We start from the raw sequence: 56388 nt of genomic DNA on the forward strand, positions 1-56388 counted from the left end.
GCGCCAGCGTCGGGGCGCCAGGACCACACGACTTCGCCGTCCGCGTTACATGCGCTCGTCAGTCGCACGCATCGCGTCCACCGCATCTCACCGCAACGTTCGTGACGATCGCGAGCCGCCCCTCATCTACCGTGAGACGCGCGGAGTTAAATCACTGATTTGCCCGACGGCGAAAGTGGAATATTTTTCGCGCGAGGGGTGGACAGACTTTCGGCTGATTTGCCCGTCGGGTTGTTTTGTCACACCCAAAGTCGCCACATCGTCATTGCGAGCCAGCGTGTCGGCGCGTAGCGCCGCCCGATGACGGGCTCCGCGAAGCAATCCATAGCGCCGCAAGCGGAGACATGGATTGCTTCGCTTCGCTCGCAATGACGGAAAGTGAGGAGTCTGTGGCTGATCCCTCGAGACGCCGCTGGCGCGGCTCCTCGGGATAAGGGGCGGTCATTTTCGGCTCGCGCCAAGAGGGGCGTAATTCGCCATCTCGATCAAAAGTTCACAGCCAACTCGGCCAAGCGGCGATTGGCATTCTCGCGCGCGATCCGGATCGGGTCGGCCGGGCCGGTGGTCGGGCCGATCGGCACGAAACGGACGCTGCTGATGCCGATGAAGCGGAGCGCCTCGCGCAAATACGGCGTTGCCATATCGATGCGTCCGCGATTCATGCCGGTGACGAAGTCGCTGCCGCTGGCGAGGATGACGAGCGTCGGCCGGTCCTTGAGCAGCGGCAGATAGCCTTGCGACGGATCGAAGCGGAACGTCAGCCCGGGCTGGATGATGACGTCGAGCCAATGCTTCAGTTTGTAGAGAATGCCAAAATTCCACATCGGCGTCGAGATCAGCACGCGGTCGGCAAGCGCGAGGCGGAGCGCGATGCGCTCGGCGGCGGCGAAGCCGTCACGCTCAGCTTCGGTGAAGGCTTGTCCCTTCAGGCGGGCGTATTTGGCATCGAGGATCGCGCCGGAGAATTCCGGCAGATGATCGCGCCAGAGATCCATCAGATCGATGTCCCAGTCCGGTCGCACTTTTCGAAAATGGTCGAGGAAGATGCGTGCGCCGGCTGCCGATTCCGAATCGGCTCGCGGCGAGCAGGCGAGATGAAGGAGCTTTGGCACGCACCTGCGCCTTTCATCCCAGGGCCTTGATGACGGTGTCGGCATTGGTCACGACGGCAACGTTCTGCAGGGCGAAGTTGATCGAGGCGTTGTGCCAGTCCGCGTTCATGGTCGAGCAGCAATCCTCCGGCACGATCATGAAATAGCCCTTGTCGGCGCCGGTGCGGGCGGTGTGCTCGACCGACATGTTGGTCCAGGCGCCGGTATTGATGATCATGTCGCGGCCGGTGGCTTTCAGGATGGTTTCGAGCCGCGTGCCCTCCCAGGCGCTCATGCGCATCTTCTCGACGACGAAATCGCCGGCGCGCGGCTCCAGCCCCGACACCGGCGCGGCACCCCAACTCCCGCGCACCATCGCCTTGCCGTCGACGAGGCCTTCGAACAGCGGTGCATTCAGGGTGACGCCCGGCGCGCCCGGCTCGACGATGAACCAGACGTGGATGATGACGACACCGCGCGAGCGCGCGACTTCCGCAAGACGACGGACATTGTCGACGACGCGCTGCTGCCGCGCATGCGCCGGCGCGCCTGATTCGGCGAACGCGCCGCCGTCCATGACCACGTCGTTCTGCAGATCCTGGATGATCATCGCGCAGCGCTGCGGATCGAGCCGCATCTCGCCATCGGTCAGGTGAGGGACGGGCGCCGAAGAACCGGCCGCCGTGCCGTCGCGCCGGCCGCTCATATAGGGCTCGTGGCGTGGGCCGACCTTGGTCGGGATCGCGTAGACCGAATGGGTCGCGGTCAGATAAAGCGTGCGGAAGTCCGCGCCGCCCCAGGCGAGATTGGCGACGAGCTCGGGCAGGCGCACTTTGCCAAGCAGTTCCCCGCTGCGCGAATAGACCCAGACGCCGCCGGGCGCGGTGACCCAGACATTGCCGTGCTGGTCGCACTTCATGCCGTCGGGCACGCCGGGCTCGAACTCGGAACGGATGTTGCTCGCAAAGACGCGCGGATTGGCGAGCGCGCCGTCGGCCTCGACGTCGAAGGCGCGGATCACCGCCTGCACAGTGTCGTTGACATAGAGCACGCGCTCGTCCGGAGAGAAGCAGAGGCCGTTCGGCTGCTCGAACAAATTGCGGTCGACCAGCAGGCGGGGCGCGCCGCCGCCGGGGGGCACGCGATAGACGCCCTGGAAGCCGAGCTGGCGCGGCCGCTCGACGCCATAGACCGGCATGCGGCCATACCACGGATCGGAGAAATAGATCGCGCCACTCGAATGGACGCAAACGTCGTTCGGGCTGTTGAGCTCCTGGTTGTCGAAATGCGAGGCGAGCACGTCGCGTCGCCCGTCCGGCCGCTCGCGGATCAGCGACGAGGTGGCATGCTCGCAGACGATCAGGTTCAATTCCGCGTCATAGGTCATGCCATTGCATTTGTTCGAGGGGCGTCTGACCTCGACGACGCCGCGCCGCCCATCCCAGCGCCGGCGCACGTCGGCCGGCATGTCCGAAAACAGGAGATAGTGATCGGTCGGATGCCAGATCGGTCCCTCCGTGAACTCGAAGCCCGTGCCGACCTGGCCGACCGGCGCATAGGGATCGATCAGGTTCTCGAATTCCGGCCGCAGGGTGACGTGCGTCATCGGCTAAAGTCCCTCTTGAGCTCACGCCGGGAACCAGCGGCGCTCCGGCAGGCTCTGCACGATCGGGCCCGGCACCTGGTCGTGCAATCGGCCGACCACCGCGCCGCCTTCGATCTTCGCGGGCCGGTCGTGCACCGGCAGCAGATAGCGCGAGCCGCTCAGCAGCTTCTTGATCGCGGCCTTCTCCGCGCGCTTGGTGGTGCCGTGGTTGCCTGTGGTGCGCGGCTCCCAGTCATGGATCTCGTTGAAGGGCGTCACGATCTGGTCGTTGAAATCATAGATCACGTCGCCGCAGATCGTGGCGATGCCGTCGGCAGTGTGAACGTGGATGTTCATCGAGCCTTCGGTGTGGGCATTGGCGGCGTCGCAATAGACACCGGGCATCAGTTCGATAGGGCCGGTGATCTCGAGATCGAGGAAGCGCAGCGCGCCCTTGGTGTGCAACCGGTCGACCAGGTGCTTGATGTCGGGCGCCGGATATTGCGGATGCATCAGGCCGGATACGGAATATTCCAGTTCGCGGCGGTTGAGGACGACGGTCGTGTTCATTGGAAACAGATCGTCCTTGCCGGCATGGTCGATGTGGAGGTGGGTGTGGCAGACGAAGCGCACGTCGCCCATGCGCACGCCGTGACGCGCGAGCTGGTTCTCGATCATGTTCTCATGGAATTGCAGGCCGCGCATGCCCAGCGTCTCCATGATCTGGTTGGAGCGATAGCCGGTGTCGACCACGACAGGATAGGGGCCGCCGAGGATCAGGAAGCCGAGCGTCAGCACGCGCCGGGTGCGACCGCAGTCGCGCCCGAGCACGAGGAAGCTCGACTCCAATTCGATATCGCCATAGTCCAGGATCTTGATTTCCAACGGCATCCATTCCCTCCCGATTGATCTTGTTTTGTGCGGCGATCCTTTGCCGTCATCCGATGCGATAGACGCGCATCGCGGTTGCCCTGAAGAGCGCGTCGCGCTGCTCTCCGCGTAGCTGCACGGTGGCCGCGCGATAGGTGGCTATCAGTTCGCGATAGCTGGTCCAGAGTTTCTCGATCGGAAAGTTCGAACCGAACAGGCAGCGCTCGGCGCCGAAAATATTGACGGTGTCCTCGATGACCCCACGGATATGCGCGAGGTCGTTGCGATGAATGAAGGTGCCGAGCCCCGAAAGTTTCGAGACCACATTCGGGCACCTTGCGAGCCTTGCCATGCCGGCGCGCCAGGCGGCGCGGCCTTCCGGCGACAGGTCTTCCAGCATGCCGGCGTGCTGCAGGATGAAGGTCACGTCGGGGCAGGCTTCGGCGAGGCCGGCGGCATCCGCCATCTGCGGCGCGAAGACCTGCAAGTCAAAACTCCAGCCGTAATCGGTGAGGCGGGCGACGTTGCGGCGGATCACGGGATCAGCGCAGAGGTCGGGCCGCGCGGCAAAACGGTAGAGCGGATTTTCATGCCAGTGCAGTTGCATGCGTACGCCGCGCACCAGCGGATAGCGCGCGAGGCGATCGAGTTGCGGGCGTACGTCGTCCACGGAAAGGTCGGCATAGGCGACGATGGCATGCGGCCAGCCGTGCTCGCCCGCCGTCTGTTGCACCCAGGCCGTTTCGTCCTCGAAGCGATCAGTAGGCCAGTTGGTCTGCACGTAGACCGAGCGGATCACGCCGGTGCCGGCGAGATCGTCGAGATATTCGCGGATCGGATAGTCGCGGCGAATCGGCTCATAGGGGCCGAAGATGCGCGGCTGCATCGGTCCGGACAGCCAGGCGAGATCCGCCTGCCGCCAGATGTGGTGGTGGGCGTCAACAATGTCGGTCATGCGGCTCTCCTTCCTCCGAGCGACAACAGATGCGATACGACGGCGGCGCTCGACCCGCCGTCGGAGAGATCATCGACGAAGCGCTCGATCGCGATCAGCGCTTCGGTCTGCGGGCGGAAGCCCGGCCCGCTCGCCAGCGGCGTCAGCCAGCTCAGCGACCAGGCGCGTCGCGACAGTTTCGCGACTGCGTCGCGCAGCGCGGATACATCGCCACGCTCCAATCCATCGGAGACCACGACCACGGCGGCGCCACGCGCATAGCCGCCGAACCGCGGTACGGCGAGGAACGCCTGCAAGGCGTCGCCGATACGCGTGCCGCCGTCCCAGTCGCTGACGAGGTGGGCGGCCGCGTTCAGCGCCTGCTCGCGGCGTTTCATCCGCAGGGCGCGAGTGACACGCGTCAGCCTGGTGCCGAAGGTGAACACCTCGACATTGCGCGCAGCCTGCATCAGAGCATGGGCGAGCGTCATGTTCTCCTCGGTGCGCGCCTTCATCGAGCCGGAGACGTCGATCAGGAGCAGGATCTTGCGCGGGCGCAGGCGTCGTTTCAGATGCCCGAGCCGCAGTACTTCGCCGTCATTGCGCACGCTGTCGCGCAAGGTGCGGCGGATATCGGCGAAGGGCCCGCGGCGCGCGCGCATCCGGCGGTGGCCACGGCGGCGCGGCAGCCGCCTCGGCGCTTCGCGCGAGAGCCGTCGCAACGCATCGCTGGTCGTGCCGGGTGCAAAGCGGCGCTCGACCAGGGCCTCGGTGCGGGCGGCGGCGAGGCCGGATTCGTTGGCCTCGTCGGCGAGCGGCGGTTCATCCTCGCCGCGACCATCCTCCTGCAGGCGAACGATTTCCTCGTCTTCGCCCTCGGCGCGCTCGATGGCCTCGCTGCCGCGGAAATGGATGTCGAACAGGCGGTCATAGGTCGCGCGCCGTTCCGGCGGCGGTGCCAGCGTCGCAAGACCCGCGCGGCGGATGTGTTCGAGGCTGCGTGGCCCGAGCAGTTCGATCGCGGCGAGGAAGGCGGTGGTCTGTTCCGGCGCGACGGCGAAGCCGTTGTGGCGCAGTAGCGCGACAAAGGAGATGAATACCTTGATAGCACGCGGCAGCGGCAATTCGTCGGTCACGCGGCAGCCTCCGCTATCAGCGCGTCGAGCCGGGGGGAGATGAAATGCAGGTCCTCCTCGTCCTTCAGCGCGACGCCGATCGATCGCTTGAAGGCATCCGGCCAGCGCGCGCCGCCTTTGTGCAAGAGCGTGGCGGCCTCCGCCCAGTCGACCGCCTCGGCGATGCCGGGTGCCTTGCTCAGCGGTTCGCGCCGGAGCTTGCCGACGGCGGCAACGACGGCGCGCGCGGTCGCTTCGGCGACGCTGGAGGCACGCATCATGACGATGCGCGCTTCGCGCTCGGCGGTCGGATAGTCGATCCAATGATAGACGCAGCGGCGCCGCAGCGCCTCGTGCAGGTCGCGCGTCCGGTTCGAGGTCAGCACCACGACCGGATGTTCCGAGGCGCGCACCGTGCCGCGCTCGGGGATGGAGATCTGGAAGTCGGACAGGAATTCGAGCAGGAAGGCTTCGAACTCCTGGTCGGCGCGATCGATTTCGTCGATCAAGAGCACGGTCGAGTCGGGTGCGCGCAGCGCGGCGAGCATCGGCCGCTCGATCAGGAAGCTATCGCCATAGATGTCGATGGTCTCGTCGCCGGCCCGCCGGATCGCCAGCATCTGGCGCGGATAGTTCCACTCATAGAGCGCGGCCGAGGCGTCGATGCCTTCATAGCACTGCAGGCGGATCAGCCTGCGGCCAAGCACGGCAGCGATCGCCTTAGCGGCCTCGGTCTTGCCGACGCCGGGCGCGCCTTCCAGGAGCAGCGGCTTGCCGAGCGCGAGTGAGAGATAGGCCGATGTCGCGATCCCGTCGTCCGCGAGGTAATAGGCCGCGCGCAGCGCCTTCTCCAGCGCCTCCGGCGAGTCAATGCCGACGATGTTGCTGCGAACCGGCATGTGTCCTGCCTCTAGCGCCGCGCCTGCGGCCGCGCGCCGCCCTGCGCCTTGATCGCGCGCAATACGCGTTCCGGCGTGATCGGCAATTCGTCGATGCGGATGCCGACGGCGTTGAAGATCGCATTCGCCACGGCCGGCAGCACCGGATTGGCGCACATCTCGCCCGGGCCCTTGGCGCCGAACGGCCCGTCGGCCGCGGGGCGCTCCAGCACCGCGATGTCGTGTGGACAGATGTCGCCGGGCCCCGGCATCAGATATTCGACGAAGTCGCGCGGCCCGTGGCTCGGGTCGGGGTAATAGGGCTCGGGAGTCTCGTAGAGCGCGTGGCTGACGCCCATCCAGGCGCCGCCGACCAGTTGCTGCTCGACCAGCCGCGGATTGAGCGCGCGGCCAAGCTCGTAGGCGCTGTCCATGCGGACCATCGCGACCTCTCCGGTCTCGTCGTCGACCTCGACCTCGGCGACCAGGCAGGCATGCGCGTAGCATGTCGCGGGCGACATCTCGCCGGTTTCAGGGTCGACGTCGGAGAGCGGCACCAGGAAGATGCCGCGGCCGGAGATCGTCTTGCCCTGCTTGAATTGCGCGGCGATCGCCACGTCCTTGGTCGAAATGGAATGATGCGGCGCGCCCTTGACGTGGATGTTGCCGCGGCCGTCGGTCTCGAGATCGGCGGCGTTGACCTCCAGCTCCTCGGCGGCTGCCTCCATCATCACCCCGCGCGCTTCGCGTGCGGCCATCATTACCGCATTGCCGACGCGATGCGTGCCGCGCGAGGCGAATGAGCCCATGCAGTGCGGCCCGGTGTCGGAATCGGCGGTGTCGACATAGACGTCCTCGACCGGCACGCCGAGCGTCTCCGCGCAAATCTGCCGCGTCACCGATTTCATGCCCTGGCCGAGATCGATCGAGGACAGCGCCACCGTGAACTTGCCGCTGGGATTGGAATGGACCAGCGCCTGGCTGGGGTCGCCGCCGAGATTCATCCCGATCGGGTAGTTGATCGACGCGATGCCGCGTCCGCGATGTCTGGTCATGGTCAGCGCCTCCTGGTGCCGAAGACGGAGGAGAAGCGGGCGGCGCCGTGCGAGGGCGCCTGCGGCCGTGGAGGAGGGGGCGGCGGAGGTGGAGGTGGAGGTGGGGGCGGCTCGCGCGAGACAGGCGGCGCGCGGTCATAGGTCGTCCGCTGCTGTGACGGCGTCGCGGCCGGCGCGTAGGACTCGCGCGGCGTCGGCGGGATCGCCGCGCGGCTGCCGCCGCCGTCCTTGCGCGAGGAGGCGCGCTTGAACTCCTCGCGGATCGGCCATTTGGCCTTCTCGGCGGCGACCTGGACGCATTCGATCAACGCGGTGTTCTTGGCCTCGCGGCGATGCGCCTTCATGTCGCCGTCGCGATAGGCGTTGAGGATGCGGAACTCCATCGGGTCCATGCCGACGAGATGCGCGAGCTTGTCCATCTGGCACTCGATCGCGAAATCCATCGCGGTGACGCCGAAGCCGCGCATCGCGGTCGCGGGCGTGCGGTTGGTGAAGACGCAATAGACGTCGCCATAGACATTGGGGATCGTGTAAGGGCCCGGCAGATGCGCGGCGCATTTGACCGCGGCGTAGCTCGACAGCCGCGTATAGGCGCCGCTGTCGAAATAGGCGCGGATCTTGCGCGCCACGATCCGCCCGTCGCGCATGACGCCATCCTTGATGTAGATGCGCTCGGCCCCGCGTGGCGGGCCATATTGCATCTCTTCCTCGCGCCCGAACAAATAGCGCACCGGACGTCCCGTGAGCATCGCGCCGAGAATGGAGAGCGGCTCGGTGAGGGTATCGACCTTGCCGCCGAAGCCGCCGCCGACGGTGCCGCCGATGAAATGGAAGGTGTTCGAGGGCACGTCCAGGATCTTGGCGCAGGTGTCGAGCGAGAAGAACAGCGCCTGGGTCGAGGTGTAGACGATGTAGCGGCCGTTGGTATCCGGTGCGGCGATCGAGCCGTTGGTCTCGGTCGGTGCGTGCTCGATCGGCGACATCTGGTAGCGCTGCTCCAGGACGTGGTCGGCCGTGGCTAGGCTGCGCTCGACATCGCCGAAGCGCAGCTTCTGGTGATCGTAGACATCGTGATAGATGAACGCGTTCTTCGGATAGGTCTCGTTGACAACAGGCGCGCCGGGTTTCAGCGCGTCCTCGACGTCGAACACGGCGGGCAGCGGCTCGTAGTCGATCCTGACCTTCGCCATCGCCTCATAGGCTTCGCGCGGGCTGTCGGCAACGATGGCGACGATCGGCTCGCCCTTGTAGCGCACTTTCTCGACCGCGAGCGACGGCTCGTCGTCCTTGCCGAAATTGATCAGGCTGAGCAGGGTGTTGAGGTTGCGCGGCACGTCGCTGCCGCGGATGATCCGGCGCACGCCCGCCGACCGCTCGGCCTCGCTGGTGTCGATGCGGCGCAGCCGCGCATGGGCATGCGTGCTGCGAACCACCTTCAGATGCAGCATGCCCTGCAGCTTGTGGTCATCGAAATAGGTCGAGGTGCCCGTGACATGCCCGAGCATGTCCTGCCGCTGCGTGCCCTTGCCGATTTCCTTCAGATTGTCGTCGCGCTCGTCGGCGAAAATGTCCTTGCGCAGTTCCAGCATGGCTTAAGTCCTTTACGCGCGGGCGCGGCCGGTGGAGGCGGCGGCGAGCACGGCGTTGATGATGGGTTCGTAGCCGGTGCAGCGGCAGATATTGCCCGAGATCGCCTCGACGACCTCCGCGCGGCTCGGCTGCGGGTTGCGGTCAAGCAATGCCTTGGCGGCCATCAGCATGCCCGGCGTGCAGTAGCCGCATTGGGCGGCAAAGTTGTCGGCAAAGGCGCGCTGCAGCGGATGCAGGTTCGGGCCGTCCTTGATGCCGTCAAGCGTCTCGACCGAACGGGCGGCGACCGTCTCGGCCAGCGTCAGGCAGGAGAGATGCAGCTCGCCGTCGATCAGGACGCTGCAGGCGCCGCAGCCGCCCTGGCCGCAGCCGAATTTCGGCGTCATGTCGCCGATCAATTCGCGCAGCGCGACCAGAAGATTGGTGCCGCCATCGACGAAGATCGCGACGTCGCGGCCGTTGTGTCGGAATTGCAGGGCGGTCTTGGCCATCGTGATCCTCTTGGTGATCCTATTCCCGACCTGACAGCAAGCGTCTCAAGTGAACGCCGACGATCTCGCGCCGGTACCAACCGGAGGCGAGCGCATTGTCGGCGGGCGAGGTGCCCTCGACAGCGGCCGCGGCGGCGGCGGCGATCGTCGCAGTGTCGAGCGTGCGTCCTTCGAGGGCCCGCTCGGCGGCACGGGCGCGGATCTGTGTCGGCGCCATCGAGCCGAGCGCGATGCGGGCGCCGACGATGCGGCCGCTGCTGACGGGCAGATGCGCGGCGAACGTGATCACGGCGCCGCCCTTCGGCTTGATGCGGGCGATCTTGCGATAGCGGAACGCATCCGCGCTGGCAGGCTTCTGAAAGGAAACCGCGAGCACAAGCGTGCCGGTTTGCCGCTCGCGCGTCTGCAGGAATTCCTCGATCGGCACGTCGCGGCTGCCGAGGCCGCCTTGCACGGAAACGACGGCGTCGAGCGCGAGCAGCGCGACGGTGAAGTCGCCATACGGGGCAGATGCAAACAGATTGCCACCGACCGTGCCCATGTTGCGCACCGCTGGTCCTCCGATCGAGCGGGCGGCTGCGTGCAGGAAGGCGAGATCGCGCTCGGCGAGGATGCGGGCAAAGGTGACGCCGGCGCCGATCGCGACGCGGGAGCCGGCCGCGTCGATCCGCATCAGCGCATGGTCGCTGGCTCGCACGATGGTGGAGATCGAGATGTCGCCTTCGTTCAGCGCGCGCATCACCAGCGTGCCGCCGCCGAGATAGCGCGCGCCGCGGTCGGATGACAGCACAGCGGCGGCCTCGCCGGTTGAGGCAAAGGTCCTTACAGTGACGGTCATGGGCGTTCCTCCGCGCTCATGCAGCCTCCTTCAGATGCCGGCGAATGGCTTCGAAGCCGGCCTGATAGATCTGCTCGGACACCATCTGCGTGATGTCGACGCTGTCCTCGGGCCGCGTGGTGAAGCGCGATTCCCAATGCCAGAAGGTGCGGTCGCCGTCGGTGACGGGCAGCAGGCGGACGTGCGCGACATAGTTGAACATCGGGATCGGCGTATCGAGCAGGCAATAGCTGAAGGACTGTTCAAGGTCGGACAGCGCCAGCAATTGCTCGCGCAGTTCCGCGCCGTCTTTGAGCTTGAAGCGCCTGACGCAGCCGATCTTGTCGGAGCTGTGTGCACGCTCGATCGTGCTGGTCGCAACCGCCGGATGCCAGCGGTCGTGCCCGTTGAAATCGCGGAGCACGCCCCACACCGCGTCGGTCGGCGCATCGATGATCGTGCTCTTGACGATATGCGGCACGCTAGCCTCCGAACGCGCGCTTGAGGGCGTCGAAGCCGCCCTGGAACACGCCGCCGCCGATATTGCCCACGAGCTCGGCCTCCCGCTCGGGCGCGCAGTCGAACTCGGCGGTCCATTCGAGAAACGTCTGGTCGCCGTCGGTCACCGGCGTCAGCCGCAGCGTCGCGACATAATTCTCCACGCCCATCGGCGACTCCAGGATGGAGTAGGTGCAGAACATGTCGTAGTCGGAGAGCCCCAAGAGCTTCTCGCGCATGCGGTCGCCGTTGCGGAGGCGGAAATCGCGCACGCATCCGATCTTGTCGGCGGGCTCGCCGCCTTCGATGCGGCTCTCGGCAATTGCCGGATGCCAGTTCGGCAGGCCGTTGAAGTCGCGCACGCGGGCCCAGACGCGATCGTTGCGGGCGTTGACGACGGTGGAGACATAGACCCTGGCCATGGCGCGTGCTCACTCCTTCTTGCGCGGGGGGCGCGGCTCGCCCGTGGCCGGGCTTGCAGGCGGCTTGGCTTCTCCGCTCTTGCGGGTCGCGGACTCCTTGATGCCCTGCATGTCGCGCGCCTCGCGGATCAGGCCGGGCATCTTGGCAAGGCTGCCGCCCTCGACGCCGATGTCGGACAGGATCGAATCGATCAGCGGCGCCTGCACGCGGTAGCGCAGCGCGGAGTCGATCACCTCGTCGGTGGCGCTGCGGGAGGAGCCATTGCCGTGGCCGTTGCCGTTGAGGCCGTCGACCTGGAGGATGCGGATGCCCTCGATCTTCTCCATCGGCTTGACGCTCTCGCGCACGATGCCCTCGATGCGGTCGAGCAGCTTGCGGCGGAACAGCGAGTAGCGCGCCTGGTCGGTGAGCACGTTCTCGGCTTCGTTGAGCAGCCGCTGCGCTTCGGCCTCCACGGCGGCGCGCACGCGCTCGGCCTCGGCCGCGATCCGTGTTTCCTCGGCCTGTTTCTCTGCGAGCAGTACCTCCACCGTCTTGCGGCGCCGCGCGATCTCGCTCTCGCGTGCGGTGACGACACGCTCGGCGGCTTCCGTCGCGCGTACCCGCGCATCTTCCGCCGCCACCTTGGCCGCGGATTCTTCCAGGGATTTCTGGTAGAGGGCGATCGCCTTGTCCATCAAGGCGGTCTCGACGTCCTTCTCGCGATTGACCTCGAGCCGGCGCAGATCGCGCTCGCGGCCGACCCGGGCCTCGTCGAGGCCGCGGTCGGAGGCGATGCGGGCGCGTTCGACCTCCTCGCGGGAGGCGATCTCGGCCTCCTGCAGCGACTGGACGCGGGCGACCTCGAGCTGCTCGATGGCGCGGCGGCGTTCGAGCCGTGCTGCCTCCAGCGCCTGCTCGCGCGAGACGTCGGTGGTCTCAACTTCCTTGCGCGCCACGATTTCCGCCTGCCTGACCTGGCGGTCAGCATCGATGCGCTCGGAACGCTTGGCCGACAGCGCGATCACGCGCTCCTCGTCGGCGATCTCGATCGTCTTCTTCTGGTCGATATTGAGCACCTCGCGTGTCCTGGATGAAGCGATGCGCTCGGATTCCAGCGCAAGTTCCACCCCGATCCGTTGGCGCTCGATCGCATCGCGCCGCTTGAGGTCGGCTGCCTCGATCGCTTGGGTCCGTTCGATTTCGAGGGCCCTCGTCTCGCGTTCGGCCTGGATGCGCTCGGCCGCAACAGCCTTCTCCTGCGCGATGCGTGCAGCCTCGATGGCTTCGCGCGAGGCGATGTCGGCTTCCTCGACAGTGCGGTTGCGCGCGATCTCCAGCGAGCGGATGCGTTCTTCCTGGGCGATACGGGAGGCCTCGGTCGTCTGGCGCGCAGCGATGCCGGCGACTTCCAGCGCCTGGTTGCGCTCGATCTCCAATTTCCGCGTGTTCTGCTCGGCGGCGATTCTTTCGGCCGCAAGGGTGCGCTCGCGGGCAATGCGCGCTGCTTCCACTGCGCGCTGCGCCTCGATCTCTGCTTCCTGGATGGCGCGCACCTGCTGGATCTCCAGCGCGCGGGTGCGTTCGTCGGAGGCGATGCGCTCGACATTGACGGTCATGGTCTGGCTGATGCGCGCCTTCTCGGTCGCCTCCTTCGCGGCGATCTCGGCTTCCTCGACCGTGCGCGTGCGCTCGATCTCGCGCCGCCGGGTCTCTTCCTCGTTGGCGATCCGGGCATCGGTCACGACGCGATCCTGCTGAATGCGCGCCTTCTCGATCGCCTCACGTGCCGCGATCTCGGCTTCCTCCACCGTGCGCATACGCTCGATCTCGCGCTGGCGCACTTCGCGCTCGGAGGCGATCCGCGCGGTGTCGACCGAGCGCTGGTTGGCGATCCTGGCTTTCTCGATCTCCTCGCGGGCCAGCAGTTCCCGTTCTTCGACCGCGCGCGTCCGCTCGATCTCCTTCTGCCGGGTTTCGCGTTCAGAGGCGATGCGTGCCTCGGTGATCGCCTGTTCGTTGGCGATACGTGCCTTCTCGATCGCCTCGCGTGCGGTGATCTGGGCCTGCTCGGCCTCGGTCTCGCGCAGCGCGCGTTCGCGCGCCACTTCGGTGCGCTGCAGGGCGCGGCGCATCTCGATGTCGCGTTCCTGCTCCAGCCGCGCCGTCTCGCTCTCGCGCTCGATCTCGAGCGCCTGCCGTTCGGCCTCCAGGTTGCGGGAGCGGATCTTGATCATCGAGTCCTGCTCGATGTCGTTGCGCAGCTTGCGCTTGGCCTCGATGTCCTCCATCAGGCGGGTGAGACCTTCGGCATCGAAGCGGTTCGAGGGATTGAAGAACTCGAGATCGGTCTGGTCGAGGTCGGTGATCGCGACGGATTCGAGCTCGAGGCCGTTCTGGGCGAGCGCTTCGGCGGCCGCAGCCTTGACGCGGGCGACATAGTCGCCGCGCTGCTCGTGCATCTGCTCCATCGTCATTTCCGAAGCGACCGACCGGATCGCCGAGACGAACTTGCCGGAGAGCAGCGTATGGAGCTGTTCCGGCTCCATGGTGCGGCGGCCGAGTGTGGCCGCCGCGATCGAGACGGCCTCGCGGGTCGGCTGCACGCGGACGTAAAAATCCGCCTCGATATCGACGCGCATGCGGTCGCGGGTGATGACGGCGTCCTGCCTGGATCGCACGATCCCCATCGGCAGCACGTTCATGTTGACCGGCGTGTAGTCATGAATGAAGGGCAGCACGAAGGCGCCGCCATTGATCACGACACGCTCGCCGAGGAAGCCGGTGCGGACGAAGGACACTTCCTTCGACGAGCGGTGGTACAGCCAGTTGACGATATAAACGATAACGACGATCGCGATGATCGCGATGATGAGCCAGAGGATCAATTCGCCGATCAGAATCCCTGACATCTTAACCTCCCTTGCTCGGCGCTAGCGGGCGCCGATCATCTTGAACTTGCGTACCTGATCCGTGAGCGCCCGCTCGACCGGCAGGCGCTCCATCGAGGAGGCGCCATAAAAGCCGTGGCATTTGCGGGTCTTCTTCATGATGAAATCGGCGTCGGCGGGGTCCGCGATCGGGCCGCCATGCGCGAGCACCAGGATGTGCGGGTTGACGCTGAGCGCGGCCTCGGCCCAGGTATCGATGCGGGCCGGGCAGTCCTCGAGCCTGAGCGCGGTCTGCGCCCCGATCGAGCCGCCGGTGGTCAGGCCGAGATGGCAGACGACGATGTCAGCGCCTGCAATCGCCATCGCGGCCGCTTCGGTCTCGCTGAAGACGTAGGGCGTCGTCAGCATGTCCTTGTCATGCGCCTTCGCGATCATCTCGATCTCGAGCGCATAGGACATGCCGGTCTCCTCGAGATTGGCGCGGAATATGCCGTCGATCAGGCCGACGGTCGGAAAGTTCTGTACGCCGGAGAATCCGAGCGCCTTGAGCTGATCCAGGAACAGGTCCATGTCGCGGAACGGATCGGTACCGTTGACGCCGGCGAGCACCGGCGTGTTGGTCACGACCGGCAGCACTTCGCCCGCCATCTCCAGCACGATCGCATTGGCATCGCCATAAGGCATGAGGCCGGCGAGCGAGCCGCGGCCCGCCATGCGATAGCGTCCGGAATTGTAGATCACGATCAGGTCGACGCCGCCGGCCTCTTCGCACTTGGCCGAGAGCCCGGTGCCGGCGCCGCCGCCGACGATCGGCTCGCCCCTGGCCGCCATGTCGCGAAACCTCTTCAACAGCGCCGCGCGTTCAAACCTGGCCATGGGTCACCTCGCCACTCTCCGCCGTCCACCGGCGCGTCCGAGCAGAGGACGGAACGCGGCTACGATTGCAGCCGCAAATTCGGGATCGTTGATGTTGCGCCTGATGCGAATGAGCTGGCGGTTGCCGGTCTGGCGCACGGTGCGCTCCAGCGCGCGGAACAGCGTCGCATCGGCATCCGGATCCCAGAACGGTTGACCTGCTGCATCGAGCGCGGAGACGCCGCCCTCGGGCAGGAAGAAGCGCACGGGACCGTCCATCTGGTTCAGCCGTTCGCCGATCCAGTGGCCCATGCGTTCGTTCTCTTCCACTGTCGTCCGCATCAACGTGACCTGCGGGTTGTGGACGTGGAACTGGCGCTGGCGATAGCGCTCAGGGATGGTGTCGGGCGCACCGAAATTGACCATGTCGAGCGCGCCGACCGAGCCGACATAGGGCACGCGGCTGCGGATGATCGCCCCGAAGCGATCGTCGGTGGCCGGGAAGACGCCGCCCATCAGGAGATCGCAGATTTCGGTGGTGGTCAGATCAATGACGGCAGCGAGTTGGCCGGAATCGACGAGCTTTTCCATCGAGCGGCCCCCGACGCCGGTGGCGTGGAACACCAGGCACTCGAAATCGTCCTTCAACTCGGCCGCGATCTTCTGGACGGCAGGCGTGGTCACGCCGAACATGGTGATGCCGACGGCGGGAAGGCCGCTGCCGGTCTCGCGCTGCCGGGCGCCGCGCTCGTCGAGACGTGCTTTCACCATGCCGACCAACGCATTCGCGCCGTTGGAGAGCACCGCGCGCGAGATCGAGTTGAGGCCTTGGACGTCGGTGACCGAATACATCATCATGATGTCGGCCGGGCCGACATAGGGACCGACGTCACCCGAGGCGACGGAAGAGATGATGATCTTGGGCACGCCGATGGGCAGGGTACGCATGGCAGGCGCGACCAGCGAGGCGCCGCCGGAGCCGCCAGCCGAGATGATGCCGGCGACATTGCCCTGACGGCGCAGCCATTTCGCGAAGGCATCCGCCATCGCGCTGACCGAGGCGCCGCGATCGGCGCCGAACACGCCGGGTCCGCCGCGACCATGGTTCAGCGCGATCTCCTGGGCGGAGACATCGCAGGTCGTCTGCTTGCCGCCGGTGGAGACGTCGACCAGACGGGAACGCAGCCCGCTTGCCGCGATGATGTCTCGGATGAAGCGCAGCTCCGGTCCCTTGGTGTCGAGCGTGCCGACGACCAGCACGACCGGCGGGCCGGCGGTCTGCGCGGTGGCCGGTTCGCGTCGCTGCCGCGTGCTCTCTTCAAGCCGCGTTACGCCTGCCGTATGCGTTCGCGCGGCTGCCTCGATGCGGGCGATCGACGTCGGCTGCGACCAGCGCGTCGGCGGCGTCGGATTGGAGATGTAGATGCGGACCGGACCTTTGCGCGCGGGCTGCGGCGCGGCATCCGGCTCCTGCTTTGCGGGGCCCGCGTCGATATCGGCTGCAACATCGCCGTGGAGCCCGACGCCGAGCAGGCGCTGCTGCAACCCGCGGTCGGCGGCGAGCCGCACGGAATCGATGATGCGGTTGATGCGGCCGTTGACCATGATGGCGACGTTCTTGGAAATCGCCGTCGCCACGCCGATGTTCTGCTCGATGACGAGCACCGACATGTCGCCGTCTTCGCCAAGCCGAACCAGCATCTCCTCGACCTGCGCCACGATCACGGGAGCTAAACCCTCGGTCGGCTCGTCCATGATCAACAGATGCGGATTGGTGAGAAGCGCGCGCGAGATCGCGAGCATCTGCTGCTCACCGCCGGAAAGCTGGCTGCCGCCATGCTCCTTGCGTTCGGCAAGGCGCGGGAAGGTGTCGTAGATGCGCTCGACCGTCCACGGGCCGCGGCGCATCCCGCCGGCGAGCTGCAGATGCTCGTCGACGCTGAGCGAGCGCCAGAGGCGCCTGCCTTGCGGCACATAGCCGACGCCAAGCCGCGCGATCCGGGCCGGGCTCATGTGCGTGACGTCCTCGCCGCGGATACGCAGGGAGCCGCCGCTGGCCCGCACCAAACCCATGATGGTCTTGCACAGCGTGGTCTTGCCCATGCCATTGCGGCCGACCACCGAGAACACGCCGGAATCGAGCGTGAGATCGACGCCCTGCAGCGCATGCGAATGGCCGTAGTAGACGTCGAGGCCCCTGACCTCCAAGGCGGGCGCGGCGCGGCGGATATCACTCATGTCCGCCTCCGAGATAGAGCTCCTGCACTTCAGGATCGGATTCGATCTCGCGTGGCAGGCCCTCCTTGAAGACGCGGCCGTTGTGCATCATCGTGACGCTCTCGACGACGCGCAGCGCGACATCCATGTCGTGCTCGATGATGATGTAGCCGATATGCGCTGGAAGCGAGGTCAGGATCTCGATCAGTTCGAGCCGCTCCGCCGGCGACAGGCCCGCCGCCGGCTCGTCGAACAGGATGAAGCGCGGCGCACCGGCGAGCGCGAGCGCGATCTCGAGCTGGCGCTGCTGGCCGTGGGCGAGTTCGGCGACGCGCTGGTCCTTTACCGGTGTCAGGTGCACCGCCTGCACCAGCGTTTCCGTCGCATGCATCAGCGCGTCGTTTGCTCCAGGACGCAGGAAGGAGAAGCGTCCGCGCGAGACGCCGCGGCAGGCGAGGTAGACATTGTCCTGCACGGTGAGGCCGGGGAACAGTGCCGATATTTGGTAGGTGCGGCGCAGGCCGCGGCGGATGCGCTCATAGGGCGGGAAGCGCGTGACGTCCTCGCCGAAGAAGCGGATGGTGCCGGAGGAGGGCAGGAAATCGCCGGTGATGCAGTTGAACAGCGTGGTCTTGCCGGCGCCGTTGGAGCCGAGCACCGCGCGCCGCTCGCCCGGGCGTACTGTCATGGTGACGTCGGTCAGCGCGGCCAGCGCGCCGAACAACCGCGTCACGCCGCGCAGTTCCAGCGCAGCGCCGGCGCCGACTGCGGAGAGGCGATGCGCGACGCTATCCATGTCGGCTTCCCGCAGTGCTGCTTGAGGTTCGTGTTTGGCGGCGGCGCCAGCGCTCCCAAAGGCCGATCACGCCGTCCGACGACCAGAACACGATGGCAAGGAAACCGAGCCCGATCAGGAGCCGGAAGCGATTGCCGTCGAGCCCGAACTTGATCAGGACGTCGAGCGCGAAGGTGCGCAGGATAACGAAGATGAGCGCGCCGATGAATGGGCCGACCGGCCGGGTGATGCCGCCGACCACGGCGATGATCAGGATGTCGATGCAGCGCTCGACGCCGACCGAGCCGGGCGAGATCTGCCGATAGTTCCAGACCTGAAGCACGCCGCCGAGCCCGGCAATGAAGGATGCGAACGCATAGGCGGCGACACGGTGCGCGTTGACGTTGAAGCCGAGCGCCGCCATGCGGCGGGGATTGTCGCGCACGCCCTGCAGCGCCAGCCCGAACGGAGCGCGCGAGACGTACTGGACCGCGAAATAGCAGAGAGCGGCGACGCCGAGTATCAGGTAGTAGAAGGGAATATCGGAGCGCCAGTCGACGCTCCAGAACTGCGGCGTAGCGACGGTGTTGATGCCGGTATGGCCGTTGAAGATGGCCCAGTTCTGGTTGGTGAAGTAGTAGAAGGCCGCGCCGATCGCGAGCGTGATCATGATGGTGTAGATGCCCTCGGTGCGGACCGCGAGCGCGCCGCCGAGCGTGCCGAAGATCGTCGCGAGCACGAGCGCCACCGGCGTCGCCAGCCACCACGGCCAGCCGAGGCTGATATTGGCATTGCCGCTGACGCCGAACACCGCGACCATGTAGCCCGCAAAGCCCGCGATGGTGAGCTGCATCAGGCTGACCATGCCGCCGTAGCCGGCGAGGAACATCAGGCTGAGCGCGACGATGCCGAGGATCAGCGAGGTGCCGAAGATCTCGATCAGGAAGAAGCCGTTGGCGATCAGCGGCATGATCACCAGGATCAGCGCAACCAGCCACGCGGCCGGGTTGTTGAGCTCGGGCCAGGCGCGGAACTTCGGGCGTTCTACCGCGGTCGCTGCTGCATGAAGCTGCGTCAACGACATGTCATCGCCTCGCGAGCAGGCCCTGCGGCCGCAGCGCCAGGACCAGCACCATGATCAGGAAGGTCACGACGATGGCGTAGGTCGGGATGTAGACGGAGCCGAGCTGCTCGGCGAGGCCGATGATGACGGCGCCGAGCGCCGCGCCCGGGATCGATCCCATGCCGCCGACGATCACGACCACGAGCGAGGCGAGCAGGAAGCGCGTATCCTCACCCGGCGAGATCGACTGGAAGGTGCCGCCGACCACGCCGGCGATGCCGGCTAATCCCGCACCGAGCGCGAACACCAGCACGAACACGGCCTGGATCTGCACGCCGGTCGCGGCCAGGATGTCGCGATCATCAACGCCGGCACGCACGATCATGCCGATCCGCGTGCGGTTCAGCGCGAGCCACATCGCGATGCCGATGATGACGGAGGCGGCGAAGATCGCGAGCCGCACCATCGGATATTGCAGATAGACCGGCTCACCAGAAGATTTGACCGCGGTGATGAACGGAAGCTGCACCGGGCCGATCAGCCAGCTCGGCGTCGGGATCTGGTAGAAGTCGCCGCCGAACACCCACAGCATCAAATCGGCGAACACGATCGCAAGCCCGATCGTCACCATGGTCTGCCGCAAATCCTGGCCCTCCATGCGGCGGAACACCAGGATCTGCAGCAGCACGCCGACGAGCGCGACCGCGAGGAAAGCGACGACGAAGCTCAGGATCCAGGAGCCGGTCCAGGCGCTGATGGCGTAGCCGACATAGCCACCGAACAGATAGAGCGAGCCATGCGCGAGGTTGACGTTGCGCATCAAGCCGAAGATCAGCGTGAAGCCGCTCGCCACCAGGAAATAGAGGCCACCCAGCGTGATGCCGTTGAAGATGGCGTTGAGGAAGACCCGCTTGCGGCCGATCGCCTGTTCCAGGCCCGGCGGCCACACCGCGAAGATCAGCCACAACAGCAGCGCGATCGCGATGATCGCGATCAGCGCCCATGCCGGATGGCGTTCGATGAACCGTGCCATCGACGTGCGTTCCCTCAAGGCCTCGCGATCGTCTTTTCGGATCGCGTTGCTGGCATCCTAGCGAAGGCCGAGGCGGCGGATTTGACCGGGAGTATCTTTTATCAGGGGCGCAGCACCTTGGCGGCGCGGCGGTAGTCGGTCGGCGCCATGCCGACATTGGCGGCGAAGAAGCGGGTGAAGCCGCTTTGCGAGGAGAACCCGAGATCGAAGCCGATATCGGCAATCGGCGCCTCGGTGGCGACCAGCGCGTCCAGCGCCTGCTCCATCATCAGCGTGTTGCGATAGAGATGCGGCGTGACGCCGGTCTGGGTGCGGAACAGCCGGTAGAAGTGAGGCCGGGATAGGCCGGAGGCGCGGGCGATCGAATCCAGCTCGATCTCGGCGCCGGGGCTTTCGGACAACAGCTTGACGGACTTGCGGATGCGAAAATCGGTGATCGCGGCGGCGGTGCGAATTTCCTGACAGGTTTCGGTTTGCCGCCAGCTTTCCTCGTAGCTGAGATCGATCAGGCGCCGCAATTCGCCATCGAGGCTCTTGAGCGAGGGTGCGCCGCACACGAGCGCTGCGGTGTGGCGGATCAGCCTGTCGAGTATGTCGCTGCGCTTGAAATGCGTGCGGCCGAAGCGGAGGCCTTGCGTGCAGGACGCGTCGGGCGCGAACCATTCGGCGTTGACATAAAGCACGAAGAAGATCGCGCCCCTTTCCATGTCCGTCGGCAGGAAGTTGTGCGGCTCCCACGGGTTGACCGCGACGACGGAATCCTCGGTCAGGAGCCGGCGCCGGTCGCAGACGTCGATCTGCGCCGGTGTGCCGCCGACATGGAAGATCAGATGTCCTTCGCGGTGCGCATGCACGTTGAAGGGACGGTTCAACTGATAGACCGTCGCGCGACCGAACCGGCCGTGGAAGACGGCAAGCGCTTTGCTCATGCCCTCCCTCCCGCGGGATGTTCTTGTCTTTTGCAACCAGCGTTCAACATCCAGGAAAAGAACGCAAGCGTGAGAACGCCGCGCCCGTCAACCAACGGTCGGTTCGCACCTGCAAAAATTAGGTCAGTACTTCTTGCATTCCGGGACGGTGCGGCTCGGCAGGCCGATCTTGGCGAACACCGCCGGATCGTAACCGAGCGTCTGGTTCACGTTCGGGATCACCTTCACGACCTTGCTGAACAGGGCGCCCTTGCCGTCGTCCACCACCTCGGTCACGAAATTGGTGCCGATCGCCTGGCGGTTGGAGTCGAGCTTGATCTTGCCGTTGGGCGCGTCGAGCTCGATCTTGGCCAGCGCTTCCTTGAGCTTTGCCTGGTTGTTGCTGAGGTCGCCATTGACCTGACGCAGCGCCAGGATCAGCGCCATGGTCGAGCCGTAATAGTTGGTGGCGAGCAGCGAGGGGCTCGGGAAGCGTTTGTTCGGCGGGAAAGAGTCCTGATAGGCCTTCACGAACTTCTGCCAGCCGGGATCCTCCCAGGTGTCGGCCTGGCCGCTCGCGGCGATAGTGCCGATCAGCGCGTTCTTGGCGTTGCCCTTGGAGGACAGGATGGTCTGGTCGATCATGATCGAACCGCCCATCAGATGCGCCTTGCCGCCGGCCTGCTGATACTGGTTGAGGAAGTTGACGGCGTCAGCACCGCCGAGGCCGAGATAGATCGCGTCGACATCGTCGGGCAGGGCGGCGATCACGGAGGCGAAGTCCTTGGTGCCGAGCGGCACCCATTGCCGGTTCGTGACCTGTCCGCCGGCACCGCAGAATTCAAGCACCAGGCCGAACACCTGGGTGTAGATGAAGGAGTAATCCTCGCCGACGGTCGCGATCTTGCGATAGCCCTTGTTTTCATAGGCATATTTGCCGAGACCGACCTGCCACTGCGCGCCGTCCATGTTGTAGCGGAAGAAGTTCGGGGCAGGGTCGACATAGGTCGTCTCCTGCGCACCTGAGGCGGCGTTGACGAAGGTCAGCTCGGGACGTGACTTGGCAAAATTCTTCACCGCGATGCCTTCGTCGCCGGAGAGCGGCGAGAGCAGGATCTGCACCTTGTCTTGCTCGATCAGCTTGCGCACCGCGCGCACCGCGGAATCGGGCGTCGCATCCGTCGAGGCGATGACGAATTCCAGCTCCTTGTCGCCGACCTTCTTGCCGAGCGTGTTGAGCGCGGTCTGGAAACCGCGGATGCCGTCCTCGCCAAGCACGGTGTAGGTGCCTTCGAGGGTTGCGGTGACGCCGACCTTGATCTTCTCCTGCGCGACTGCGGCGCCTGAAAGCAACAGGCTGCCTAGCGCGATCAGTCCCACACTGCCTTTCAACATCGCTCTCCTCCTCCCATTTTGCAGCGTCTTGCATGCGGCCCGCGTGTTTGCGATGGCCGCGACGTCTGGTTGTTGGGCGAAGGCTAACCGATGGCGGATGCAGCGCGGACGTCTCCGCGCCGCGCGGCTTGACGGGCAGTCTCATTTTGCATGCTGCGCCGCAGCGAGCCGCGCGATGACGGCGTGGGTCACGCTAGGCCGGCTCGGACACGTGAACTCGGCTATGCGCTTCCGCGAGATGCAGGAAGCGCGTCAGACTCTGCGCGATCGGGTCGCGCGTGAGTCCGCGGGTGATGAACACCAGGAACGACGGTTGCCCGGCGTCCTCGCCGGTGAGATGAACCGGCGGGTGCATCGAGTGCTGCACGCCATGGATCACGACTGGATTGGCGCCGGCTGACGTTCGGACCAGGCCTTTGACGCGCAGGATGCGGTCGCCGTGCCGATGCAGCAGCGCGGAAAGCCACAGCGTGAAGGCAGGCCAGTCGATCCGCTCGGGCAGCGCCAGCGTGAATGAGCCGACGTCCTGATCGTGCTGCGGGACCTCGGTGGCCGTGAATGGCGTCCCACCGCGGGACGCACTCTCGCCCGCCGTCCGGTCGAACAGCCGTGCAAGACTGAAGTCGGGATCCTGCGCATCGTGCAGAACAAGGTCGGGCGCGATCGCGGTCGCTGCCGCGGTGATGTCGCGGGTAGGATGTGCGGCGCGAAGATCGGTCTTGGTCACCACCAGCGCGTCGGCGATCGCGACCTGTCGCCGGGCTTCGTCAAAGTCCCGCAGATTGCGCAAGCCTGCGACGGCATCGATGACCGCGATCACGCTGACGAGTTCGACATGCTGACGCAGCCATGGGTCGCGCGCGATGGTGCCGACGATCGGGGAGGGGTCCGCAAGTCCGGAGGTCTCGATGATCGCGCGCGTGAAGCGGGACTGTCCGTCCTGCCGCGACATCCGCACCAGATCGTAGAGCGCGCGGCCGACATCGGCGCGCCGCGCGCAGCACATGCAGCCATTACCGATCAGCTCGACGTTCTCGGCGGCATGCACCATCAACCGATGGTCGAGACCGGCCTCGCCGAACTCGTTGACCACGACACCCGTGCCCTGGCCTTCCGGTTCCCGCAGAAAGCGCTGGACCAGCGTCGTCTTGCCGCTGCCGAGAAAACCCGTGACGATAAAGAGCGGCAGGCGATCAGGCATGTCGGCTTCCGCCGGCGAACGATGGATCAAGCGGGTCGATGCAGTGTCCGGACAGCGCCTCCGCCGCCGGCCAGACATCGTTGAGGGTCGGCGCGATCCTGGAGCGGCCGACCCGGTCGAACACCATCAGGGCCTCGCCGTCCCAGTCCTCGCAGCTCGCTTCAAGCGGCGCCAGGATGATGTTCAGGAGCTCGATGCGGCGCTTGCGCTCGTCCCGATAGTGCTGGATGTCATCGAACGGAAAGCGCTCGTCGCGCAGGCGGCCGAAGTCGCTCCAATGCTCGCCGGCGCCGAAGATGGCGCATACTTCACACATCGGCCGCCTGATCGCCAAGCCGGATCTCCATCGCCGGCGTCATCGTCTGCGTCAGGCTCTCCGACACCCGCTTGCGGGCGAGGTCGGCATGGGATCGCGCCAGCTCTTCGGCGCGATCGCCGTCGCGCTCGCGGATCGCTTCCACCAGTTCCCGATGCTCGCGGACGATCTGGCCCACATGGCTGCGATAGGAGCGCTCGGTCGGAAAGCACTCGCTGGTCATGGCGAGCCGCGCAATGCGCAGGTCGGCCGTAAGCTGCTGGATATAGAAGCGTTGCAGCAGGGAATTGCGGCAGGCGGCTCCGATCACGGCGTGAAAGCGGAAGTTGGCGTCCAGCATCGCCACCGAGTCGTCCTGCCTGAACGCGGTCTCGAACGCCTTGCGCTCGATATCCATCTTCGCGACCTGCTCGTCGGTGCGGCGGATTGCCGCCCATCGCGTGACGAGGCGCTGCGACACGTCGAACGCTTCGAGATGTTCGCGGATGTCGTTCCAGCCCATCGGCGCGACGCGTGCACCGCGATTGGGGACGAGCTGCACCAGGCCTTCGGCGGCAAGCCGCACAAGGGCTTCGCGCACCGGCGTGCGCGAAACGCCGAAGCGGGCGACCAGCGTCGCTTCGTCCAGATCCTCGCCTGGCACCAAGGTGAAAGAGACGATCTCCTGCATCAAGGCGCGGTAGGCATGCTCGCTGCTGGCACCCTTCAGTGCCTTAACATTAGAGCGCGATGCCTTGTTTTTGCTCATTGCGGCCTCCGTCGCTTTATGTATATTTTGTGTATGCACCGTTTGCAACTCATCGTCGACAAGGTTTTTTGATGCTCGCACAAGCCACCGTGAACGGCATCTTGCTGGGAGGCCTCTACGGCCTCGCGACGGTCGGCTTTTCCATGGTGTGGGGCGTGATGGGGGTGATCAATCTCGCCCACACCGCCTTCATCACGCTCGGCGCCTACGTCACTTACGTGCTGTTCGAGCGCTACGGCGTCGATCCCTTGCTCTCGATGCCGCTCGCCATGGCGTCGATGTTCGTGCTCGGCTACGGCATCCAGAGATTGATCCTCAATCACGTCATCCGCACCAGCCTCTTGCTTTCGCTGGTCGTGACGTTCGGCATCGAGCTCGTCCTGACCGATGCCACCGTGCTGATCTTCACTTCCGATGTGCGCTCGGTGAACGCCTCCTACGCCAGCAGCTCGGTCGCGGTGTTCGGCACGCTGGTGCCGGTGGTGCGGTTGCTTGCCGCCGGGCTCTCACTTGCGCTGGGCGTCGGGTTCTTCGTGTTCCTGCGCCGCGCCAGCCTCGGGCAGGCTATCCTCGCGACTGCGCTGGACCGCGAGATGTCGAACCTGATGGGCATCAATCCGCAGCAGGTGTTTGCGCTCACCGCGGGCGCCGGCGCGGCGCTGGCGGGGGCCGCGGGCTCGCTGTCGAGCATGCTGTTTCCGGTATCGCCGACCATGGGCGTCAGCTTCCTCGGCGCTGTGTTCGTGATCACTGTGCTCGGCGGCATCGGCAGCGTCGAAGGCTGCATCGTGGCAGGCTTCCTCTATGGCCTCGTGCAGGCCTGGGCTGCCTATTGGCTCGGGACCAGTTTCCAGGAAATCGTCGCGTTCGCGATGTTCCTCGGTGTGCTCGTGGTGCGGCCGCAGGGCCTGTTCGGTCGCGCCTTCTTCGGAGAACACGCATGAGCGAGGCCGCAGTCCTGGAGCAGGGCGCCAAGGCGTCCACCATGCGCCCCCTGGTGTGGGCTGCGGTCGCGATCGGTCTTCTCGTGCTGTGCGCGGCGCCGCTCGGCATCAGCTCCTACTGGCTGCGGGTGCTGACCACGGTGCTGATGTATGTGATCGTCACGCAGGGGCTCAACGTGATCGTCGGCATCACCGGCTATCATGCCTTCGGCAACGGCGTGTTCTTCGGGATCGGCGCCTATGCGTGCGGCACCGCGATGGTGGCGGGGCTGCCGTTCGTGGCCGGCATCGCGCTCGCCATCGTGATGTCGGCGGTTTGCGCGTTCATCCTTGGCTGGCCGATCCTGCGGCTGAAGGGCCATTACTTCGCGATCGCGACGGTGGCGCTGAACCTTGCGGCGGTGCAGATCATCATCCAGATCGGCGGCATCACCGGCGGCGCGCAGGGCCTTGCGCTGCCGCTCAGCGACTGGGACCCGAAGCCGCTCTACATCGCGCTCTATTATCTGATGCTCGGCGGCGCAGTGGCGTCGACCGCCATCGTCGCCATCCTGTTGAAGCGTCCGCTCGGCTTCGCGCTGCGCGCGATCCGCGACAGCGAGCGTGCCGCCGCGGTGATGGGCATCAACACCACGAAGGCGAAGGTCTATGCCTGGGCGATCAGCGCGGGCCTGACCGGTTTCGCCGGCGGCGTCTGGGCCTACTGGATCACTTTCATCGAGCCGTCCAGCGCCTTCGATCCGGCCGTCGGCGTGAAGGCCTACATCATGCTGATCATCGGCGGCATGGGCAGCATCCTGGGGCCGGTGATCGGCGCTTTCGTGCTGGAGATCGTCTCCACTCTGGTCTGGAGCGGATTCCTGAAGGCGCATCAGTTGATCCTGGGGCTCCTGATCGTCGTCGTCTGCATCGTCGCCCCCAACGGCATCATCAACGCCTTTGCACGGCTCGTTCGATCGGTGAGGAGGAACGATGGCGCTACTTGAAGGCCGCAACCTCACCATCAAGTTCGGCGGCGTGCTCGCGCTCGATGGCGTCAGCTTCGGCGTGGAAGCCGGACAGATCTTCGGCGTCATCGGCCCCAATGGCGCCGGCAAGACCACGCTGCTGAACGCCATCTCCTCGGTCTACAAGCTCGATGGCGGCTCAATTTCGTTCGCCGGGGAGGACGTCACCAACGTTCCCTCGTACCAGCTATCGCAGCTCGGCGTGGCGCGCACGTTCCAGATCGTGCAGCCGTTCAACCACATGACCGTGCGCGAGAACGTGACCGTCGGCGCCATGTATGGCCACGCCCGATTGCGCCAGCGCAACGAATATCTCGATGCCGCCGACGAGGCGCTGGAGCGCGTCGGCCTGATCGCCAAGGCGCATTTCATGCCGCCGCATCTGACGCTGTCGGACCGCAAGCGGCTCGAAGTCGCCCGCGCGCTCGCCATGAAGCCGCGGCTCTTGCTGCTCGACGAGGTCATGGCCGGGCTCAACCTCACCGAGATCGAGCGCATGATCGATCTCGTTCGCGAGATCAATGCCGCAGGCATGACGGTGATCGTGATCGAGCACGTCATGAAGGCGGTGCTGGCGCTGTGCCACCGCGCCATGGTGCTCAATTTCGGCCGCAAGCTGACCGAAGGCCTGCCGCATGACGTGGTCAACGAGCCTGCCGTGATCGAGGCCTATCTCGGCACCCGCTTCGCAAAGACCCGCACAGGGAGTGCCGCATGAGCCTGCTGTCGGTCGAACAGCTCGCGGTCAGCTATGGCGACAGCCGGGTTCTGGTCGATGTCGGCTTTACGCTGCAGCAGGGAGAGATCGTCGCGCTGGTCGGCGCCAACGGCGCCGGAAAGACGACGCTGCTGCGAACCTTGACCGGGCTGGTGTCGCCGCGATCGGGCTCGATCACGTTCGACGGCCAGCCGATCCTCACTGTCCCGCCCTATGAGCGCGCGCGGCTCGGGCTTGCGATGGTGCCGGAGGGACGCCGCCTATTCCAGGGGCTGACGGTGCGACAGAACCTGGAGCTGGGTTCGCGCGCCGCGCCTGATACCTCGCACAAGACAGAAGATATCGACTTCGTCTTCGAGCTATTCCCGGAGCTGGTGCGGCTGCAGAACCGGCTGTCGGGCCTTCTTTCCGGCGGCGAGCAGCAGATGTGCGCGATCGGTCGCGCGCTGATGGCGCGGCCAAGGATGCTGCTGATCGACGAGATGTCACTCGGGCTCGCGCCTGTTGTCGTCGAGCGCATCGCCGGCGTGATCCGCACCATCAACCGCGACCGCGGCATCAGCATCCTGCTGGTCGAGCAGGACGTCGGCCTCGCGCTGGAGATCGCAGCGCGCGGCTACGTGCTCGACACCGGCCGCATCATCATCGACGGCCCGTCGTCGGAGCTGCTGCTTCGCGACGACATCCGAGCGGCCTATCTCGGGCTGCAATAGATCAAGCTGGAGGAGTTAGTGAGCGTAGCCTACGATCTCGTTATCGAAAACGGCACCATCTGGTCGCCGACGTCGTCCTACCGCGCCGACGTCGCGGTGAAGGACGGCAAGATCGCCGCGATTGGCGGCCCGTTCCCCGATGCCGCCAAGCGCATCGACGCGCGCGGGCAGGAGGTGCTGCCCGGCATCTGGCACGTGCACTGCCATTTCCGCGAGCCGGGGCACACCTACAAGGAAGACTTCCAGACCGGATCGGCGGCCGCGGCGGCCGGTGGCGTGACGTTCTGCATCGACATGACCAACAACACGCCGCATCCGACCAGCCTCGAGCATTTCGAGGAGAAGAAGGCAATGGTCGCGCCGAAGGCGCATGTCGACTATGCGCTCTATGGCGGTGGGCTCTATCCGCGCACGGTCGAGGCCCTGGCGAAGGCCGGCGCGATCGGCATCAAGATATTCAACACCCGTCACATCAAGGAAGTCTATCCCTATATCTCCGAGCTCGGCGTGCTCGACCACGGCATCCTCTACGAGCTCTACGAGGCGACCCGCGATGTCGGCCTGGTCGCCTCCGTGCATCACGACGATCCGGAGTGGTGCAAGCGGCTGACCTTCCGCGACTACATCGACAAGGGCCGCACCGACGCGATGGCCTATCAGGAAAGCTTCGCCAAGGGCTACATGTACGGCCATGGCATGGTCGCCGGTCTCGCCGCATCGCTCTATTACGCGCGGATCGCCGGCGTGAGGCTCCATGTTCTGCATCTCGGCGTGATGCCGCCCGGCGCCAACGAGATGATTCGCCATGCCAAGTTCGAGCTAGGCCAGGACGTTACCGCGGAGCTCGAACTCGGCACGCTGTTCATGACCCGCGAGCAGATGGAGAAGGTCGGGCCCTATACCTACAACTGGGGCTACGCGCCAGAGCACGGTTGGAAAGCGATCGAAAACGGCATTGCCGATTTCATCGTGCTGGAACACGCGCCGCATACCCGCGACGACGTCGAGCCGGGCTGGAAGGACATGTTCTCGGTTCCGCTCGGCATGACCGGGGCGCAGGAATTCGTGCCGCTGATGATCAACGCGGTCAACGAGGGAAGGCTGACGCTCAACCAGGTGGCCCGCATGGCGGCCGAAAAGCCGGCGCGCACCTTCGGAATCTATCCGAAGAAAGGCGTGATCCAGGTCGGCTCGGACGCCGACTTCAGCATTATCGACATGAACCGCGAAGGCGAATTCCGGCATGAGGACATGCTGTCGAAGTCGGCGCATACGAGCTGGGTCGGCATGCGCACCAAGGGCGCGGCGACCTACGGCATCGTTCGCGGCACCGTGGTGATGCGCGACGGCAAGGTCGTCGGCTCGCCCGGCTATGGCCAGTTCACGCCCGGCACCGCCGGCCGTTCGACCTAACTGCAAACTGAAGGGGGAAGGCGATGAGGATGAGTAGATCTGCGTTTCTGGCTGGCGCGCTTGCCAGCGGTTTGTTGCTGATCGGCGGCGCGCAGGCGCAGGAGGTCGTCAAGATCGGCGCGGCCGTGAGCCTGACCGGCAACTTCTCGCGCGAAGGCAATCTTCTCAAGAACGGCTATGCCTATTGGGAAAAGCTCGTCACCGAGGCGGGCGGCATCAATGTCGCCGGCAAGAAGGTCAAGGTCCAGGTCATCTATTACGACGACGAAAGCAAGCCGCAGAGTTCGGCGCGCCTGACCGAGAAGTTGATCACGGAAGACAATGTCAACTTCATCCTCGGGCCGTATTCGTCCGGCATCGCCACCGCCACGGCGGCGATCAGCGAGAAATACAAGGTCATCACCATGACGCCGATGGCCACCGCCGACAGTCTCTATCAGCGCGGCTACAAGTTCATCTTCTGCCCCGCGCCGCTCGCCTCGACCACGCTCGATCCGATGCTGGACATGATCAAGAAGCTGCCGACGCCGCCGGCGACGGTCGCGATCGCCGGCCCCGACGATCTATTCCCCAACGTCTTCGCGGGCGCCGCGCAGAAGAAGGCCGAGGCGCTTGGCTTCAAGATCGCCTACAACAGCAAGTATCCGAAGGGCGCCGTGGATCTGTCGTCCGTCGCCACCGCGCTGAAGGACGCCAATCCCGAGGTGCTGATCCTGACCGGCTATGTGCAGGATTCGATCCAGCTCGTGAAGGCGCTGCAGTCCTTGAAGGTGAACCCGAAGATCATCGGCTTTGCTTTCGCCGTCGGCATTCCCGACGTCCTGAGCGCGCTTGGACCGGCTTCGGAAGACCTCATCGGCGTGCAGATCTGGGATCCCGCGGTCAAGTACAAGGGGCCGCTGGTGGCCGACGCTGCCGCCTATGTCAGCGGATATGAGAAGGAGTTCGGCGGCTCCAAGCCGAACTACATCACGGCATCGGGCACGGCGGGAGCGCTCGCGCTGCAGCTCGCGATCGAAAAGGCCGGTTCGCTCGATCCGGTGAAGGTGCGCGACGCCATGCTGCAGCTCGATGTGGAGACCTTCTTCGGCCACGTCCAGTTCGATCAGACCGGGGTCGACAAGAAGGCATCGGCGGTGATCTCGCAGGTTCAGGGCGGCACTGCCGTTCCGGTTTATCCGGCGGAGATCGCGGCCAAGCCGGTGCGCTATCCGCGCAAGCCGTTCGAATGATCATCGACGTACACGCCCATGCGCTCACGCGCGCGTTCCTGTCGGAGCTCGCGCGCGAGAAGGCATTCGGGATCGAGGCGAGGGAAGAGGGCTTCGGGTTCGGCGGCTATGGGCCGCTCGATCCGCTCCTGTTCGATATCGAAGGCGCCGCACAGAGTGTTGCCGCGCGCGGCATCGCCTTGCAACTTGTGTCACCACCGCCGCGCATCGTCAGTCATGCGAGCTGGGGAGCCGATCGCGCATTCGCGCGCAGGCTGAACCGGCAGACCGCGGATTTCGTAAAGGAGGCTGGTCGGCGCCATGGCGGTCTCGCGGTGCCGGCATTGACCGAGCCGGAGCATGCCGTCGCCGAGATCAGCCGCGCGCTCGACGAGGATGGACTGACCGGCGTAGCGCTGCCGACCTCGGCGGCAGGCCGGCCGCTCGACGATCCGGCCTTCGAGCCATTGTTTGCGGAATGCGCCCGGCGCGGCGTGATCGTGTTCATGCATCCGACCACCGGCATCGAACGCCCGGCGTTCGGCCAGTACACGATGCTGCAACTGGTCGGCTGGCCGTCGGAGACGGCGTTGTGCGTAGCGCGTCTCATCTTCGCCGGTGTGTTCGAGCGCCATGCGGGATTGAAGCTTGTGTTGGCGCATGGCGGCGGAACGCTGCCGATGCTCGCCGGACGGCTCGATCTCGCCTATGAGGCGCCGCGCTACGAGGCCAATCCCGATTGCCGCAAGAACATCTCGCGGCCGCCGAGTTCATATCTGAAGCAGATTTTCTACGACACTGTGGTCGCCCATGCCGCGCCGTTGCGCTACCTGATCGACCTCGTCGGTCCCGGGCAGATCGTGTTCGGCTCTGACTTCCCGTTCGAGATCGGTGATCCCGTCGGCGCCAAGGCGCTGCCGGCGATCGCGCAGCTTCCCGAGGCTACCGCGGCCGCAATCCTACACGGCAATGCGTCGCAGATTCTCGGCGGGAGCAGACCGAACGCGGTGTGACGGAAGCGGGTATCGTGTGGGAGGCTTGATACTTTCAGGGCGGCGTTTCGGGTTGAAACGCCGCCCTGATTTCTTGTCTATGGCTTGCGACAGCCTTCAGGGTCTCAATGGGCCACGAGGTCGAAGCGGTCGAGGTTCGTGACCTTGGTCCAGGCCGCCACGAAGTCCTTTACGAACTTCTCCTTCGCGTCCGAGCTCGCATAGACTTCCGCTAGCGCGCGGAGCTGCGAGTGCGAACCGAAGATCAGGTCGGCGCGGGTGCCGGTCCACTTGACGTCGTTGGTCTTGCGGTCGCGGCCCTCGAACACCAGTCCGGCGCTGTCGGACGCCTGCCACTGCGTGCTCATGTCGAGCAGGTTGACGAAGAAGTCGTTCGTCAGCTTGCCCGGCTGCTTGGTCAAGACGCCGTGCCCGGACTTGCCCGTGTTGGCGCCGAGGACACGCAGGCCGCCGACGAGAGCCGTCATCTCCGGCGCCGTCAGCGTCAGCAACTGCGCCTTGTCGACCAGCAGCTCCTCGGGCGAGATGTGCTGCGCGCCGTGCTGATAGTTGCGGAAGCCGTCGGCGATCGGCTCGAGCGGCGCAAAGGATGCGACGTCGGTCTGCTCCTGCGAAGCATCCGTGCGACCGGGCGTGAAGGGCACCTTCACGTCGAGGCCGGCGTCCTTGGCGGCCTTCTCGATCGCCGCACTGCCGCCGAGAACGATCAGGTCGGCAAGCGAGACTTTCTTGCCGCCGGACTGCGAAGCGTTGAACTCCTTCTGGATTCCTTCCAGCTTCTGCAGAACCTTCGTAAGCTGAGCCGGCTCGTTGACCTCCCAGTCCTTTTGCGGCGCAAGGCGAATGCGCGCGCCGTTCGCGCCACCGCGCTTGTCGGAGCCGCGGAACGTCGAAGCCGACGCCCAAGCCGTCGAGATCAGCTCGGAAACCGACAGCCCGGATGCCAGGATCTTCGCCTTCAGCGCCGCGATGTCCTGCTCGCTGACCAGCTCATGATTGACGGCGGGAACATGATCCTGCCAGATCAGCTCTTCCTTCGGAACGAGCGGGCCGAGGTAACGCACGATCGGACCCATGTCGCGGTGGGTGAGCTTGAACCAGGCGCGAGCAAACGCATCCGCGAACTGATCCGGGTTCTCATAGAACCGCCGCGAGATCTTCTCGTAGTCCGGATCGACCCGCAGGGCGAGGTCCGTGGTCAGCATGGACGGCGCGTGACGCTTCGAGGCGTCGTGCGCATCCGGCACCGTGTTGGCGCCTCCGCCGTTTTTCGGCGTCCACTGATGCGCGCCGGCCGGGCTCTTGGTCAGCTCCCATTCGTAGCCGAACAGGTTCCAGAAGAAATTGCTGCTCCACTTGGTGGGCGTCGTGGTCCAGATCACTTCCAGGCCGCTGCCGATCGCGTCACCGCCCTTGCCCGAGCCATACTTGCTCGCCCAGCCGAGGCCCTGCTGCTCGATGTCGGCGGCTTCCGGCTCCGGGCCGACCAGCGTCGCATCGCCGGCACCGTGCGTCTTGCCGAAGGTGTGACCGCCGGCAATCAGCGCAACCGTTTCCTCATCGTTCATCGCCATGCGGTGGAACGTCTCTCTGATATCGCGAGCCGCCGCCAGCGGGTCCGGATTGCCATTCGGCCCTTCCGGGTTGACGTAGATCAGGCCCATCTGCACGGCAGCGAGCGGATTCTGAAGGTCGCGGTCGCCGCTATAGCGCTCGTCCGCCAGCCACTTGCCTTCGGGACCCCAGTAGATGTCGACTTCAGGCTCCCAGGTGTCCGCGCGTCCGCCGCCGAAACCGAAGGTCTTGAAGCCCATCGACTCCAGCGCGACGTTACCGGTGAGGATCATCAGATCGGCCCAGGAGATCTTGCTGCCGTATTTCTGCTTGATCGGCCACAACAGGCGGCGCGCCTTGTCGAGGTTCACGTTATCAGGCCAGCTATTCAGCGGCGCGAAACGCTGCTGGCCGGCTCCGGCGCCGCCGCGGCCGTCGTGGATACGGTAGGTGCCCGCGCTGTGCCACGCCATGCGGATGAACAGCGGCCCGTAATGGCCGAAGTCGGCCGGCCACCACTCCTGCGAATCCGTCATCAGGGCTCGAAGGTCCTTGATCACGGCATTCAGGTCGAGGCTCTTGAATTCCTTGGCGTAGTCGAACGCCTCGCCCATCGGATTGGACAGGCTCGAGTGCTGGTGGAGAACCGAGAGGTCGAGCTGATTCGGCCACCAGTCTTTGTTTTGATTTATGCGGGTCGCACCCGAAAACGGGCACTTCGTAGTGTCATCCATCATCGCCTCCTGCGGCAGTTTCTGGTGGGGGTCTGGAAAGACTCTAAACAACGGATATCATCAGGGGAAATTGACTTTCGTGATTGTTGCGATAAGATATTCTGATGATCCAGTTTACCCTGCGACAGCTTCGTTATTTTGACGCGCTGGCGCGTCACGGCCATTTCGGACGCGCAGCGGAGGCATGCGCCGTCACGCAGCCGGCGCTGTCGATGCAGATCAAGGAACTGGAAGAAGCGGTCGGCGGCGTGCTGCTCGAGCGCAGCGCCCGGCAGGTCGTGCTGACGAAGTTCGGCGAAGAACTCGCCCAGCGCGTCCGCGAAATCCTGCGCTCGGTCGATGAACTCGGCGACTTTGCGCGGGCGTCGCGGGACCAGCTCGTCGGCCGGCTCCGCATCGGCATGATCCCGACGATTGCTCCCTATCTGCTGCCCAAGGTGATCGGCAATCTCACGCAGATGCATCCCGAACTCGATATTCACGTCCGCGAGACCGTGACGCCGAAGCTGATCAAGGAGCTGGCGGAAGGCCGGCTCGACACCGCCATTGTCGCCCTGCCGGTGTCCGAACCCTCGTTGACCGAGGTCGCGCTGTTCACGGAAAATTTCCTGCTGGTGCGGCCGGGGGAGGACGAGGGAACGCCGGTGCCGAGCAGCGAAGCGCTGCGCGAAATGAAGCTTCTCCTGCTGGAGGAGGGACATTGCTTTCGCGAACAGGCGCTGTCGTTCTGCAACATGAAATCATCGCCGCCGCGCGAGGTGCTGGAGGCGAGCTCGCTGTCCACCCTCGTTCAGATGGTCGGCGCCGGCATCGGCGTCACCTTGATCCCGGAAATGGCCGTGGGGGTGGAGACGCGCTCGGCATCGGTGTCGGTCGCCCGCTTCAAGGACCCGCAACCCTCGCGAACCATCGGTATGGTCTGGCGCAAGACCAGTCCTCTGTCCAGGCAGCTCATGCAGATTTCCGAAGTGGTTTGTTTGTCAGCCGATGCGTTGCGCGAGCAGGGCGCTCCAAAGTCTTCATCGCGATCGCGCCATCGCCGGGCCTAAACAAAGAAACGAGAGGAGATCGATACGATGGCGGGACAGTGGATCGACATCGCCACAAAGGACGGCGGCGGCGGCTTCAAGGGATATCTCTCCGTGCCCGCTTCGGGCTCCGGTCCCGGCATCCTGCTCCTGCAGGAAATCTTCGGCGTCAACGCCTCGATGCGCGCGGTGGCGGACTACTACGCTGAGGAAGGCTATGTCGTGCTCGCGCCGGATCTGTTCTGGCGCATGGAGCCGGGCGTCGAGCTCGGCTACAGCGAGGCGGATTTCGGCAAGGCGATGGGCTACTACCAGCGCTTCGATGTCGACCAGTCGATCAAGGATGCGGCCGATGCGCTGAAGGTCCTGCGCGCGCGTGGCGAATGCAAAGGCGGGGTCGGCACGCTCGGCTTCTGTCTGGGCGGCAAGCTCGCCTATCTCCTCGCCGCGCGCACCGTTGTCGATTGCGCCGTCAGCTATTACGGCGTCGGCATCGAGGCCGATCTTGGCGAGGCCGGCAACATCAAGGGACCGATGGTGTTTCATTTTGCCGAGCTCGACCGCTTTGCGCCGGCGGAAGCGCGCGAGCAGATCAAGGCTGCGTTTGCGGGGCGTCCCGACGTCGAATTCTATCTCTATCCCGGTTGCGATCACGCGTTCGCCGCGCCGGAGCGGACGAGCTTCAACAAGCCTGCATCGCTGATGGCGCATACGCGTTCGATCGCGTTGTTCCGGAAGGTGCTGGGTCCCCAGTACGATCTTTCCGCACTATGGGACAAGCATACCGAGCTCGAATTCGCGACGCGCTCGGCTGAGGAGACCATGAAAACCATGGTCGCCGAGCCCTATGTCAACCACATCCCGACCATGACCGGCGGCGTCGGCTATCGCGACCTGCTCCGCTTCTACAAGAACCACTTCATCCCGAAGACGCCGCAGGACACCAAGCTGGTGCCGATCTCGCGCACCATCGGCGCCGACCGCATCGTGGACGAGATGCTGTTCTGCTTCACCCACGACATCGAGATCGACTGGATGCTGCCCGGCATTCCCCCTACGGGCAAATATGTCGAGATCCCGCTGGTCGCGATCGTCCGTTTCCGCGGCGACAAGCTCTACAATGAGCATATCTATTGGGATCAGGCCTCGGTGCTGGTGCAGATCGGATTGCTCGATCCTGCGAAGCTTCCGGTGGCGGGCGTCGAGACCGCGAGGAAACTCGTCGACGAGTCCTTGCCGTCGAACACGTTGATGGCGCGCTGGGCCGAGAGCGCTCCGAAATAATAGGAACTAATCATCGGCGGCGCGGCGCTAGCCGCTGTCGCGCAGCACCAGTTCGAAGCCGAGATCGATCCGGCGCTCGCCGCCGCGCTCGAGCGTCAGTGTCGCGGCGGTGCGGCCGATCGCATCGCCATGGACGCTGATGGTGCTGAGACTCGGCGAGATCAGCCGTCCCATCTCGAGATCGCCGAGGCCGACAACGGCGACCGGCTGCGCCGCGGCCGGGCCGTCGCGGAGCAGTCCGGCCTTGCGCAGGCCGGCCATGAAGCCGATGGCATGGGCGTCGTTGGCCGCGAACACGGCATCGACGCCGGGCAAATTCGCATGCGCGGCGACGCTGCCGGACGCGTTGCGTTCGAGGATCAGCCGCCGCGGCGGTTGCAACCCGCACGCCAGCGCGTGGTCTTGGAAGCCGAGCCATCGCCGCGTGCCGCGCGGGTCGTCGCCGCCGATGAAGGCGAGATGCTGACGGCCTTGCTCGATGAAGTGGCGCGCGACGGCGACGCCGGCTTGGTAATTGTCGAAACCCGCAACGGCGTCGATCGGATCGATCGGCAGCTCCCAGGTCTCGACGATCGGAATGCGCGCGTGACGCAGCAGGCGCTTGCCGTCCTCGGTCGCGGGCGAGCCGACCATGATGATCGCTTCCGGCCGCCGCGACAGCAGCGCCGCGAGCATGCGGTCCTCGCGCGCGGCGTCGTAGCGTGACTGCGCGAGGATCACCGAATAGCCGAGCGGCTCGAGCTTGTCGGACAGGCCCTGCACAGTGTCGGCAAAGATCGAGTTCGCGATCGTCGGCACCAGCACGCCGACCGAATTGGTCTTCGCGCTCGCCAGCGCTCCGGCGACCAGGTTGGGCACGTAGCCGAGTTCCCGCATCGCCTTCTCGACCCTGGCGCGCGTCTCCGGCGCAACCAAGTCCGGCAGCCGGACCACCCGGCTCACGGTGATCGATGAAACGCCGGCGCGTTTGGCCACTGCCGACAGCGTCGGGGCGACCTCGTCGGAACTGGTGTTGGTCTCAGTCAATTCGGAACCCATGGTGGTGGTGAATCTGCACGATTCCGGATTGCGCATCCATAGTGACAGCGCTAGCATTGCATATGATAGCGCTAACATTCGAGCATGATAGCGCTAGCATAACAAAAGGAGGAACCGCCGTATGATTTCAGACGAAGTGGTCCAGGCCTATCGGCGCGACGGGGTGATCGTCGTCCCTGATGTGCTCGACAACGATACTCTGGCGCGGGTCCGCGACGTGCTGGCCGAACTGGTCGCCGGCGCGGCTGCTGTGACCGAGCATACCGACGTCTATGACCTCGAACCCGGCCACACCCAGGAGAACCCGAGGGTCCGCCGCATCAAGGCGCCGCACAAGGTGCACCCGATCTTCGATCAGATCGTGCGCAGCGAGCCTGTCATCTCCATCCTTACCAAGCTGATCGGACCCGGCCTGCGCCTGCATGGCTCCAAGCTCAACATGAAGTCCGCGCAGTACGGCTCGCCAGTCGAGTGGCACCAGGACTGGGCGTTCTATCCCCACACCAATGACGACATGCTTGCGATCGGCGTGCTGCTCGACGATTGCGACCTGGAGAATGGTCCCATGCTGGTGACACCGGGATCGCATGTCGGCGACACCATGTGGAATCATCACGGCGAGGATGGCTGCTTCGCCGGCCTGATCGATCCCGACCTGATTCAGGACGAGATCAAGCGTGCGGTGCCCTGCATCGGCAAGGCGGGCAGCATGTCGTTCCATCACGTGCGCGCGCTGCACGGCTCGGCGACCAACACGTCGAACCGCCCGCGCAACCTTCTGCTCTATGAAGTCGCGGCAAGCGATGCCTGGCCGCTGGCGGGCGTAAAGGATCTTGCCGAGTTCGACAGCCGCCTGCTCGCCGGCGGCTCGGTGGTTGCGCCGCGCATGACCCGCGTTCCGGTGCGGATGCCGTTGCCGCCGCCCAAGCGCCAAGGCTCGATCTACGAAACGCAGTCCGCGTCGAAAAAGACCTACTTCACGCGCGCCGCCTAAAAGAATTCCGACGAAGCCCGCGGGGAGCAACACCCGCGGGCTTCGTGCTTGCGACGACCAATAAACAAACAACAGGGATGGAAACCAATGACCGAGCTCAAGGCCGGCGGCGCCGGCCAATCGCGTTTACGTGTGATCCTTGCTGCGAGCGTCGGCTCCGCGCTCGAATGGTATGACTTCTTCCTCTATGGCACCGCGGCTGCCCTGGTATTCGGCGAGCTGTTCTTTCCCAAGAGCGATCCCGTCGTCGGAACGCTGCTGGCGTTCCTGACCTTCGGCGTCGGCTTCGTGGTGCGCCCATTGGGTGGCATCCTGTTCGGCATCATGGGCGATCGCTATGGCCGCAAGCCGGTGTTGGTCGCCACGCTGTTGATGATCGGCATCGGCACCACCGCGATCGGCCTCTTGCCGACCTATGCGCAGATCGGGATCTGGGCGCCGCTGCTGCTCGTCGCCATGCGCGTGATACAGGGTCTCGGCGCGGGGGCCGAATATGGCGGAGCGGTGATCTATCTCGTGGAGAATGCACCGGCGAGGCACCGCGGCTTCTGGGGCGGCTTCGCGCCGCTCGGCGTGTCCGTCGGCAATCTGCTTGCCGCGGGCGCCTTTGCGCTCGTGACCATGCTGCCGCGCGAGGCGATGTTGAGCTGGGGCTGGCGCCTGCCGTTCCTGGCGAGCTTCCTGTTGATCCTGGTCGGTATCTTCGTGCGCCTGCGCGTGACGGAAACGCCCGTCTTTACCGAAGCCGTCGTTGCGCGCGGCAAGGTCGAGCGCAACCCGGCCATGGAGGCGCTGCGCCAGCATCCGCGCAACTTCCTGGTCGTGCTGGGCGCGCGGATGGCCGAGAACGGGCTCGGCTATTTCTTCCCCGTGTTCGGGCTCAGCTACGTCATCACTACGTTGGGCGTACCGAAATCGGAGGCGCTGAGCGCGTTGATGCTCGCATTCACCATCGAGCTGTTCGCGATCCTCGGCTTCGCGGCGCTGTCGGATCGCATCGGACGGCGGCCGGTCTATCTGTTTGGTGCGCTCGCGGGCGTGGCGCTGGCTTTCCCGTTCTTCTGGATGGTCGGCACCAAGGAATGGATCTGGATCGCGGTGGCCTTCATCCTGGCGAGGGCCGTGGTGACGGCCGCGATGTTCGGACCGCAAGCGGCTTACTTCGCCGAGTTGTTCCCGCCGCAGCGGCGCTTTGCGGGATTCGCGTTCGCGCGCGAGCTTGGCTCGCTGCTCGCGGGCGGTCCGGCGCCGTTCGTCGCAACGGCGCTGGTCGCCGCCTACGGCAGTTGGTGGCCGGTCGCCTGCTACGCGATGTTCCTGTCGCTATGTACGGTGATCGCGATCTGGATGGGGCCCGAGACCTATCGGGAAGATATCGCCGCCGACGAACCCGTCGTCGTGCAGCACGACTTGCCCGTGGCGATGCCGCAGCGGGCCTGAGGGCAGCGCAGCCACTCCGCGTCCAGTCGCCGCTCCGCTTCATGGAGCGGCGATTGGCCGACGCGCCGCCTCGGCAAGCCGTTGTTATGACGGCAGTGGCTTGCCGGCCTGTTCATTGACGATGTACTCGGCGTACCAGTCAGGCCAGTTCTCATCGCGCTGGCCTCCGTTCCGCTTCTCGTGCTCGCCGTGCGCGGCTGCCGCACGGCGGAGTGCGCTCGCGAGTTCGGTAGGCGAGGCGAACGTCGTGCCGTCCGTGTCCACGCGTCCCGGCAACCGCGCGGTGATCTCCTGGAGCAGCCAGCCGTTGCCATCCGGATCGCTGAAGGAGGCAAACGACTGGTCGCTGCCACGCTCGGGATCGCGGCCGGTGACCCGCAGCCGGCCAAACAAATAGGGTTCGTCAGTACCAGTGTGCACGTCGCCGCTGCCGTGGAAGGCCTCGCTGACCTTGACGCCGCGACTGAGCAGATCGTTGCGGGCGGCCTCGACGTCGGAGACGACCAGGTAGAGGCCTTGCGCGGAGCCGGGCGCCGCCGCGGTCACGTTCTTGCCGAAGATGATCGAGGAGGGCGAGCCTCGCGGCGTGAACTGGATCACGCGCCAGTCACCGGCGGTGAAGTCGGCATCGAGCCTCCAGCCAAGATTCGCGTAGAACTGCTTCGCGCGGTCGATATCCGAAACGGGAATGACGACGATCTCCAGCTTCATGTCGACCCGCGCTCTCGCGCCTTCGGTTGCATCTGTCATGGATCTCTCCCTGATGTTGATAGTTGATCGGCGAGCACGCGGCGCGTGCCTGATCATCCTATATCGATTGCCGCAGGCGATACGGCGTGAGGTGGTCACGGACTTTCGGTTCCCTTTTCTCACGTGCTTTCACGATCTTTTTATTCCCACATCGGGACTATGGGATGCGGATTCGGAGAGGCCTCACAATTTACTTGAAATGACAGCCGTCATCTGACGGGGGATTGCCCAAATTTTGCCTGGAGCCGCATATGGGTGAAGTCGTTCGATTTGTTCCAAAGGCTGAGCTCGAGCGGGCTCGGCTTATTCGAGAGGCGCGCGCGATATACGACGCCATATTCCCGGCGGCCGATGAGGCCAGCTCACAACAGGGCGACGAGACGCCGCAACGTCGGTGACTTTACCATTCAAGACGGCCGCTGCTCGCGTGCATTGAGCGCTCGGGCAGCCTCGATCGAAATCTGCTTTGGCGCCGGCTAGGATCCACGCGCTACGTTCGACGTTTCCCCGCGGCCGACCGCGATGAGATCCGCTGCTCCAGTACCGAGAATTTCCTCGGCACGTTGCCCATCCCAGGTCATATCGACCGTCATTGTGGTCATACCTGCGCGCCCTCGGGTCGCGCGGAGAAAATACCTATGGAGCTCGCTCGACTACCAATCACCAGATGTCGCCGATCCCCCTTGAGTTCACTGGGAAACCAAGTGTAAAAGGGCAACGACAAAATAGAACATCGTTCTGCTGCACAGAACGATAGGGTTGGAGGAATCGAGCGTGAACCCTGATGCGGCATCGACCGACCGGCCATCTGTCGCGTTCGACAATCAGGTGGTCGAAGCGTTCAAGACCATTCCGGAATTGCTGTCGCGCGATGAGAAGCTGATCAGCCGCGGCCGGCTGCTTGATGTGGAGTGTCTGCTCGGACCCACGGTGCAGCCCTTTCATGTGACCATTTGCGGCGGGCAAATCCTCGATATGACTCCCGCACCGGTGCTGATGCGGTCCTGGCGTTTCGCCTATCGCGCGACGCCGGCCGCATATCGCGCCTATTGGCAGGCGATGCCGCCGCCGGGCTGGCACGATCTGCTCGCGCTCACCAAGCGCGGGGAGGCGACGATGGAAGGCGATCTGCATCCCTTCATGTCGCACCTGCAGTACTTCAAGGATCTCCTGGCGTTGCCGCGTCGCAGCGGTTTGGTGGGCGCATCATGAGTGGCTTTGTCGAACCGATCGTTGGACGCTACGTCCATGTCGAGATCGATGGCGAGATCAACCGCATCTATTTCGAGGAAAATGGCACCGGCATTCCCCTGGTCTGCCTGCACACCGCCGGCTCCGACGCGCGGCAGTGGCGCCATTTGCTCATCGACGAAGAGTTCACGAAGCAGTTCCGCATCATCGCGTTCGACATGCCCTGGCACGGCAAGTCGAACCCGCCGGACAGCCGATATGCCAACGAATACAGGCTGACGACGGCGACCTACACGGCCACCATCCGCGCCTTTTGCAACGCCTTGGGGCTCGATCGGCCTGTCGTGATGGGCTGCTCGATCGGGGGACGTATCGTCCTCAATCTTGCGATATCGCATGCCAGCGAGTTTCACGCGCTGATCGGACTCGAGGCCGCCGACTTCCAGCAACCCTGGTACGACACGGCCTGGCTGAACCGGCCCGATGTCCATGGCGGCGAAGTCTGCGCCGCGCTGGTCTCCGGCCTGATCGCGCCGAACGGTCCGCAGGTCGCGCGCGACGAGACCCTTTGGGGCTACAAGCAGGGCGGTCCCGGTATCTTCAAGGGCGATCTCTATTTCTACCGGGTCGACGGCGATCTGCGCGGCCGCGTCGGCCAGATCGATGTGCGCCAGTGCCCGCTCTATCTCTTGACCGGCGAATACGATTTCTCCTGCACGCCGGAGGACACGCTACGTACTGCCGCAAGCATTCCAGGCGCCAAGGCCACGATCATGGAGCGGCTTGGCCATTTCCCGATGAGCGAGAATCCAGCGCAGTTCCGCGCCTATATCGCTCCAGTACTGCAGGACATCCTGAGCAGGCAGAATACTTGAGTTAGGTAGGGAGCGTATTGATGAAGTTGTGTTGGACGATTGTGGCCGTGCTGGCCGCGCAGGTGAGCGTCGCGTCGGCAGCCGATAACGTCATTCGGATCGGCGTGCTCAACGACCAATCCGGTGTGTTCGCCGACAATGGCGGCCGCGGCTCGATCGCCGCGGCGAAGCTCGCGGCGGAGGATTTCGGCAACGAAATTCTCGGCAAGAAGATCGAGATCATCACCGCCGATCACCAGAACAAGCCGGACATTGCCTCTGCCACCGCACGCAAATGGTTCGACAACGAAGGCGTCGATATGATCGCCGATGGCGCCGCATCCTCCGCGGGCTTTGCCATCCTGGAAATCGCGCGGCAGAAGAACAAGATCTTCGTCATCAGTGGGCCCGGCTCGTCCGACTTCACCGGAAAATCCTGCTCGCCGATCAGCTTTCACTTCAACTACGACACCTATGCGCTGTCGAAGCTGACCAGCGATGCGATCACGCGTGCCGGCGGCAAGACCTGGTACTTCGTCACGGCCGACTATGCGTTCGGCCATGCGTTGCAGCGTGACGCCACCAAGTTCATCGAGGCCGCCGGCGGCAAGGTGATCGGTTCGGCCGCACACCCGCTGGGCACCGCGGACTTCGCCTCGTTCCTGCTGCAGGCGCAAGGCTCCAAGGCCGATGTCGTCGGGCTCGCGACCTCGGGCGCGGACGTGCAGACCGCGATCAAGCAGGCCGGCGAGTTCGGCATCGTCGAGGGCGGGCAGAAGCTGGCCGGTCTCCTTGTGTTCATTACCGACGTCAACTCGCTCGGGCTGAAGGCGACGCAAGGCCTGCAGGTGACGACCTCGTTTTACTGGGACCTCAATGAGGAAACCCGCGCCTGGTCGAAGCGCTATGCGGCGTTGATGGACGGCAAGGTCGCGAGCATGGTTCAGGCCGGCGTCTATAGCGGCGTCCACCACTATCTCGCCGCGGTCAAGGCGGCCGGCACGACCGATACGGCCGCCGTTGCCGCCAAGATGCACGAGATGAAGGTCAACGACATGTACAACAAGGATGTCGCGGTCCGCCCTGATGGACGCGTGCTGCACACCATGTATCTGGTGCAGGTGAAGAAGCCGGAAGAATCCAAGTACAAATACGATTATTACAGGATCGTCAGCTCCAGGCCCGGCGAAGAAGTGTTCCGGCCCATGAACGAAGGCGGCTGTCCGCTGGTCAAGTGAAGCTATCGAGACGGGCAGGCGTTCGCATCGGTCGCCGCCCCAAAGTGTAAGGAGAATGCCTGCATGACAGGGACAATCGGTTTCATCGGTCTTGGCGTCATGGGCGAGCCGATCTGCCGCAATCTGGTGCGCAAAAGCGGACGGAAAGTGCTGGCGTTCGACCTTGCGGCGGAGCCGCTGGCGCGGATCGTCGCCGATGGCGCCGCGGCCGCCGGATCGGTTGCTGATGTCGTCAGCGGCAGCGAGGTCACCTTCATCTGCCTGCCGAGCGCAAACCATGTGTCATCGGCCTTCGAGGGCGGCATCGCGCAGTCGATCCGAAGCGGTCAGACCGTGATCGACCTCGGTACCTCCGATGTCGGCATAACCCGCGAGTTTGCGCGGCGGCTGGCGGAAAAGGGCGCGCTGTGGATCGACGCGCCGATCGCGCGCACCCGTCAGGCGGCGCAGGAGGGTACGCTCAGCGTGATGGTCGGCGCGACGGCCGACGCGTTTGCCAAGGTCGAACCGCTGATCCGTCAGTTCGCCACCGACGTCACGCTCTGCGGCGGCACCGGCGCCGGACAAGTGACGAAGATCCTGAACAACATGGTGTTGTTCGAGACAGTCAATGCATTGGCGGAAGCTGTTGCGATTGCGAGCCACAGCGGCGTCGAACCGAAGCTGCTGCTGGAAACCCTGTCCAAGGGCTCGGCGGACAGTTTTGCGCTCCGCAACCACGGCATGAAGGCGATCGTTGCGAAAGAATTCCCGCTGCGCGCGTTCTCGACCGAATATGCACTGAAGGACCTGACCTACGCGCTGGAGCTGGGAGGGCAGGCCGGCCTGAACCTGCGGGGCGCGGCGCTCATGCGCAGCATTTTCGAGGAGACGATCGACAAGGGGATGGGCGATGCGTACTTCCCGGTCATCGCAAAACTGATCGATCCCGCCGGTTTCTCCAGCTAGGACACACCATGCGTTCGCCCGGCGTTGCCGCCGTCGACCGTGCGCTCACCATCCTGGGGGCGTTCGAGGAGAAACCGGAGCCGATGAGTCTCGCCGAGCTCTCCCGGCATACCGGGATGTACAAAAGCACGCTGCTGCGGCTGATGACCTCGCTGCAGGAATTCGGCTATCTCGTGCAGCTCCCCGAGGGCCGCTACCATCTCGGGCCGACGCCGTTCCGATTGGGCGCGATCTATCAGCGCGCCAACAATCTGCATGACCAGGTGATGCCGGTCCTGAGGCAACTGGTGGCCGCGGGCACGGAAAGTCCGTCGTTCCACGTTCGGCATGACGGCAAGCGCCGCCTGTGCGTCTTTCGCATCGATTCCCAGCATTCGACGCTCGACCGCGTCGAGGCCGGCATGCTGCTGCCGCTCGACCGCGGCGCCGCGGGACGAGTCATCCTGGCGTTCGATGGCGAGAACGGCGAGGCCTATGATCGTATCAGGAGGGGCGCGATTGCGGTTTCGTTCGGCGAGCGCGACCCGGACTGTGCCGGCATTGCCTGTCCGGTGTTCGGACCGAACGGGAAGCTCGTCGGCGCGCTGTCGCTGTCCGGCCCCAAGCCGCGCTTCACCAAGGACAGCATCAAGACGATGTCATCGCTGCTGTCGCAAGCGGCGGCACGGCTGACGCGGTCGCTCGGCGGACCGACTGAACTCCTGGATCGCGTTGCTCCGCCGCTCGAGGGGACGGCGCGCTCGCCGCGGCGGGCAAGGAAATAGCGCGGAGCGTTCGCTACTGCTTCTGCAGAAGTTTCAAGCGGCAGCGCAGCGCTTCCCTGATATGGGCGCGCGCCAATTTCTCCGCCTTGTCGCCGTCGCGGGCGGCAATCGCGCTGATGATGGCCCGATGTTCCCTACGGCTGGTCGAGGGGCGGCCGGTCACGGAGAAGGTGGTGGGGCCGAGCAGCGCAATCCAGTCCTGCAGCTCCCTGGAGGCACCATCGAGATAGCGATTGCGGGCAGCACGGCAGATCGCTTCATGGAAGGCGCGGTTGAGCTCTGCCATCTCCGTGGGATCGTCGGGGTGTTCCGCAAAGGCCTGCTCGATATCCGTCAGGGCATCGATCTCGGGCCGTGAGGCGTGTTCGGCGGCAAGCCGGGCGGCCGCGCCTTCCAGGATCTCGCGCATGGTATAGAGCTCGAGCACTTCGCCGACATCGAGGCTGCGGACGATCAGCCCGCGGCCGCCCGCCGGCGCCACGAAGCCGCGCTCCGCAAGCCGGCCCAGCGCCTCGCGCACCGGGGTGCGGCTGACCTTCAGCCGCTGCGCAACTTCCTCTTCCCGCAGCCGGTCTCCGGCCCGATAGGCTCCCGCCTTCAGCGCCTCGCACAATGAGCGGAACACGGCTTCCCCGAGCTGAACGCCGGAGCCGCGCGAAATCGATCCGATCGCCTTGTTCGGCCGCTTTGCCATCCTGCCTCCGGTCGCAGGCGCATTAATCCCATGCAAAGACGGCGCTTGCGGCGCTTATGTATATCTTTGTATACAAAAAGGACAATGGTGCAGGCATCCCGGAAAACGCCGAAAATGGCCTTTCTCGGTTGGGCAGAGGAATGAACAGCAAATACGACGTGCTGGTAATCGGTGGCGGCAATGCGGCCCTGTGCGCGGCGATCAGTGCGCGGCGTGCCGGCGCCTCCGTGCTGGTGCTCGAGGGGGCGCCAAAATTCTACCGCGGCGGCAATACGCGCCACACACGCAACATGCGCTGCGCCCATGACGCGGCGACCGAGATCCTTACCGGCCCCTATACCGAGGAGGAGTTCTGGAAAGACCTGCTGCTCGTGACCGGCGGCCAGACCGACGAGGAACTTGCCAGGTTCATGATCCACGAGTCCAAGGACATCCTGAACTGGATCGTGGAACAGGGCGTACGCTGGCAGCCCTCGCTCGGCGGCACGCTCAGCCTCGGCCGCACCAATTCATTCTTCCTCGGCGGCGGCCGCGCGATGCTGAACGCGCTCTATCTTACGGCGGAACGGCTCGGCGTCGAGATCCGCTACGACGCCGAAGTCGTCGATCTCAGGATCGAAGACGGCATGTTCCTCTCGGCCGAGCTGAAGCAGCCGATCGACGGCGCGACCGAGGTGCGCGCCGCGGCGCTGGTTGCGGCCGCCGGCGGCTTCGAAGCGAATATCGAATGGCTGAAGGAATATTGGGGCGAGGCCGCCGACAATTTCCTGATTCGCGGCACGCCCTATAATCGCGGCTCGATCCTGAAGATGCTGCTGGCCAAAGGCGTGCAGGAGGTCGGCGATCCCACCCAGTGCCACGCCGTGGCGATCGACGCCCGCGCGCCGAAATTCGACGGCGGCATCATCACACGACATGACTCCGTCGTGTTCGGCATTGTCGTCAACAAGCATGCGGAGCGCTTCTACGACGAGGGCGAGGACATCTGGCCGAAGCGCTATGCGATCTGGGGCCGGCTGGTCGCCGCGCAGCCCGACCAGATCGCCCATATCATTTTCGATTCAACCGTCGTGACCAGCTTCATGCCGACGCTGTTCCCGCCGATCGCCGGCGCCACGATCGCTGAGCTTGCCGGCAAGCTCGAGCTTGATCCAACGGCGCTGGAAAAGACCATCACCGAGTTCAATGCCGCGGTGCGGCCCGGCACCTTCGATCACACCATCCTCGATGATTGCCGCACCGAAGGCATCACGCCGCCGAAGACGCATTGGGCGCGCCGGATCGAGACGCCGCCCTATCTCGCCTATCCGGTGCGGCCCGGCATCACCTTCACCTATCTCGGCACGCGCGTGAACAGGCAGGCGCGGATGCTGATGAAGGATGGAAAACCTTCCGCCAACATGTTCGCGGCCGGCGAGATCATGGCCGGCAATGTGCTGGGACGCGGCTATGCCGCCGGCATCGGCATGACCATCGGCAGCGTGTTCGGCCGGATCGCAGGACAGGAAGCGGCAAAGAATGCACGGAACTAGGACATTGCAGGAAGCCGATCGTCTGATGACGGTCTGCAATTCGTGTCGCTATTGCGAGGGATTGTGCGCGGTATTCCCCGCGATGGAGATGCGCCGCTCGTTCTCCGACGGCGACCTCAACTATCTCGCCAATCTCTGCCATGCCTGCGGCGCCTGCTACGTCGACTGCCAGTTCTCGCCGCCGCACGAATTCAACGTCAATGTGCCGAAGACGCTGGCGGTGGCGCGCGCCGAATCCTATGCCGCCTACGCCTGGCCGCGCGCGCTGTCCGGTATGTTCGCACGCAACGGGCTCGTCATCAGCCTGATTGCCGCGTTCAGCATGGCCGCTTTCATTCTCGGCTTTGCCGCGTTCAACGATCCGACGCTGCTCTTCGGCGTCCACACCGGCCCCGGCGCCTTCTACAGACTGATGCCGCACAATGCGATGGCGGCACTGTTCGGTGCGGCCTTCCTCTATGCCATCCTGGCCCTCATCATGAGCTTGCGCGCGTTCTGGCGCGACATTGGCGAGCCGATCAGTGGCCGCGCCGATGGCGGCTCGATCTTCCAGGCGATCCGCGATGCCGGCGAGCTGCGCTATCTCCATGGCGGCGGGGTCGGCTGCTACAATGAGGACGATCGGCCGACCGACCGGCGCAAGCTCTATCATCACCTCACTTTCTACGGCTTTCTGCTGTGCTTTGCGGCGACGTCGGTTGCCACGCTCTATCACTATCTCCTGGGACGCGAGGCGCCCTATCCGTGGTGGGACCTGCCGGTCGTGCTTGGCTCGCTCGGCGGCATCGGTCTGATCGTCGGACCGATCGGGCTGCTTCTTGCGAAGGCCCAGCGCGATCCCGCGCTGCTCGATGATACCAGCTATGGCATGGATGTCGGTTTCATCGCCATGCTGTTCCTGACGGGCATCACCGGAATGGCGCTCCTGCTGTTGCGTGCGACGCCCGCCATGGGACCGCTGCTCGCGCTGCACCTCGGCGCCGTGTTCGCGCTGTTCATCACCATGCCCTATGGCAAGTTCGTCCACGGCATCTACCGCTTTGCCGCGCTGGTGCGTTACGCGCAGGAGCGACGCCACGGCTTGAATGGTTAGGCGGGTTTCTATCCGGTCGCGCGGGGCAGGCTCCCGTTCGCGGCAATCTCAGCCGACATCTGCTCGATGGTTTTGCGCTGCTCCATCGCAGCCCGCCGGATCAGTGCAAAAGCGGCAGGTTCGGCGACGGAGTGCGTGTGCATCACCTGGAGGACCGCAGCCAATACGACGCGGCGCGAGCGCAGACGTTCGTCCAGCTTGAGGACTTGCTGCTTCAGCTCGTTGGTGCGCTCGGCCCGCTCGAACGCCATCACCAGCGCCGCATAGATGCCTGCGGAGCGCAGCGGCTTGACCAGAAACGACGCCGGATCGAGTTCCAGCACCAGCTTGAGCCGGCTTGGTGTCTCCGTGCCGAGCAGGGCGATGACGGGACATTGTCCAAGTAAAGCCCGCTGTGCCGGCGAGGTGAGCGGCAGGAATTCATCGTCGATCAGCGTTACATCCGGATGGCACGCGAGAGCGCCTCCTTGCTCCCATATGAGGACGTCGATGCCCAGACGTTCGAACTGGCGCCTGACGATCGAGAGGTCACGCTCGTCCCTGATGGCGACGAGGGCCTTGCGTCCGCGGAGGGAAAATGAAGATGGTTTGCTCATTTCACGACCCGCAAGTGGAGTGCACTCGGCGACGATCCGTCCCTTGACCTTTCGCGCACGGGGCCAACGGCGACGTCGAGCTGCGTCAAATAGGGATCCGGCTTAACCGGCGCGTCAGATTCCCAGAAGATCTCAAACTGTCCCTGCGCATTCGAGACGGCCAGGCGTGGCGTAAGGACGCAATGGTTATTGGCACCATCGATCCAGACCGGTCCCTGCGGCGAATTGTAGCGATAGCCGGCGGCCGCGCGCCGCACCTCAGCAATGTTGGACGTCCCGGCTCGATGCAGCGCACGTGCCAAGAGATACACCGCGACATAGGCGGATTGTCCATCGACGGAAGGGCTGCTCGCCGCGCCATGACGCGCCTTCCAGCGCTGCACGAAAGCAAGGTTCTCGGGCAGGCGGATGCTCTCGAAATAGGCTGACGATGTGATGCATCCGGCGGATGCGGGTCCGACGATCTTGAGCTCCGGTTCGCAGAGGCTGCAACTCAGCATCGGAATGTCGAGACCTGCAGCCGTGGTGGCGGCATGAAAGGCGCGGATGAAATCGTAGCTCGAACTGCCGACGAGCGTATTGAAGACGACGGGCGGCTTGCGGCGGACGATTTCGTCGACGATGTGCCCGACTGCGCTTTCGCCCAGCTCGAGCAGCCGTTCGGCAAGGATGCTTCCCTGCGCCGCCGTCACCAGCTCGCGGGTGACGCGATTGGTCTCCCACGTCCAGACATAGTTGGATCCGACGCAGAAGATGTGCCGTGACAAATTGTCGAGCACGTACCGCACGAGCGGCAGGACATTATGATTGGGCGACGCGCCGACGTAGATGACATTGTCTGAACATTCGAACCCTTCGTAACGCGCGGGATACCAGAGCAGGCGATCGGTGCGCTCGACGATCGGCAGCACTTGCTTGCGCGAGGCGGATGTGTAGCAGCCGATGATATGCTCGACCCCGGCGTTGCGAATGAGGTCATCGCAAACAGTGTGGTATTCCGAAATGACTCCGCGGGGATCGCGGACATGCGCAGTGAGCGAGAAATCAAAGTCAGGGTGATCGTTGATCTCGTCGACCGCCATCAGGGCGCTCTTCAATATCTCGCGCCCCATGGCCTGATAGGGCCCGGACTGCGAACATATGATGCCAACTGGAACCGACGGCTTTGTCATTGACGGCTTTCGAAGGGGCGGAGCCTTGAGGAAATCATCATCGCCGATACCGGTGCAAGAGGTCTTGCCGATTTGCTGCGCATGACGCTTGCGAAATTTGTGCAACCTCCCTCGTTGACAATGCGCTAGGCACGAACCTAGACTTTTTGACTACCGGGCTTACTGTCGAACCTTAATCTGCTTCGGTCAGGCCGATGACGTCCTGATCCCTGCAGCGACTGCTCCGTTCGATCTTGAGCCCATGCGATAGACCATAGCAGCGGCATTTGAGCCATTCGTCACCTCATTCCGGAGGGGCGGGTGGCTTTTTTCTTTTGCCACACAAGAAACTGGCGAAACATGCGTGTCGCCAGGCCGATGGCGCGTGCGCGAGGATCGGCCTGATGCGCCTGGGAAGCGACAAGCGGGGAACGAACGGCGATGCCGACGACAGATATTGGTTATCTCGGGCTGGTTGAGGTTGGGCAGCAGATACAGGCGAAGAAGCTGTCGCCCGTCGAAGTGACGAAGGCGATGCTTGAACGGATTGAGCGGCTCGATTCGAAGCTCAAGAGTTACGCCTATGTCATGGCTGATTCCGCGCTTGCGGAAGCGGCCGTTGCGGAAGAGGAAATCGCGTCTGGAAAGCTGAAGGGGCCGTTGCACGGCGTGCCGGTTGCGATCAAGGACCTTTGCTGGGTCAAGGGTGCGCCGGCCGCGCACGGCATGACCATCCACAGCGACTTCCGTCCGAATGAGGATGCCACGGTCGTCGCACGGCTGAAGGACGCGGGCGCGATCATCCTCGGCAAGCTGCAGCAGACCGAAGGTGCTTACGCCGATCATCATCCGAAGATCGACCCGCCGAAAAATCCGTGGAATGCGGATTTGTGGTCGGGCGCGTCGTCGAGCGGGTCGGGTTCCGCCACCGCGGCCGGCCTCTGCTTCGGCTCACTCGGCACCGATACCGGCGGATCGATCCGCTTTCCTTCCGCAGCCAACGGCATCACGGGGCTGAAGCCGACCTGGGGGCGGGTCAGTCGCTATGGCGCGTTCGAACTCGCGGCGACGCTGGATCATATCGGGCCGATGACGCGCAGCGCGGTCGATTGCGGCGCCATGCTCGGTGCGATCGCGGGCGAGGACGCCAAGGACACCACCGCTGTGCCGCTGGCTGTGCCGGATTATCTTGCAGGACTGTCCGGTAGTCTGCGGGGCGTTGTGATTGGTGTCGATCGACGCTGGACCAGCGAAGGCACCGATGAGGCCGCAAGCAAGGTCCTCAGTGAAGGTTTGCGCGTCGCGGCGGACCTCGGCGCAGAGATCAGCGAGATCACCTTTCCGGATGCCAAGGCCATTGTCGACGACTGGTTTCCGCTTTGCGGCATCGAGGCGGCGGTCGCGCATGAGGGAACCTATCCCTCGCGCAAGGACGAATATGGCCCATCCCTCGCTGGACTGCTCGATCTTGGCCTGCAACAGTCCGGCACCGACTATCAGAAGATCGTGCTGCGGCGCGAAGCGTTTCGCGGCGCGGTACGGCGGCTGTTTGAGACGGTCGATCTCATCGCTGTGCCGGCCCAGGCCTTTGCCGCACCCACGCTAGCCAAGATGGCGACGCTCGGCGAAGACGCTTCCCTGATTGCCGGATTGTTGCGCTTCACCTGTCCGTTCGACATGACCGGAAGCCCGACCATTACCCTTCCGGGCGGCTTCGCCCCGAACGGCGGCCCGGTCGCCTTCCAGTTTGTCGGCCGCCACTTCGACGAAGCGGGTCTCGTCCACGCGGGTGACGCGTTCCAGCGTGTCACCGACTGGCACAAGCGCCATCCCGCTCTCTGATCCAAGGAGCCGTTCGCATGAAAGCAGAAGACTGGTTGCAGAGTTCCATCATGTCGAAGCGCGCCGTCGCCAAGGGGGCAGCCGGCATGAAGCGCAGCCTGACGATCGAGCAGCAGGGGGCCTTCCACTACGTCTACGGACCTTATGCGAAGCCGACGCTGTCGATCGATCCGGGAGAGATCGTTGTCGTCGAGACCGAGGACGCCTTTGGCGGCGTACTCACGAGCGAGAGCGACAGTCCCACAGCGAAACTGAACTTTCCGTATCTCAACCCGCAATGTGGACCGATTGCGGTCAAGGGCGCCAAGAAGGGCGATTGTCTCGCCGTCTATATCCACGACGTCGAGACGCGCGGCGAGCAGCCCGCCGGAACGACCTGTATCATCCCCGAGTTCGGCGGCCTTGTTGGGACGAGCTCGACGGCGATGCTCAATCCGCCGCTGCCTGAGCGCGTCCGCAAGCTGCATGTCGACAGGAACGGCGTTCGCTGGAACGACAAGATCACGCTGCCCTACGAGCCGTTCATCGGCACGATTGGTGTGTCGCCCGAGATCGAGGCGATCTCCTCGCTGCAGCCGGACTATCACGGTGGCAACATGGACCTGCCCGATGTCGCGCCCGGAGCCATTCTCTATTTGCCCGTGCATGCCGAGGGTGGGCTTCTTTACGTCGGCGACTGCCACGCAACACAGGGCGATGGCGAACTCTCCGGTGTCGCGCTCGAGCAGCGTGCGACGGTCACGCTACAGATCGATCTGATCAAGAACTGGAGCTTTGCCTGGCCGCGCCTGGAGACACGCGACTTCATCATGACGATCGGCAGCGCACGCCCGCTCGAGGATGCGGCCCGCATCGCCTATCGCGAACTCACGCGATGGATGAGCGCCGACTACGGCTTTGACGAGATCGATGCGTACATGCTGCTCAGCCAGGCCGGGCGCATGCGGCTCGGCAACATGGTCGACCCGAAATACACGATGGGTGCATCGATCCTGAAAACCTACCTCAAGGCGTGAACCTCAGCGGCTTTTCAACAAGGGGACATTTCAATGAATTCCGGACATCTGCTCAGGACTGCCTTTCTTGGCGTCGTGCTGGGGACGGCGGCGTTCGGCGCCGCGCAGGCAGCCGAGCCGCCATTGAAGGTCGGTCTGCTCGAAGACGTCTCCGGCGATCTGGCGTTCATGGGCATGCCGAAACTGCACGGCTCGCAGCTTGCGGTCGAGGAGATCAACAAGAGTGGCGGCATCCTCGGGCGGCAGATCGAGCTCATCCATCTCGACCCGCAGGGCGATAACGCCCGCTATCAGGAGTTTGCGCGACGGCTGCTCAGCCGCGACAAGGTCGACGTGCTGATCGGAGGCATCACGTCCGCTTCGCGCGAGGCCGTTCGGCCGATCATCGATCGGACGACCACGCCGTACTTCTACACCAACCAGTACGAAGGCGGCGTGTGCGACGCCAGCATGATCAGCATGGGGGCGGTACCCGAGCAGCAGTTCTCGACGCTGATCCCCTGGATGGTCGAGAAGTTCGGCAAGAAGGTCTACGTCATCGCCGCCGACTACAATTTCGGACAGATTTCGGCGGAGTGGAACCGCAAGATCATGAAGGATCTTGGCGGCGAGGTCGTCGGAGAGGAATTCATCCCGCTCGGCGTTTCACAGTTCGCGCAGACGATCCAGAACATCCAGAAAGCGAAACCGGATTGGCTTCTGACGATCAATGTCGGCGCCGCCCAGGACTCGTTCTTCGAGCAGGCCGCCGCGGCGAAGCTCAACCTGCCGATGGGCTCGTCGATCAAGGTCATGCTCGGCTTCGAGCATAAGCGGTTCAAGCCGCCGGCGCTCAACAACATGCATGCGACCGCGAACTGGTTCGAGGAGATCGATACGCCCGAAGCCAACGACTTCAAGAAGCGCTGGCATGCGAAGTTCCCCGACGAGCTCTACATCAACGACATGGGCTACAATGCCTATAACGCGCTCTACATGTACAAGACGTTGGTCGAGAAGGCGAAATCGACCAAGCTCGAGGACATGCGCAAGGTGATCGCGACCGGCGATGCCTGCATCGAGGCGCCCGAAGGCAAGGTCTGCATCGACCCGAAGAGCCAGCACACGTCTCACCGCATGCGCCTGATCTCCGTCGGTCCTCAACACGAAGTGACGGTCGAGAAGGACTACGGAACCATCAAGCCGTATTGGCTTGGTGACATCGGCTGCGATCTCACCAAGAAAAATGACAAGGACCAGTACACGCCGAGCCATTTGCCCAACAAGTCGTGACGCCACTCATCGGATCATGACTTTGGATTGCACGGGCGTCGCATCGCTGCGGCGCCTATAATGAAGGAGCAGGAGACCGATGATGTCGGCTGAACTCTTCTCGGTATTCTACCAATTCGCCGACGTCTTTGCGTTTCTGATCCTCTCGGCCGCAGGCCTCGCCATCGTGTTCGGCATGATGGGCGTCATCAACATGGCGCATGGCGAGTTCATCATGTGCGGCGCCTATGTGACGGTCGGGCTTGTGAAGCTCGGTGTACCGCTTGCCCTGGCTCAGGTGCTTGCCGCGGTGACGGCTGGATTGATCGGCGTTGCCGTCGAATACCTCATTGTTCGTCGGCTGTATAAGAGGCCGCTCGACTCCTTGCTCGCCACCTGGGGGCTCAGCCTGATCGTGACGCAATCGATGCTCCTGATCGTGGGATCATCGATAACGGGGATTGGCACGCCGGAGGGCAGCTTTGCGATCGGCGGCTACACATTCTCGACCTATCGCCTGGTGCTGTTCGCCTGCGCGGTCGCCGTGCTGATCGGTCTCTACGTGATCTTCATGAAGACGCGGTTCGGCGTGATGGCGCGCGCGACCATGCAGAATGCCGCGATGGCAAAGGCGTTGGGTGCGCGCACGGGGCGGATCTACGCAATCAGTTTCGGCATCGGCGCCGGGCTCGCAGGTCTTTGTGGCGCGCTTTACGCGCCGACGATGACGTTGATTCCGACGATGGGTGCGACATTCGTGGTGGAGAGTTTTGTCACCGTCGTGGTCGGCGGGGCAAATGTCCTGCTTGGTACCGCGCCGGCCGCGGTGTTCCTGGCGATGATTCGAATGGCCCTGAATGCAAGCTATGGGCAGATCATCGGCCAGATCGGCATGTTGTTTGCAGTGATCCTGATCATCCGTGTCTTGCCCGAAGGCCTTTCCAGCGTGCTGGTCCGTCGCGGGCGCTAAGCGGGGGTGTGATGTTCAAACTGCTTGATGGTCCGCAGACCTTGGGACGTGGACGGACGTTCTGGTCCTGCTTTCTCGCCGTGCTGGCCGCCGCGCTGATCTATCCGGTCTTTGCGGACTCCTACGATGTCGGCAACTTCTCCTACTTCCTGATTTGGGTTTTCATGGCGCTCGGCCTCTGCCTGATGTGGGGCTATGGCGGCATGCTGTCGTTCGGCCAGACGTTCTTCTTCGGCATCTCCGGTTATGCCTACGGCGTGCTGGCCATCAACATGGGCGGAGGTTCGACGACGATCGCCGCGCTCGTGCTGTCGGTCATCATCGCGATGATCGCGGCGGGGATCCTCGGTTACTTCATGATCTGGGGCGGCATCAGTGGCATCTTCTTCGGCATCGTGACGCTGTCGGCGACGCTGGTGCTGGCGTTCTTCCTTGGACAGACGGCCGGACCGGAATGGCACATCGGCACTGCGCGGCTGAACGGTTTCAACGGCATGAAGGGCATGGATCCGCTCACCGTCGGCGATTTCTACATCGAGGGGTCCGCGCTCTACTACGTCATGGTCGCGCTCATCGTGATCGTCTACATCGCGCTGCGCATGCTGGTGAACTCGCGCATCGGCAACGTGATCGTTGCGACGCGCGAGAACCCGCAGCGCGCCGAGATGCTCGGCTACGA

The 56388-nt window shown here is 64.6% G+C and carries 52 protein-coding genes (1 of these 52 only partly in view); 23 read left to right on the forward strand and 29 right to left on the reverse strand.

Annotated features, from left to right (window positions below):
- Positions 1-485: 485 nt before the first annotated feature.
- The 23 genes from OZ411_RS03125 to OZ411_RS03235 all read right to left on the reverse strand — a co-directional run bounded on the left by OZ411_RS03125 (position 486) and on the right by OZ411_RS03235 (position 24728).
- Complete coding sequence (locus OZ411_RS03125; RefSeq protein ID WP_282526758.1) at positions 486-1112, reverse strand: NAD(P)H-dependent oxidoreductase; 627 nt, start codon at positions 1110-1112, stop codon at positions 486-488.
- 13 nt (positions 1113-1125) lie between these two features.
- Positions 1126-2697 carry an isochorismatase family protein gene (locus OZ411_RS03130; protein ID WP_282526759.1) on the reverse strand — a complete coding sequence of 524 codons (1572 nt, stop codon included), beginning with the start codon at positions 2695-2697 and terminating at the stop codon, positions 1126-1128.
- Positions 2698-2718: 21 nt separating this feature from the next.
- Complete coding sequence (locus OZ411_RS03135) at positions 2719-3567, reverse strand: MBL fold metallo-hydrolase (protein ID WP_130583880.1); 849 nt, start codon at positions 3565-3567, stop codon at positions 2719-2721.
- 46 nt (positions 3568-3613) lie between these two features.
- A complete protein-coding gene (locus tag OZ411_RS03140) occupies positions 3614-4501 on the reverse strand; it encodes an amidohydrolase family protein (RefSeq protein ID WP_282526760.1) in 888 nt (295 codons plus the stop codon).
- On the reverse strand, positions 4498-5616 hold the full coding sequence (locus tag OZ411_RS03145) for a VWA domain-containing protein (RefSeq protein WP_282526761.1): 1119 nt from the start codon (positions 5614-5616) through the stop codon (positions 4498-4500). The genes OZ411_RS03140 and OZ411_RS03145 overlap by 4 nt, the downstream gene beginning before the upstream one ends.
- The gene (locus OZ411_RS03150; protein ID WP_282526762.1) at positions 5613-6494 is read right to left on the reverse strand and encodes a MoxR family ATPase; all 882 of its coding nucleotides are present in this window, start codon (positions 6492-6494) and stop codon (positions 5613-5615) included. The genes OZ411_RS03145 and OZ411_RS03150 overlap by 4 nt, the downstream gene beginning before the upstream one ends.
- Positions 6495-6505: 11 nt before the next feature.
- Entirely contained in the window at positions 6506-7528 is a 1023-nt protein-coding gene (locus OZ411_RS03155; RefSeq protein ID WP_282526763.1) for a molybdopterin cofactor-binding domain-containing protein, read from the reverse strand.
- Between the two features lie 2 nt (positions 7529-7530).
- Positions 7531-9117, reverse strand: coding sequence for a molybdopterin cofactor-binding domain-containing protein (locus OZ411_RS03160; protein WP_282526764.1), 1587 nt, complete (start codon positions 9115-9117; stop codon positions 7531-7533).
- Positions 9118-9129: 12 nt separating this feature from the next.
- Positions 9130-9609 (reverse strand): (2Fe-2S)-binding protein, encoded by a 480-nt coding sequence (locus OZ411_RS03165; RefSeq protein WP_282526765.1) that lies wholly within the window; start codon positions 9607-9609, stop codon positions 9130-9132.
- Positions 9610-9628: 19 nt separating this feature from the next.
- Positions 9629-10447, reverse strand: a complete 819-nt coding sequence (locus tag OZ411_RS03170) for an FAD binding domain-containing protein (protein WP_282526766.1) — start codon at positions 10445-10447, stop codon at positions 9629-9631.
- 16 nt (positions 10448-10463) lie between these two features.
- Positions 10464-10907, reverse strand: a complete 444-nt coding sequence (locus tag OZ411_RS03175) for an SRPBCC family protein (protein ID WP_130582373.1) — start codon at positions 10905-10907, stop codon at positions 10464-10466.
- A 1-nt stretch (position 10908) separates the two neighbouring features.
- Positions 10909-11346: an SRPBCC family protein gene (locus OZ411_RS03180; protein ID WP_282526767.1), complete on the reverse strand. Its 438-nt coding sequence runs from the start codon at positions 11344-11346 to the stop codon at positions 10909-10911.
- Between the two features lie 9 nt (positions 11347-11355).
- A complete protein-coding gene (locus tag OZ411_RS03185; protein WP_282526768.1) occupies positions 11356-14238 on the reverse strand; it encodes a flotillin family protein in 2883 nt (960 codons plus the stop codon).
- Positions 14239-14259: 21 nt separating this feature from the next.
- The gene (locus tag OZ411_RS03190; RefSeq protein ID WP_282526769.1) at positions 14260-15093 is read right to left on the reverse strand and encodes a phosphoenolpyruvate hydrolase family protein; all 834 of its coding nucleotides are present in this window, start codon (positions 15091-15093) and stop codon (positions 14260-14262) included.
- 3 nt (positions 15094-15096) lie between these two features.
- Positions 15097-17310 carry an ABC transporter permease gene (locus OZ411_RS03195; RefSeq protein WP_282526770.1) on the reverse strand — a complete coding sequence of 738 codons (2214 nt, stop codon included), beginning with the start codon at positions 17308-17310 and terminating at the stop codon, positions 15097-15099.
- A complete protein-coding gene (locus OZ411_RS03200) occupies positions 17303-18085 on the reverse strand; it encodes an ABC transporter ATP-binding protein (protein ID WP_130582378.1) in 783 nt (260 codons plus the stop codon). Before OZ411_RS03200 ends, OZ411_RS03195 begins: the two co-directional genes overlap by 8 nt.
- Complete coding sequence (locus tag OZ411_RS03205) at positions 18078-19148, reverse strand: branched-chain amino acid ABC transporter permease (RefSeq protein WP_282526771.1); 1071 nt, start codon at positions 19146-19148, stop codon at positions 18078-18080. Before OZ411_RS03205 ends, OZ411_RS03200 begins: the two co-directional genes overlap by 8 nt.
- 1 nt (position 19149) lies before the next feature.
- Positions 19150-20160 carry a branched-chain amino acid ABC transporter permease gene (locus tag OZ411_RS03210; RefSeq protein WP_282526772.1) on the reverse strand — a complete coding sequence of 337 codons (1011 nt, stop codon included), beginning with the start codon at positions 20158-20160 and terminating at the stop codon, positions 19150-19152.
- A 101-nt stretch (positions 20161-20261) separates the two neighbouring features.
- The gene (locus OZ411_RS03215) at positions 20262-21089 is read right to left on the reverse strand and encodes an AraC family transcriptional regulator (RefSeq protein ID WP_282526773.1); all 828 of its coding nucleotides are present in this window, start codon (positions 21087-21089) and stop codon (positions 20262-20264) included.
- Positions 21090-21212: 123 nt separating this feature from the next.
- Positions 21213-22463, reverse strand: coding sequence for an ABC transporter substrate-binding protein (locus OZ411_RS03220; protein ID WP_282526774.1), 1251 nt, complete (start codon positions 22461-22463; stop codon positions 21213-21215).
- Between the two features lie 193 nt (positions 22464-22656).
- A complete protein-coding gene (locus tag OZ411_RS03225; RefSeq protein WP_282526775.1) occupies positions 22657-23664 on the reverse strand; it encodes a GTP-binding protein in 1008 nt (335 codons plus the stop codon).
- Entirely contained in the window at positions 23657-23998 is a 342-nt protein-coding gene (locus OZ411_RS03230) for a hypothetical protein (protein WP_282526776.1), read from the reverse strand. The genes OZ411_RS03225 and OZ411_RS03230 overlap by 8 nt, the downstream gene beginning before the upstream one ends.
- Positions 23973-24728, reverse strand: coding sequence for a GntR family transcriptional regulator (locus tag OZ411_RS03235; protein ID WP_282526777.1), 756 nt, complete (start codon positions 24726-24728; stop codon positions 23973-23975). The genes OZ411_RS03230 and OZ411_RS03235 overlap by 26 nt, the downstream gene beginning before the upstream one ends.
- A 71-nt stretch (positions 24729-24799) precedes the next feature.
- On the opposite strand from OZ411_RS03235, the gene OZ411_RS03240 reads away from it, so the two are divergent.
- The 7 genes from OZ411_RS03240 to OZ411_RS03270 are packed head-to-tail and all read left to right on the forward strand — an operon-like array spanning position 24800 to position 31747.
- Positions 24800-25672, forward strand: a complete 873-nt coding sequence (locus OZ411_RS03240) for a branched-chain amino acid ABC transporter permease (protein ID WP_282526778.1) — start codon at positions 24800-24802, stop codon at positions 25670-25672.
- Complete coding sequence (locus OZ411_RS03245; RefSeq protein WP_282526779.1) at positions 25669-26658, forward strand: branched-chain amino acid ABC transporter permease; 990 nt, start codon at positions 25669-25671, stop codon at positions 26656-26658. Before OZ411_RS03240 ends, OZ411_RS03245 begins: the two co-directional genes overlap by 4 nt.
- The gene (locus tag OZ411_RS03250) at positions 26645-27397 is read left to right on the forward strand and encodes an ABC transporter ATP-binding protein (RefSeq protein ID WP_282526780.1); all 753 of its coding nucleotides are present in this window, start codon (positions 26645-26647) and stop codon (positions 27395-27397) included. Before OZ411_RS03245 ends, OZ411_RS03250 begins: the two co-directional genes overlap by 14 nt.
- A complete protein-coding gene (locus OZ411_RS03255) occupies positions 27394-28110 on the forward strand; it encodes an ABC transporter ATP-binding protein (RefSeq protein WP_282526781.1) in 717 nt (238 codons plus the stop codon). Before OZ411_RS03250 ends, OZ411_RS03255 begins: the two co-directional genes overlap by 4 nt.
- Positions 28111-28128: 18 nt before the next feature.
- The gene (locus OZ411_RS03260; RefSeq protein WP_282526782.1) at positions 28129-29523 is read left to right on the forward strand and encodes a dihydroorotase family protein; all 1395 of its coding nucleotides are present in this window, start codon (positions 28129-28131) and stop codon (positions 29521-29523) included.
- A 29-nt stretch (positions 29524-29552) separates the two neighbouring features.
- Positions 29553-30755, forward strand: a complete 1203-nt coding sequence (locus OZ411_RS03265) for an amino acid ABC transporter substrate-binding protein (protein ID WP_282526783.1) — start codon at positions 29553-29555, stop codon at positions 30753-30755.
- Positions 30752-31747 (forward strand): amidohydrolase family protein, encoded by a 996-nt coding sequence (locus OZ411_RS03270; protein WP_282526784.1) that lies wholly within the window; start codon positions 30752-30754, stop codon positions 31745-31747. The genes OZ411_RS03265 and OZ411_RS03270 overlap by 4 nt, the downstream gene beginning before the upstream one ends.
- 104 nt (positions 31748-31851) lie before the next feature.
- On the opposite strand, the gene katG is transcribed toward OZ411_RS03270, so the two are convergent.
- A complete protein-coding gene (gene katG / locus OZ411_RS03275; protein WP_282526785.1) occupies positions 31852-34035 on the reverse strand; it encodes a catalase/peroxidase HPI in 2184 nt (727 codons plus the stop codon).
- A gap of 104 nt (positions 34036-34139) precedes the next feature.
- Here katG and OZ411_RS03280 point away from each other — a divergent pair, with 104 nt between their 5' ends.
- Both OZ411_RS03280 and OZ411_RS03285 read left to right on the forward strand, forming a co-directional pair.
- On the forward strand, positions 34140-35084 hold the full coding sequence (locus tag OZ411_RS03280) for a hydrogen peroxide-inducible genes activator (RefSeq protein WP_282526786.1): 945 nt from the start codon (positions 34140-34142) through the stop codon (positions 35082-35084).
- Positions 35085-35111: 27 nt separating this feature from the next.
- Positions 35112-36347 (forward strand): dienelactone hydrolase family protein, encoded by a 1236-nt coding sequence (locus tag OZ411_RS03285; RefSeq protein WP_282526787.1) that lies wholly within the window; start codon positions 35112-35114, stop codon positions 36345-36347.
- Positions 36348-36374: 27 nt separating this feature from the next.
- On the opposite strand, the gene OZ411_RS03290 is transcribed toward OZ411_RS03285, so the two are convergent.
- Positions 36375-37385, reverse strand: a complete 1011-nt coding sequence (locus OZ411_RS03290; protein ID WP_282526788.1) for a LacI family DNA-binding transcriptional regulator — start codon at positions 37383-37385, stop codon at positions 36375-36377.
- Positions 37386-37506: 121 nt separating this feature from the next.
- On the opposite strand from OZ411_RS03290, the gene OZ411_RS03295 reads away from it, so the two are divergent.
- Positions 37507-38379, forward strand: coding sequence for a phytanoyl-CoA dioxygenase family protein (locus OZ411_RS03295; protein ID WP_282526789.1), 873 nt, complete (start codon positions 37507-37509; stop codon positions 38377-38379).
- An 87-nt stretch (positions 38380-38466) separates the two neighbouring features.
- Complete coding sequence (locus OZ411_RS03300) at positions 38467-39819, forward strand: MFS transporter (protein WP_282526790.1); 1353 nt, start codon at positions 38467-38469, stop codon at positions 39817-39819.
- Between the two features lie 84 nt (positions 39820-39903).
- On the opposite strand, the gene OZ411_RS03305 is transcribed toward OZ411_RS03300, so the two are convergent.
- Complete coding sequence (locus OZ411_RS03305) at positions 39904-40569, reverse strand: VOC family protein (protein WP_282526791.1); 666 nt, start codon at positions 40567-40569, stop codon at positions 39904-39906.
- Positions 40570-41343: 774 nt separating this feature from the next.
- On the opposite strand from OZ411_RS03305, the gene OZ411_RS03310 reads away from it, so the two are divergent.
- The 5 genes from OZ411_RS03310 to OZ411_RS03330 all read left to right on the forward strand — a co-directional run bounded on the left by OZ411_RS03310 (position 41344) and on the right by OZ411_RS03330 (position 45564).
- A complete protein-coding gene (locus tag OZ411_RS03310) occupies positions 41344-41781 on the forward strand; it encodes a hypothetical protein (protein WP_282526792.1) in 438 nt (145 codons plus the stop codon).
- A complete protein-coding gene (locus OZ411_RS03315; RefSeq protein ID WP_282526793.1) occupies positions 41778-42635 on the forward strand; it encodes an alpha/beta hydrolase in 858 nt (285 codons plus the stop codon). Before OZ411_RS03310 ends, OZ411_RS03315 begins: the two co-directional genes overlap by 4 nt.
- Positions 42636-42655: 20 nt before the next feature.
- Positions 42656-43852, forward strand: a complete 1197-nt coding sequence (locus tag OZ411_RS03320; RefSeq protein WP_130577298.1) for an ABC transporter substrate-binding protein — start codon at positions 42656-42658, stop codon at positions 43850-43852.
- A 63-nt stretch (positions 43853-43915) separates the two neighbouring features.
- On the forward strand, positions 43916-44800 hold the full coding sequence (locus tag OZ411_RS03325) for an NAD(P)-dependent oxidoreductase (protein WP_282526794.1): 885 nt from the start codon (positions 43916-43918) through the stop codon (positions 44798-44800).
- Positions 44801-44808: 8 nt separating this feature from the next.
- A complete protein-coding gene (locus tag OZ411_RS03330) occupies positions 44809-45564 on the forward strand; it encodes an IclR family transcriptional regulator (protein ID WP_130577300.1) in 756 nt (251 codons plus the stop codon).
- 13 nt (positions 45565-45577) lie between these two features.
- Here the strand turns inward: OZ411_RS03330 and OZ411_RS03335 are convergent, their stop codons facing one another.
- Positions 45578-46258: a GntR family transcriptional regulator gene (locus tag OZ411_RS03335; protein ID WP_130577301.1), complete on the reverse strand. Its 681-nt coding sequence runs from the start codon at positions 46256-46258 to the stop codon at positions 45578-45580.
- A gap of 140 nt (positions 46259-46398) precedes the next feature.
- Here OZ411_RS03335 and tcuA point away from each other — a divergent pair, with 140 nt between their 5' ends.
- A complete protein-coding gene (tcuA, locus tag OZ411_RS03340; protein WP_282526795.1) occupies positions 46399-47790 on the forward strand; it encodes an FAD-dependent tricarballylate dehydrogenase TcuA in 1392 nt (463 codons plus the stop codon).
- The gene (tcuB, locus tag OZ411_RS03345) at positions 47777-48883 is read left to right on the forward strand and encodes a tricarballylate utilization 4Fe-4S protein TcuB (protein WP_282526796.1); all 1107 of its coding nucleotides are present in this window, start codon (positions 47777-47779) and stop codon (positions 48881-48883) included. The genes tcuA and tcuB overlap by 14 nt, the downstream gene beginning before the upstream one ends.
- An 8-nt stretch (positions 48884-48891) precedes the next feature.
- Here the strand turns inward: tcuB and OZ411_RS03350 are convergent, their stop codons facing one another.
- Together OZ411_RS03350 and OZ411_RS03355 are read right to left on the reverse strand one after the other, a co-directional pair.
- Positions 48892-49479, reverse strand: coding sequence for an ANTAR domain-containing protein (locus OZ411_RS03350; protein ID WP_282526797.1), 588 nt, complete (start codon positions 49477-49479; stop codon positions 48892-48894).
- Positions 49476-50651, reverse strand: a complete 1176-nt coding sequence (locus OZ411_RS03355; protein WP_282526798.1) for a transporter substrate-binding domain-containing protein — start codon at positions 50649-50651, stop codon at positions 49476-49478. Before OZ411_RS03355 ends, OZ411_RS03350 begins: the two co-directional genes overlap by 4 nt.
- A 420-nt stretch (positions 50652-51071) precedes the next feature.
- Between OZ411_RS03355 and OZ411_RS03360 the strand changes: the two genes are divergently transcribed.
- The 5 genes from OZ411_RS03360 to OZ411_RS03380 form a co-directional block, all read left to right on the forward strand.
- The gene (locus OZ411_RS03360) at positions 51072-52472 is read left to right on the forward strand and encodes an amidase (RefSeq protein ID WP_282526799.1); all 1401 of its coding nucleotides are present in this window, start codon (positions 51072-51074) and stop codon (positions 52470-52472) included.
- Between the two features lie 17 nt (positions 52473-52489).
- The gene (locus tag OZ411_RS03365; RefSeq protein WP_282526800.1) at positions 52490-53488 is read left to right on the forward strand and encodes an acetamidase/formamidase family protein; all 999 of its coding nucleotides are present in this window, start codon (positions 52490-52492) and stop codon (positions 53486-53488) included.
- 33 nt (positions 53489-53521) lie between these two features.
- Positions 53522-54760 carry an urea ABC transporter substrate-binding protein gene (locus tag OZ411_RS03370; RefSeq protein ID WP_282526801.1) on the forward strand — a complete coding sequence of 413 codons (1239 nt, stop codon included), beginning with the start codon at positions 53522-53524 and terminating at the stop codon, positions 54758-54760.
- Positions 54761-54842: 82 nt separating this feature from the next.
- On the forward strand, positions 54843-55709 hold the full coding sequence (locus tag OZ411_RS03375; RefSeq protein ID WP_282526802.1) for a branched-chain amino acid ABC transporter permease: 867 nt from the start codon (positions 54843-54845) through the stop codon (positions 55707-55709).
- An 11-nt stretch (positions 55710-55720) separates the two neighbouring features.
- A protein-coding gene (locus tag OZ411_RS03380; protein ID WP_282526803.1) for a branched-chain amino acid ABC transporter permease crosses the window boundary here: on the forward strand, positions 55721-56388 show its 5' portion. 406 nt of this gene lie beyond the right edge of the window; 668 of the gene's 1074 nt are visible here — the first part of the coding sequence; the start codon lies at positions 55721-55723; the stop codon falls past the right edge of the window.

Origin of the sequence: Bradyrhizobium sp. Arg237L (assembly GCF_029990105.1) — a bacterium.
GTDB lineage: Bacteria > Pseudomonadota > Alphaproteobacteria > Rhizobiales > Xanthobacteraceae > Bradyrhizobium.

What these genes read in the sequence shown, in the direction of transcription:
- OZ411_RS03295 (WP_282526789.1), top strand. Translation starts at nt 37,507, where the DNA reads ATGATTTCAGACGAAGTGGTCCAGGCCTATCGGCGCGACGGGGTGATC.
- OZ411_RS03265 (WP_282526783.1), top strand. Translation starts at nt 29,553, where the DNA reads ATGAGTAGATCTGCGTTTCTGGCTGGCGCGCTTGCCAGCGGTTTGTTG.
- OZ411_RS03315 (WP_282526793.1), top strand. Translation starts at nt 41,778, where the DNA reads ATGAGTGGCTTTGTCGAACCGATCGTTGGACGCTACGTCCATGTCGAG.
- OZ411_RS03160 (WP_282526764.1), bottom strand. Translation starts at nt 9,117, where the DNA reads ATGCTGGAACTGCGCAAGGACATTTTCGCCGACGAGCGCGACGACAAT.
- OZ411_RS03165 (WP_282526765.1), bottom strand. Translation starts at nt 9,609, where the DNA reads ATGGCCAAGACCGCCCTGCAATTCCGACACAACGGCCGCGACGTCGCG.
- OZ411_RS03130 (WP_282526759.1), bottom strand. Translation starts at nt 2,697, where the DNA reads ATGACGCACGTCACCCTGCGGCCGGAATTCGAGAACCTGATCGATCCC.
- OZ411_RS03185 (WP_282526768.1), bottom strand. Translation starts at nt 14,238, where the DNA reads ATGTCAGGGATTCTGATCGGCGAATTGATCCTCTGGCTCATCATCGCG.
- katG (WP_282526785.1), bottom strand. Translation starts at nt 34,035, where the DNA reads ATGGATGACACTACGAAGTGCCCGTTTTCGGGTGCGACCCGCATAAAT.
- OZ411_RS03270 (WP_282526784.1), top strand. Translation starts at nt 30,752, where the DNA reads ATGATCATCGACGTACACGCCCATGCGCTCACGCGCGCGTTCCTGTCG.
- tcuB (WP_282526796.1), top strand. Translation starts at nt 47,777, where the DNA reads ATGCACGGAACTAGGACATTGCAGGAAGCCGATCGTCTGATGACGGTC.
- OZ411_RS03245 (WP_282526779.1), top strand. Translation starts at nt 25,669, where the DNA reads ATGAGCGAGGCCGCAGTCCTGGAGCAGGGCGCCAAGGCGTCCACCATG.
- OZ411_RS03355 (WP_282526798.1), bottom strand. Translation starts at nt 50,651, where the DNA reads ATGACAAAGCCGTCGGTTCCAGTTGGCATCATATGTTCGCAGTCCGGG.
- tcuA (WP_282526795.1), top strand. Translation starts at nt 46,399, where the DNA reads ATGAACAGCAAATACGACGTGCTGGTAATCGGTGGCGGCAATGCGGCC.
- OZ411_RS03235 (WP_282526777.1), bottom strand. Translation starts at nt 24,728, where the DNA reads ATGAGCAAAAACAAGGCATCGCGCTCTAATGTTAAGGCACTGAAGGGT.
- OZ411_RS03225 (WP_282526775.1), bottom strand. Translation starts at nt 23,664, where the DNA reads ATGCCTGATCGCCTGCCGCTCTTTATCGTCACGGGTTTTCTCGGCAGC.
- OZ411_RS03360 (WP_282526799.1), top strand. Translation starts at nt 51,072, where the DNA reads ATGCCGACGACAGATATTGGTTATCTCGGGCTGGTTGAGGTTGGGCAG.
- OZ411_RS03335 (WP_130577301.1), bottom strand. Translation starts at nt 46,258, where the DNA reads ATGGCAAAGCGGCCGAACAAGGCGATCGGATCGATTTCGCGCGGCTCC.
- OZ411_RS03190 (WP_282526769.1), bottom strand. Translation starts at nt 15,093, where the DNA reads ATGGCCAGGTTTGAACGCGCGGCGCTGTTGAAGAGGTTTCGCGACATG.
- OZ411_RS03180 (WP_282526767.1), bottom strand. Translation starts at nt 11,346, where the DNA reads ATGGCCAGGGTCTATGTCTCCACCGTCGTCAACGCCCGCAACGATCGC.
- OZ411_RS03300 (WP_282526790.1), top strand. Translation starts at nt 38,467, where the DNA reads ATGACCGAGCTCAAGGCCGGCGGCGCCGGCCAATCGCGTTTACGTGTG.
- OZ411_RS03255 (WP_282526781.1), top strand. Translation starts at nt 27,394, where the DNA reads ATGAGCCTGCTGTCGGTCGAACAGCTCGCGGTCAGCTATGGCGACAGC.
- OZ411_RS03220 (WP_282526774.1), bottom strand. Translation starts at nt 22,463, where the DNA reads ATGTTGAAAGGCAGTGTGGGACTGATCGCGCTAGGCAGCCTGTTGCTT.
- OZ411_RS03150 (WP_282526762.1), bottom strand. Translation starts at nt 6,494, where the DNA reads ATGCCGGTTCGCAGCAACATCGTCGGCATTGACTCGCCGGAGGCGCTG.
- OZ411_RS03240 (WP_282526778.1), top strand. Translation starts at nt 24,800, where the DNA reads ATGCTCGCACAAGCCACCGTGAACGGCATCTTGCTGGGAGGCCTCTAC.
- OZ411_RS03200 (WP_130582378.1), bottom strand. Translation starts at nt 18,085, where the DNA reads ATGGATAGCGTCGCGCATCGCCTCTCCGCAGTCGGCGCCGGCGCTGCG.
- OZ411_RS03365 (WP_282526800.1), top strand. Translation starts at nt 52,490, where the DNA reads ATGAAAGCAGAAGACTGGTTGCAGAGTTCCATCATGTCGAAGCGCGCC.
- OZ411_RS03370 (WP_282526801.1), top strand. Translation starts at nt 53,522, where the DNA reads ATGAATTCCGGACATCTGCTCAGGACTGCCTTTCTTGGCGTCGTGCTG.
- OZ411_RS03155 (WP_282526763.1), bottom strand. Translation starts at nt 7,528, where the DNA reads ATGACCAGACATCGCGGACGCGGCATCGCGTCGATCAACTACCCGATC.
- OZ411_RS03140 (WP_282526760.1), bottom strand. Translation starts at nt 4,501, where the DNA reads ATGACCGACATTGTTGACGCCCACCACCACATCTGGCGGCAGGCGGAT.
- OZ411_RS03135 (WP_130583880.1), bottom strand. Translation starts at nt 3,567, where the DNA reads ATGCCGTTGGAAATCAAGATCCTGGACTATGGCGATATCGAATTGGAG.
- OZ411_RS03330 (WP_130577300.1), top strand. Translation starts at nt 44,809, where the DNA reads ATGCGTTCGCCCGGCGTTGCCGCCGTCGACCGTGCGCTCACCATCCTG.
- OZ411_RS03205 (WP_282526771.1), bottom strand. Translation starts at nt 19,148, where the DNA reads ATGTCGTTGACGCAGCTTCATGCAGCAGCGACCGCGGTAGAACGCCCG.
- OZ411_RS03195 (WP_282526770.1), bottom strand. Translation starts at nt 17,310, where the DNA reads ATGAGTGATATCCGCCGCGCCGCGCCCGCCTTGGAGGTCAGGGGCCTC.
- OZ411_RS03350 (WP_282526797.1), bottom strand. Translation starts at nt 49,479, where the DNA reads ATGAGCAAACCATCTTCATTTTCCCTCCGCGGACGCAAGGCCCTCGTC.
- OZ411_RS03250 (WP_282526780.1), top strand. Translation starts at nt 26,645, where the DNA reads ATGGCGCTACTTGAAGGCCGCAACCTCACCATCAAGTTCGGCGGCGTG.
- OZ411_RS03305 (WP_282526791.1), bottom strand. Translation starts at nt 40,569, where the DNA reads ATGACAGATGCAACCGAAGGCGCGAGAGCGCGGGTCGACATGAAGCTG.
- OZ411_RS03280 (WP_282526786.1), top strand. Translation starts at nt 34,140, where the DNA reads ATGATCCAGTTTACCCTGCGACAGCTTCGTTATTTTGACGCGCTGGCG.
- OZ411_RS03210 (WP_282526772.1), bottom strand. Translation starts at nt 20,160, where the DNA reads ATGGCACGGTTCATCGAACGCCATCCGGCATGGGCGCTGATCGCGATC.
- OZ411_RS03215 (WP_282526773.1), bottom strand. Translation starts at nt 21,089, where the DNA reads ATGAGCAAAGCGCTTGCCGTCTTCCACGGCCGGTTCGGTCGCGCGACG.
- OZ411_RS03375 (WP_282526802.1), top strand. Translation starts at nt 54,843, where the DNA reads ATGTCGGCTGAACTCTTCTCGGTATTCTACCAATTCGCCGACGTCTTT.
- OZ411_RS03290 (WP_282526788.1), bottom strand. Translation starts at nt 37,385, where the DNA reads ATGGGTTCCGAATTGACTGAGACCAACACCAGTTCCGACGAGGTCGCC.
- OZ411_RS03320 (WP_130577298.1), top strand. Translation starts at nt 42,656, where the DNA reads ATGAAGTTGTGTTGGACGATTGTGGCCGTGCTGGCCGCGCAGGTGAGC.
- OZ411_RS03325 (WP_282526794.1), top strand. Translation starts at nt 43,916, where the DNA reads ATGACAGGGACAATCGGTTTCATCGGTCTTGGCGTCATGGGCGAGCCG.
- OZ411_RS03170 (WP_282526766.1), bottom strand. Translation starts at nt 10,447, where the DNA reads ATGACCGTCACTGTAAGGACCTTTGCCTCAACCGGCGAGGCCGCCGCT.
- OZ411_RS03285 (WP_282526787.1), top strand. Translation starts at nt 35,112, where the DNA reads ATGGCGGGACAGTGGATCGACATCGCCACAAAGGACGGCGGCGGCGGC.